At 59.9% G+C, this 56922-nt stretch carries 54 protein-coding genes (1 of these 54 only partly in view); 31 read left to right on the top strand and 23 right to left on the bottom strand.

Annotated elements, in window-relative coordinates:
* Positions 1-841: 841 nt before the first annotated feature.
* Positions 842-1990 (bottom strand): OpgC family protein, encoded by a 1149-nt coding sequence (locus KGA97_RS02730; RefSeq protein ID WP_223451239.1) that lies wholly within the window; start codon positions 1988-1990, stop codon positions 842-844.
* 248 nt (positions 1991-2238) lie between these two features.
* Here KGA97_RS02730 and KGA97_RS02735 point away from each other — a divergent pair, with 248 nt between their 5' ends.
* Both KGA97_RS02735 and KGA97_RS02740 read left to right on the top strand, forming a co-directional pair.
* Positions 2239-3180 (top strand): glycosyltransferase family 2 protein, encoded by a 942-nt coding sequence (locus KGA97_RS02735; protein WP_223480173.1) that lies wholly within the window; start codon positions 2239-2241, stop codon positions 3178-3180.
* A gap of 1 nt (position 3181) precedes the next feature.
* Entirely contained in the window at positions 3182-4690 is a 1509-nt protein-coding gene (locus KGA97_RS02740) for a glucosyltransferase domain-containing protein (protein ID WP_223480174.1), read from the top strand.
* Positions 4691-4699: 9 nt separating this feature from the next.
* On the opposite strand, the gene KGA97_RS02745 is transcribed toward KGA97_RS02740, so the two are convergent.
* The 3 genes from KGA97_RS02745 to KGA97_RS02755 all read right to left on the bottom strand — a co-directional run bounded on the left by KGA97_RS02745 (position 4700) and on the right by KGA97_RS02755 (position 7614).
* Complete coding sequence (locus tag KGA97_RS02745; RefSeq protein WP_192228554.1) at positions 4700-4984, bottom strand: putative quinol monooxygenase; 285 nt, start codon at positions 4982-4984, stop codon at positions 4700-4702.
* Positions 4985-5041: 57 nt separating this feature from the next.
* Complete coding sequence (locus tag KGA97_RS02750) at positions 5042-6661, bottom strand: FMN-binding glutamate synthase family protein (RefSeq protein WP_223480175.1); 1620 nt, start codon at positions 6659-6661, stop codon at positions 5042-5044.
* Positions 6662-6813: 152 nt separating this feature from the next.
* Entirely contained in the window at positions 6814-7614 is an 801-nt protein-coding gene (locus KGA97_RS02755; protein ID WP_008032237.1) for a helix-turn-helix transcriptional regulator, read from the bottom strand.
* A 126-nt stretch (positions 7615-7740) separates the two neighbouring features.
* Here KGA97_RS02755 and KGA97_RS02760 point away from each other — a divergent pair, with 126 nt between their 5' ends.
* Positions 7741-8562, top strand: coding sequence for a carbon-nitrogen hydrolase family protein (locus KGA97_RS02760; protein ID WP_223480176.1), 822 nt, complete (start codon positions 7741-7743; stop codon positions 8560-8562).
* A 238-nt stretch (positions 8563-8800) separates the two neighbouring features.
* Positions 8801-10126 carry an APC family permease gene (locus KGA97_RS02765; RefSeq protein ID WP_207286681.1) on the top strand — a complete coding sequence of 442 codons (1326 nt, stop codon included), beginning with the start codon at positions 8801-8803 and terminating at the stop codon, positions 10124-10126.
* Between the two features lie 117 nt (positions 10127-10243).
* Here the strand turns inward: KGA97_RS02765 and KGA97_RS02770 are convergent, their stop codons facing one another.
* The 5 genes from KGA97_RS02770 to KGA97_RS02790 are packed head-to-tail and all read right to left on the bottom strand — an operon-like array spanning position 10244 to position 18615.
* Positions 10244-11650: an ATP-binding protein gene (locus tag KGA97_RS02770; RefSeq protein WP_223480177.1), complete on the bottom strand. Its 1407-nt coding sequence runs from the start codon at positions 11648-11650 to the stop codon at positions 10244-10246.
* On the bottom strand, positions 11647-13458 hold the full coding sequence (locus tag KGA97_RS02775; protein WP_223451251.1) for a DAHL domain-containing protein: 1812 nt from the start codon (positions 13456-13458) through the stop codon (positions 11647-11649). Before KGA97_RS02775 ends, KGA97_RS02770 begins: the two co-directional genes overlap by 4 nt.
* Entirely contained in the window at positions 13455-14414 is a 960-nt protein-coding gene (locus KGA97_RS02780; RefSeq protein WP_207286683.1) for a cytochrome-c peroxidase, read from the bottom strand. The genes KGA97_RS02775 and KGA97_RS02780 overlap by 4 nt, the downstream gene beginning before the upstream one ends.
* 44 nt (positions 14415-14458) lie before the next feature.
* A complete protein-coding gene (locus KGA97_RS02785; RefSeq protein ID WP_008043572.1) occupies positions 14459-16333 on the bottom strand; it encodes a putative bifunctional diguanylate cyclase/phosphodiesterase in 1875 nt (624 codons plus the stop codon).
* Positions 16330-18615, bottom strand: coding sequence for a putative bifunctional diguanylate cyclase/phosphodiesterase (locus KGA97_RS02790; protein WP_008043573.1), 2286 nt, complete (start codon positions 18613-18615; stop codon positions 16330-16332). The genes KGA97_RS02785 and KGA97_RS02790 overlap by 4 nt, the downstream gene beginning before the upstream one ends.
* A 258-nt stretch (positions 18616-18873) precedes the next feature.
* Here KGA97_RS02790 and KGA97_RS02795 point away from each other — a divergent pair, with 258 nt between their 5' ends.
* The 4 genes from KGA97_RS02795 to KGA97_RS02810 all read left to right on the top strand — a co-directional run bounded on the left by KGA97_RS02795 (position 18874) and on the right by KGA97_RS02810 (position 22050).
* Positions 18874-20253, top strand: coding sequence for an HD domain-containing phosphohydrolase (locus tag KGA97_RS02795; protein ID WP_192228562.1), 1380 nt, complete (start codon positions 18874-18876; stop codon positions 20251-20253).
* Between the two features lie 201 nt (positions 20254-20454).
* Positions 20455-20889: an NUDIX hydrolase gene (locus tag KGA97_RS02800; RefSeq protein WP_223480178.1), complete on the top strand. Its 435-nt coding sequence runs from the start codon at positions 20455-20457 to the stop codon at positions 20887-20889.
* A gap of 22 nt (positions 20890-20911) precedes the next feature.
* Positions 20912-21550 carry a LysE family translocator gene (locus KGA97_RS02805; protein WP_008032220.1) on the top strand — a complete coding sequence of 213 codons (639 nt, stop codon included), beginning with the start codon at positions 20912-20914 and terminating at the stop codon, positions 21548-21550.
* Positions 21551-21552: 2 nt separating this feature from the next.
* A complete protein-coding gene (locus tag KGA97_RS02810; protein WP_223480215.1) occupies positions 21553-22050 on the top strand; it encodes a GNAT family N-acetyltransferase in 498 nt (165 codons plus the stop codon).
* Between the two features lie 121 nt (positions 22051-22171).
* Here KGA97_RS02810 and metR read toward each other — a convergent pair whose 3' ends face one another.
* Positions 22172-23089, bottom strand: a complete 918-nt coding sequence (gene metR, locus KGA97_RS02815; protein ID WP_008032216.1) for a transcriptional regulator MetR — start codon at positions 23087-23089, stop codon at positions 22172-22174.
* Positions 23090-23197: 108 nt separating this feature from the next.
* Between metR and metE the strand changes: the two genes are divergently transcribed.
* The 4 genes from metE to KGA97_RS02835 all read left to right on the top strand — a co-directional run bounded on the left by metE (position 23198) and on the right by KGA97_RS02835 (position 28846).
* Complete coding sequence (metE, locus tag KGA97_RS02820) at positions 23198-25510, top strand: 5-methyltetrahydropteroyltriglutamate--homocysteine S-methyltransferase (RefSeq protein ID WP_223480179.1); 2313 nt, start codon at positions 23198-23200, stop codon at positions 25508-25510.
* 227 nt (positions 25511-25737) lie between these two features.
* Positions 25738-26772 (top strand): alpha/beta fold hydrolase, encoded by a 1035-nt coding sequence (locus tag KGA97_RS02825; RefSeq protein ID WP_008043579.1) that lies wholly within the window; start codon positions 25738-25740, stop codon positions 26770-26772.
* Between the two features lie 132 nt (positions 26773-26904).
* The gene (locus KGA97_RS02830; RefSeq protein WP_223480180.1) at positions 26905-27570 is read left to right on the top strand and encodes a DsbA family oxidoreductase; all 666 of its coding nucleotides are present in this window, start codon (positions 26905-26907) and stop codon (positions 27568-27570) included.
* Positions 27571-28642: 1072 nt separating this feature from the next.
* On the top strand, positions 28643-28846 hold the full coding sequence (locus KGA97_RS02835; protein ID WP_008035852.1) for a hypothetical protein: 204 nt from the start codon (positions 28643-28645) through the stop codon (positions 28844-28846).
* On the opposite strand, the gene KGA97_RS02840 is transcribed toward KGA97_RS02835, so the two are convergent.
* A complete protein-coding gene (locus KGA97_RS02840; RefSeq protein WP_192417524.1) occupies positions 28847-29086 on the bottom strand; it encodes a DUF2789 domain-containing protein in 240 nt (79 codons plus the stop codon).
* A gap of 341 nt (positions 29087-29427) precedes the next feature.
* Between KGA97_RS02840 and KGA97_RS02845 the strand changes: the two genes are divergently transcribed.
* Both KGA97_RS02845 and KGA97_RS02850 read left to right on the top strand, forming a co-directional pair.
* Complete coding sequence (locus KGA97_RS02845) at positions 29428-30060, top strand: hypothetical protein (RefSeq protein WP_223437563.1); 633 nt, start codon at positions 29428-29430, stop codon at positions 30058-30060.
* Positions 30053-30631: a hypothetical protein gene (locus tag KGA97_RS02850; protein WP_008044092.1), complete on the top strand. Its 579-nt coding sequence runs from the start codon at positions 30053-30055 to the stop codon at positions 30629-30631. The genes KGA97_RS02845 and KGA97_RS02850 overlap by 8 nt, the downstream gene beginning before the upstream one ends.
* Positions 30632-30803: 172 nt before the next feature.
* Here KGA97_RS02850 and KGA97_RS02855 read toward each other — a convergent pair whose 3' ends face one another.
* Positions 30804-31034: a hypothetical protein gene (locus KGA97_RS02855; protein WP_008044090.1), complete on the bottom strand. Its 231-nt coding sequence runs from the start codon at positions 31032-31034 to the stop codon at positions 30804-30806.
* A gap of 158 nt (positions 31035-31192) precedes the next feature.
* Complete coding sequence (locus KGA97_RS02860; RefSeq protein ID WP_192496340.1) at positions 31193-31441, bottom strand: hypothetical protein; 249 nt, start codon at positions 31439-31441, stop codon at positions 31193-31195.
* A 413-nt stretch (positions 31442-31854) separates the two neighbouring features.
* Between KGA97_RS02860 and KGA97_RS02865 the strand changes: the two genes are divergently transcribed.
* From KGA97_RS02865 to KGA97_RS02875, 3 genes are all read left to right on the top strand, one after another.
* Positions 31855-32325, top strand: a complete 471-nt coding sequence (locus KGA97_RS02865) for a hypothetical protein (RefSeq protein ID WP_008035847.1) — start codon at positions 31855-31857, stop codon at positions 32323-32325.
* Positions 32325-32528 carry a hypothetical protein gene (locus KGA97_RS02870; protein ID WP_008035846.1) on the top strand — a complete coding sequence of 68 codons (204 nt, stop codon included), beginning with the start codon at positions 32325-32327 and terminating at the stop codon, positions 32526-32528. The genes KGA97_RS02865 and KGA97_RS02870 overlap by 1 nt, the downstream gene beginning before the upstream one ends.
* Positions 32529-32644: 116 nt before the next feature.
* Positions 32645-33658, top strand: coding sequence for an ABC transporter substrate-binding protein (locus KGA97_RS02875; RefSeq protein ID WP_207286269.1), 1014 nt, complete (start codon positions 32645-32647; stop codon positions 33656-33658).
* Positions 33659-33673: 15 nt separating this feature from the next.
* On the opposite strand, the gene KGA97_RS02880 is transcribed toward KGA97_RS02875, so the two are convergent.
* From KGA97_RS02880 to KGA97_RS02890, 3 genes are all read right to left on the bottom strand, one after another.
* Complete coding sequence (locus tag KGA97_RS02880) at positions 33674-34105, bottom strand: hypothetical protein (protein ID WP_223480181.1); 432 nt, start codon at positions 34103-34105, stop codon at positions 33674-33676.
* Between the two features lie 66 nt (positions 34106-34171).
* The gene (locus KGA97_RS02885) at positions 34172-36304 is read right to left on the bottom strand and encodes a TonB-dependent receptor (protein WP_223480182.1); all 2133 of its coding nucleotides are present in this window, start codon (positions 36302-36304) and stop codon (positions 34172-34174) included.
* A gap of 85 nt (positions 36305-36389) precedes the next feature.
* Positions 36390-36776: a DUF2946 domain-containing protein gene (locus tag KGA97_RS02890; RefSeq protein WP_008029173.1), complete on the bottom strand. Its 387-nt coding sequence runs from the start codon at positions 36774-36776 to the stop codon at positions 36390-36392.
* A gap of 91 nt (positions 36777-36867) precedes the next feature.
* Here KGA97_RS02890 and KGA97_RS02895 point away from each other — a divergent pair, with 91 nt between their 5' ends.
* Positions 36868-37305 (top strand): DUF3995 domain-containing protein, encoded by a 438-nt coding sequence (locus tag KGA97_RS02895; protein WP_223480183.1) that lies wholly within the window; start codon positions 36868-36870, stop codon positions 37303-37305.
* 102 nt (positions 37306-37407) lie between these two features.
* Here the strand turns inward: KGA97_RS02895 and KGA97_RS02900 are convergent, their stop codons facing one another.
* The 7 genes from KGA97_RS02900 to KGA97_RS02930 all read right to left on the bottom strand — a co-directional run bounded on the left by KGA97_RS02900 (position 37408) and on the right by KGA97_RS02930 (position 45433).
* The gene (locus KGA97_RS02900) at positions 37408-37770 is read right to left on the bottom strand and encodes a Na+/H+ antiporter subunit G (protein ID WP_008029177.1); all 363 of its coding nucleotides are present in this window, start codon (positions 37768-37770) and stop codon (positions 37408-37410) included.
* Complete coding sequence (locus tag KGA97_RS02905) at positions 37767-38045, bottom strand: K+/H+ antiporter subunit F (protein WP_008029179.1); 279 nt, start codon at positions 38043-38045, stop codon at positions 37767-37769. The genes KGA97_RS02900 and KGA97_RS02905 overlap by 4 nt, the downstream gene beginning before the upstream one ends.
* On the bottom strand, positions 38042-38530 hold the full coding sequence (locus KGA97_RS02910; protein WP_207286266.1) for a Na+/H+ antiporter subunit E: 489 nt from the start codon (positions 38528-38530) through the stop codon (positions 38042-38044). The genes KGA97_RS02905 and KGA97_RS02910 overlap by 4 nt, the downstream gene beginning before the upstream one ends.
* The gene (locus KGA97_RS02915; RefSeq protein WP_223480184.1) at positions 38527-40212 is read right to left on the bottom strand and encodes a monovalent cation/H+ antiporter subunit D; all 1686 of its coding nucleotides are present in this window, start codon (positions 40210-40212) and stop codon (positions 38527-38529) included. The genes KGA97_RS02910 and KGA97_RS02915 overlap by 4 nt, the downstream gene beginning before the upstream one ends.
* Complete coding sequence (locus KGA97_RS02920; RefSeq protein ID WP_008029186.1) at positions 40209-40553, bottom strand: Na+/H+ antiporter subunit C; 345 nt, start codon at positions 40551-40553, stop codon at positions 40209-40211. The genes KGA97_RS02915 and KGA97_RS02920 overlap by 4 nt, the downstream gene beginning before the upstream one ends.
* Positions 40553-43471 carry a monovalent cation/H+ antiporter subunit A gene (locus tag KGA97_RS02925; protein WP_008043759.1) on the bottom strand — a complete coding sequence of 973 codons (2919 nt, stop codon included), beginning with the start codon at positions 43469-43471 and terminating at the stop codon, positions 40553-40555. Before KGA97_RS02925 ends, KGA97_RS02920 begins: the two co-directional genes overlap by 1 nt.
* Before the next feature lie 942 nt (positions 43472-44413).
* Entirely contained in the window at positions 44414-45433 is a 1020-nt protein-coding gene (locus tag KGA97_RS02930) for a DMT family transporter (RefSeq protein WP_223480185.1), read from the bottom strand.
* Here KGA97_RS02930 and KGA97_RS02935 point away from each other — a divergent pair.
* The 13 genes from KGA97_RS02935 to KGA97_RS02995 all read left to right on the top strand — a co-directional run.
* Positions 45428-45991: a helix-turn-helix domain-containing protein gene (locus tag KGA97_RS02935; RefSeq protein WP_192417537.1), complete on the top strand. Its 564-nt coding sequence runs from the start codon at positions 45428-45430 to the stop codon at positions 45989-45991. The two genes, KGA97_RS02930 and KGA97_RS02935, sit on opposite strands and share 6 nt — an antisense overlap.
* Before the next feature lie 161 nt (positions 45992-46152).
* On the top strand, positions 46153-46473 hold the full coding sequence (locus KGA97_RS02940; protein WP_008043182.1) for a hypothetical protein: 321 nt from the start codon (positions 46153-46155) through the stop codon (positions 46471-46473).
* 216 nt (positions 46474-46689) lie between these two features.
* Positions 46690-47892: an SfnB family sulfur acquisition oxidoreductase gene (locus KGA97_RS02945; protein ID WP_223480186.1), complete on the top strand. Its 1203-nt coding sequence runs from the start codon at positions 46690-46692 to the stop codon at positions 47890-47892.
* 10 nt (positions 47893-47902) lie between these two features.
* Complete coding sequence (locus KGA97_RS02950) at positions 47903-48331, top strand: acyl-CoA dehydrogenase (protein ID WP_223480187.1); 429 nt, start codon at positions 47903-47905, stop codon at positions 48329-48331.
* A gap of 276 nt (positions 48332-48607) precedes the next feature.
* Positions 48608-48925, top strand: a complete 318-nt coding sequence (locus KGA97_RS02955) for a hypothetical protein (RefSeq protein WP_223480188.1) — start codon at positions 48608-48610, stop codon at positions 48923-48925.
* Between the two features lie 290 nt (positions 48926-49215).
* Positions 49216-50619: an LLM class flavin-dependent oxidoreductase gene (locus KGA97_RS02960; RefSeq protein ID WP_223480189.1), complete on the top strand. Its 1404-nt coding sequence runs from the start codon at positions 49216-49218 to the stop codon at positions 50617-50619.
* A gap of 502 nt (positions 50620-51121) precedes the next feature.
* Positions 51122-52027 (top strand): AMP-binding protein, encoded by a 906-nt coding sequence (locus tag KGA97_RS02965; RefSeq protein WP_223480190.1) that lies wholly within the window; start codon positions 51122-51124, stop codon positions 52025-52027.
* Positions 52024-52800, top strand: a complete 777-nt coding sequence (locus KGA97_RS02970) for an ABC transporter ATP-binding protein (protein WP_192417544.1) — start codon at positions 52024-52026, stop codon at positions 52798-52800. The genes KGA97_RS02965 and KGA97_RS02970 overlap by 4 nt, the downstream gene beginning before the upstream one ends.
* Positions 52800-53681 (top strand): branched-chain amino acid ABC transporter permease, encoded by an 882-nt coding sequence (locus KGA97_RS02975; protein WP_008043195.1) that lies wholly within the window; start codon positions 52800-52802, stop codon positions 53679-53681. Before KGA97_RS02970 ends, KGA97_RS02975 begins: the two co-directional genes overlap by 1 nt.
* A 4-nt stretch (positions 53682-53685) precedes the next feature.
* A complete protein-coding gene (locus KGA97_RS02980; RefSeq protein WP_192496354.1) occupies positions 53686-54735 on the top strand; it encodes a branched-chain amino acid ABC transporter permease in 1050 nt (349 codons plus the stop codon).
* Between the two features lie 30 nt (positions 54736-54765).
* Positions 54766-56106: an ABC transporter substrate-binding protein gene (locus KGA97_RS02985; RefSeq protein WP_223480191.1), complete on the top strand. Its 1341-nt coding sequence runs from the start codon at positions 54766-54768 to the stop codon at positions 56104-56106.
* A 3-nt stretch (positions 56107-56109) separates the two neighbouring features.
* Positions 56110-56877: an ABC transporter ATP-binding protein gene (locus KGA97_RS02990; protein WP_223480192.1), complete on the top strand. Its 768-nt coding sequence runs from the start codon at positions 56110-56112 to the stop codon at positions 56875-56877.
* A gap of 14 nt (positions 56878-56891) precedes the next feature.
* A protein-coding gene (locus KGA97_RS02995; protein ID WP_223480193.1) for an FAD/NAD(P)-binding protein crosses the window boundary here: on the top strand, positions 56892-56922 show its start. Its footprint extends 1397 nt past the window's final position; only the first 31 of its 1428 coding nucleotides appear in the window; it begins with the start codon at positions 56892-56894; its stop codon lies beyond the right edge, outside the window.

Genomic DNA, 56922 nt, shown 5'->3' on the forward strand with positions numbered 1-56922 from the left:
AATGCTCGCCATGCCCTCGCTCCGGTCCTGCTCCGTGGGCCCGCCGCCATCGGCCATCCCTGGCCGGGGGCGGCTAACCCGGCATCCATGCCGGGTTGCCCACTGCGCAGAACCTCCACTCGGCCTCCCGACGGGGCAGATCAAAATCAAAAGCCAAAGCAAAGCAAAGCAAAAACGAGGCGGCCTGCCAGCCGACCTGTCTCAATGAGCGTACGCATTCCCCTGTAGGAGCCGGCTTGCTGGCGATAGCGTCCGTCCGGCCAATACAAACGTCGACTGACCCACCGCTATCGTCGGAACGCCGCCCGCAGCAAGCCGGCTCCTACAGTTGATCGTATTTATCTAAACACATACGCATTTCCCTTGTAGGAGCCGGCTTGCCGGCGATGGACGTCAACGATAACGCGGGCTGTCTGAATAAACGCGTTGTCCGGACGTTTTTCGCCGGCAAGCCGGCTCCTACAGGGATCTGCGTGCGCTTTTGATTTCCACCACTCATCAGGCCGAGCGTTAGCTCGCCTTCAGCTTTTGATCTGAGCGCCCCCTCGAGAGGCCGAGTGGAGGTTCTGCGTAGTGGGCAACCCGGCATGGATGCCGGGTTAGCCGCCCCCGGCCAGGGATGGCCGATGGCGGCGGGCCCACGGAGCAGGACCGGAGCGAGGGCATGCCGAGCATTAGCGAGGCACCGAACGAAAGGGGCAAGAGCCCTTGGTTACTTGGGGCTCTTCCAAGTGACTCGCCGTAAGGGCGAAACCATTAGAGGCCGTTACCGCAGAAACGGATATGTACACCAGCAAGAGATTGGTCGGCTGTCAGGCCGCCATCGCTGGCAAGCCAGCTCCTACAGCGGGATCCGTTCAGCTACCGAACGCTGCGACCTGTTGACCGGCTGGTTCAACCGTTTATTGAACTCCAGCCAGGCCCCCAACAACGCCATCAACCCCGCCCCCACCAAGGCGGTGAATATCTGCATGGCAAACGCATCGTCGGTCATGGCATTGACCATGTCCGCCAACGGCGCCAACAACACGCCGAGGCAAAAGATTTCCAGCGAATAACGCCCCATGCGACAACTTTGCTGCGCCAGCCAGTTTTGCGTCCAGCCAGTATCGGGCAACAGCTTCGCCGTGACATACGCCAGCGCCAGAAAGTGCAGCAACCGCACCGGCGACAAGTCAGTCTTGCTGATCGGGTACAACAGGTTGCTCAGCCACGCAGGCATCAGCGCATCATGAATTTCCGGCCATCGCCAGGAGACGGTCAGCACGCCGGTAACCACCACATACACCACGGCACTGACAAACAACGGCCGGCGCAGCAACGGGCGCGCGTCAGGTAACCGGGGGCGCTGCCCGTAAGTCGCCGCCGCGCCGCCCAACACAAACAGCAGTTGCCAGACCACGGGGTTGAAGTACCACACGCCATCCTTGATGGCCGCCAGGTTCCAGCCGAACCACGGCGCCAACAGGTACACGGTCAACGACACGGCCACCACGGCCCATGGTTTGCGCACCAGCATCGGCAGCGCCAGCGGCAAGCCGGCCAGCAGCACGATGTACAGCGGGAGGGGGTCCATGAGGTTCGGCTTGAAGCGCAGCAGCAGTTCATCGACCAGGGCTTGCTGCGGGTTGGTGATGAAGTGGTGCATGCCCATTTCCTCCACCAGATCCCTCGTTTCCACATGGCTGTTGGCGAAGAACACGATGCCCATCAGCATCGCCAGCAAGAAAATATGCACCACGTAGAGCACCCAGGCGCGGCGCAGAATCTTCACGCAAGCAATCAGATAACCGTCCCGTCGGAAGATTTTCCCGTAGGCCAGGACCGCCGCGTAACCGGCGAGAAACACGAAAATTTCCGCGGCATCGCTGAAACCGAAGTTACGCGGGGTGATTTGACCGAGGGGGTTGTGAGGCACGTGATCCCAGAAGATGAAGATCAGCGCCAGGCCTCGAAAAAAGTCGATTCGGTGATCGCGTTCAAACGTCATGACAGCGGGCTCGTGAACGGGTGTTGAATAAGGAGTGGTCAGCGCTGCAAAAGGTGCGCGCCGCGCATCGGCGGCGCGCAGGGTGGCGCGATTCGACGACAATTGCAAAAAACACGCTATTACTGAATGTCTCAGATGTGACTGGCTGAAAGAATCCATCCGCTGGTCTGCCAGCTCGATGGCGTGCCCGAATAATGGTGCATGGCAGCTGTCGAATCTTTACCGAGCATGGTTCAGGAGCGTGAGACGTGAAGGTTTCGCTGATCGTTCCGGTCTTCAACGAAGAGCAAGCGATCAGCCTGTTTTATCAGGCGGTGCAGCGCGAGTTGAGGCTGGGCGGCGACGAGATCGAGATCGTATTCATCAACGATGGCAGCTCGGACCGGACGGCCGAGCAGGTCAAGGCCCTGGCGCAGGTCGACGAGCATGTGTTGTTGATCAACTTTTCGCGCAACTTCGGCAAGGAACCGGCGTTGTTCGCCGGCCTGGAATACGCTTCTGGCGATGCGGTGATCCCCATGGACGTCGACTTGCAGGACCCGATCAGCGTCATTCCACTGTTGATTGACGAGTGGCAAAAGGGCGCGGACGTGGTGCTCGCCAAACGCCGCAACCGAGCCACCGACGGTTACCTCAAGCGCCACAGCGCGGCGCTGTTCTACCACGTGTTGAACCGTATCGCGTACACCCGGATCGAAGAGAACGTCGGTGATTTCCGGTTGATGGATCGCAAGGTGGTCAACGTGATCCGCGCACTGCCCGAGCATCAATTGTTCATGAAAGGTGTGTTGTCGTGGGCCGGGTTCACCACCGCGGTGGTGGAGTACGAGCGCGCCGGGCGCGTGGCCGGCAGCAGCAAGTTCAATGGCTGGAAACTGTGGAACCTGGCACTCGAAGGGGTGACGTCGTTCAGCACTGTGCCGCTGCGTTTGTGGACGTACGTCGGCGGCGGCATTTCGATTTTCGCGGTGCTTTACGCGGTGTACATGGTGCTGGACAAGATTTTCTTCGGCAACAGCGTACCCGGTTACCCATCGTTGATGACCGCCATTCTGTTTCTTGGCGGTGTGCAGTTGATTGGCATCGGCATCCTCGGTGAGTACGTCGGCCGGATCTATATCGAGGCCAAGCACCGGCCGCGCTACGTGGTCAAAGACATCGTCGGCGGCAAAGACCGGCTCGGGCTTTAGCATGGGCCGATTCCGCGATGTGCTCGGCAAGGAACTCGGCGGCCGACAGGTCTGGCTGTTTTTTCTGCTCGCGACGTTGCTGTATGTGCTGCCGCTGATTATTGCGGACTACCCGTACATCGATGATAACTGGCGATCCCTGTCGGCGGGCATGGCCTGGGCGGAGCAGGGGCGCCTGTTTGCCCAGCTGTTCTACAACCTGCTCACCTTCGGCAGCGCGGCGCCGAACATCTTTCCATTGCCGCTATTGATCGCCACGCTGGCCATGGCCTCGGCACTGACCCGGTTGACGTTTCATTACTTTGCGCAACCGACGCTCGCCTGTTGCCTGGTGCCGTTGCCCCTCTGGTACAACCCGTTTTTTCTGCAAAACCTGTCTTATCAATATGACGGTCCCGCCATGGCCCTGAGCCTGGTGGCGGTGATCTACGCGATCACCTTTCGTCATCCTTCGCGCAGCCTGCAATGGCTGGTGCCTTCGTTCCTGATTGCGCTGGCGCTGGGGCTGTATCAGATCAGCCTCAATGTGTTTGTGGGATTGTGTTGCCTGGAACTGCTGCGCGGCGTAAATGACCGTTTGGCCTGGCCGCAGTTGTGCAGGCTGATCGGCTGGAAACTGGCGCAGGTCACCATGGGTTGGCTGATGTATTGCGTCAGCGCCGTGGCGTTCATGGCGCAGGATCGCGCGCTGCTGTTGAACTGGACCGCCGCGCCGCTGCTGCAACTGCAGATCAACATCGGCAGAGTGCTGGAAAAAGTCGTGTTGCTGTTTCATGGCGGATTGGTCTGGGTGTTCGCCGCGCTGTTGCTGTGTGCCATCGTCGGTGCTGTGCAATTGGGGCTTAAAGTGTGGAAGCGTCAGGACAGTGGGCCGAAGAAAGCGTTGATCGGCCTGTTGTGTCTGCTGACCTTGCCGGTCGTGACGCTGCTGGTGTCCGGCGTCGCGCTGTTTTTCCGCGACTTCAACGAGGGCGCTCGAACCCTGATGGGCTTCGCGGTTTTATTGATGCTGTTGTTCTACTTGAGCCATCTGGCGCTGGCGCAAATCCATGAACGACTGACGCTGTTGCTGGCGGTGCCACTGCTGGCGATGCTGTCGCTGTCGTTCGCTTACGGTCGGGTGCTGACGGTGCAGAAAGCCTTCAGCACTAGCGCACTGTTCAGCCTTGAGCACGACATTTCGACGCATCGGGAATTGCGTGAGGCCAAGCGGATTTACATGTCGGTGACGTATTCCGATCACTGGCTGTCGGGGGCCGCAGGTTCGTTCAAGCAAATGCCGGTGCTGCACTATCTGCTGAACATCGACTTTTTCATGCTGGCCGAGAATCTGCCGAAGCTCGGCATCACCAACGTGGTCGCGGAGAAGGAGCGCCGCAATGCGACACGGGTGGGTTATCTGGGGTATCCGCCGTTGCTGGAGCGCCCGTACTACCGGATTTATCTGCTGGGGGGCTACGGTTTTATCGTCATGAAAGAACCGGCCCCGATCAAGGCGCTTCGCTGGTGACGACGGGCCTCAGAACGCATCCATCAGCACGATAATGCAATCCCGGGCCTGGAAACGGTTGATCTGCGGCACCAACCGCCGAAAGTGCTCAGACTGGCAATGAGCATCCAACGCCGCCTGATTCGGCCATTGTTCGACGAAGATAAAGTGGCCGGGGTCTTTTTGATCGATGAACAGGTCGTAAGCGATGCAATCGGGCTCCAGTCGAGTCTTCTCGACCAGTTCGGTGTACCACGGGCGAACCGTTTCAATGTATTCGGGTTTGATGAAATCCTGAGCGATTACTTTCAGCAAAATGTTCTTCCTTGGTGTAAAGCCAGCCTCCCTACGAGACTGGCGTTCAAACAGTGTTTACGCCGCAGCCAACTCATTGGGCTCAAAACTGTCCGCTCGCGCCATCTGCCACATCCGCGAATAAAACTCGCCGTTCACTTCTCCTGTGAGCAACTCCCCCGGTTTCAAAAACACATGCAGTTGCGAGAACAGCTTGATCTCGGTTGCCGACATGCGCCGCACCAGGTGCTTGGCCGACAACTGCGACGGATGATCGAGGCCGGCGGCGGCGAGCATTTCCGCGAGAGCCTTGAGGGTGTTGCGGTGGAAGTTGAACACCCGCTGGGCCTTGTCCGGGACGACGAGGGCACGCTGGCGCAAGGTGTCCTGCGTGGCGACGCCGGTCGGGCATTTGTTGGTGTGGCACGACTGCGACTGGATGCAGCCGATGGCGAACATGAAGCCGCGCGCCGAGTTGGCCCAGTCGGCGCCGATGGCCAGCACGCTGGCGATGTCGAAGGCGCTGACAATCTTGCCGCTGGCGCCGAGTTTGATTTTGTCCCGCAGGTTCAGGCCCACCAGCGTGTTGTGCACGAACAGCAGACCTTCGCGCATCGGTACGCCGATGTGGTCGGTGAACTCCACAGGCGCTGCCCCCGTGCCGCCTTCCTTGCCATCGACGACGATGAAGTCCGGGAGGATGCCGGTTTCCAGCATGGCCTTGGCGATGCCCATGAATTCCCACGGATGGCCGAGGCAGAACTTGAAGCCCACCGGTTTGCCGCCGGACAGTTCACGCAATTGCTGGATGAAGTGCATCAGTTCGATCGGCGTGGAAAACGCACTGTGCCGCGATGGCGAGATGCAGTCTTCGCCCATCAGGATGCCTCGGGTTTCGGCGATTTCCTTGGTGACCTTGTGCTTCGGCAGAATTCCGCCGTGGCCGGGCTTGGCGCCCTGGCTCATCTTGATTTCGATCATCCGCACCTGCGGGGTTTGCGCTTGGGCGGCGAAGCGTTCCGGGTCGAAGCGACCGTCTGCGGTGCGGCATCCGAAGTAGCCGCTGCCGAGTTCCCAGGTCAGGTCGCCGCCGTTTTCCCGGTGATACGCGCTGATGCTGCCTTCACCCGTGTCGTGGGCGAAGTTGCCGAGCTTGGCGCCCTGGTTCAAGGCACGAATGGCGTTGGCGCTGAGGGAGCCGAAGCTCATGGCCGAGATGTTGAACACCGATGCCGAGTACGGCTGCGTGCACTGCGGGCCGCCGACGAGGGTTCGGAAACTGCCCGGATCGCTCAACGGTGCCGGGCGCATCGAGTGGCCGATGAATTCGAAACCGGATTGGTACACATCGATCAACGTGCCGAAGGGTTTGTCGGCGCTTTCGTTCTTGGCGCGGGAATAGACCAGCGAACGCTGGGCCCGGGAGAAGGGCAGGGCGTCGCTGTCGGATTCGAGCAGGTACTGGCGGATTTCCGGACGGATGCCTTCCACCAGATAGCGGATGTTGCCGAGGATCGGGTAGTTGCGGCGTACGGCGTGAGGGCTTTGCAGCAGATCAAACAGGCCCACGAGGCTCAGGACGCCGGTGACAGCGGTGATCGGCCAGAGCCAGTCGTGTTCCAGGAACGGCAGACTGGCGAGGGTGAAAATCACACAGACGGCAAAGAAGGCGTAGCGGCTCAGGAGTGACAGGCTCATACGGTTTCCTTGGGTTCGGACTCGGTTGTGTTCGGCACACCTATCCCTGTAGGAGCGAAGCTTGCTCGCGAAAGCGACATTTCAGCCAACATCAATGTTGAATGTGATGGCCTCTTCGCGAGCAAGCTTCGCTCCTACGGGACCGTGCTGTGTCAGGCATTCTGCGCCTGGAGGAAAATCGAAAACAGCTCGGACTGGGACTTGATCCCCAGCTTGCTGTACATGTGTTTCTTATGGACTTTCACGGTTTCGACAGAGATTTCCAGCTTACGGGCGATTTCTTTACTGGAGCAACCGCTGAGCATCAAACGCCCGACATCCAGCTCCCGGGCGGTCAGTTGCGCGCCTTTGAGTTGTTGCACCGAGGCTTCCAGCTGAACGCGCCAGTCACCTTGGACCGGTGCCGGCGCGAGAGCCACGACTTCGTTGATTTCGTAGGGCAGGCGCTGACGCAACAAACCCAGCACCCACGGCTGGATCAACGACAGCAACGCAATCTGCTGGCCGCTGAAGCGCTGTTTGCTGCCCAGAGACAGGCACAACGTGCGGTCGCCTTCGAGCTGACAATTGAACTGGATTTCATCGGCCACCACATTCAGACGAAAGTAGCGCTGGTAATACTCGGTCAGCTCAAAGTGCTCCGGCGCCACTTCCGACAGGCGATACAGCCCGGTGCGCGATTGCTCGCGGCAGGCGATGTAGAACGGGTCGAGCAAGTACAAACCGCGCAGGTAATCCTGGAACAACTGATCCGGGCTGCCGTCTTCACCGGGACATTCGGCGAACACTTGCGGGTGCTGATCGGCGCTGAAAAGCAGCGCCACCCAACTGTCGAAGGTGACGTATTGATCCAGTAACCGGACAAGCTGCGTCCAGAAATTCGGCTTGTCGAGGGCGTCGATCAGTTGCCCGACCGAACGGTGCCAGGCGATGTCGTCTAACGAAAGTGTCATGCATCTACCCCTATCGGGTTACCCCAGCCGCGTGATTCCCTGGCCGGTTGCTTGCTGCGCATACTGGCGCACAGACAACGACCGGGCAATCTTTCTGCCGCCCGGCCACTAGAACAAGGACTACCCATGAAGGTCGAACTCGCCCAACTGGCGGGCCGTGACAACGACACGGCTTACAACCTCGAACGCGCGCTGGCGGCGATTGCGGCCTGCGCCGCCGACACGCAGTTGATCATGTTTCCCGAAAGCCACTTGATGGGCTTCCCGTCGGCCGAGACCGTGGCAGCCGTTGCCGAACCGCTGAACGGTCCGACCGTCAGCGCAATCGTCGCTGCGGCCCGCGAGCGCAACATCGCCGTGGTGATCGGTACGGCGGAAAACGACAACGGTCGTTTTTTCAACACCACGCTGCTGATTACCCCGCAAGGCATCGCACTGAGATACCGCAAGACGCACCTGTGGGCGTCGGATCGCGGCGTGTACGAGCCGGGCGACCGCTACGCCACGTGCCTGTGGAACGGCGTGCGGGTCGGTCTGCTGATCTGCTACGACATCGAATTCCCGGAAACCGCCCGCGCCCTGGCGCAACTGGGCGCCGAATTGCTGATCGTCACCAACGGCAACATGGACCCGTACGGCCCGACGCACCGCACCGCGATCATGGCCCGCGCCCAGGAAAACCAGGCGTTTGCGCTGATGGTCAACCGGGTGGAAGAGGGCGATGGCGGGTTGTTGTTCGCCGGCGGCAGTGCGCTGGTGAATCCGCTGGGCACGCTGTTGTTCGAGGCTGGGCGGGAGGAGGGGCAGTTTGCGGTGGAGCTGGATTTCAGTCAGCTGGAAGCTGCGCGGCAGGATTACCGCTACCTGGATGATCAGCGGCTGAAGTTGCCGGGGGAGATGGTTGAGCATGCTGGTGGATTGCGGGAGCTGCTGATTCCCAAGAATTGATCCGGATTCTGTGTCGCTCGGGCTGACGCCATCGCCGGCAAGCCGGTCTCGCTCCCACAGGATCGCGGGCGCTCACAAATTGTGTAATCACTGAAGATCCCCGTGGGAGCGAGCCTGCTCGCGATGGGGCCCTCCTAGGCAACACACCTGTTTGACCCAAGAACAACAAACGCAACACCCGTAATTTGCGCCGAACTCGGCTCTGCCATAAATCCAATAAAATTCGGAGTAGTCGCTCATGGCTCGTTTGCAACGCACCCTGTCATTGGGGTCGGTGGTGCTGTTTGGCATCGCCTACATGACGCCGATCATTGTGCTCGGCACTTTCGGCATCCTCGCTCAATCCACCGCTGGCATGGTGCCGGCCGCGTACCTCGCGGCGCTGGTGGCGATGTTCTTTACCGCCATGAGTTACGGCCGGATGGCCTCGGCATTCCCTGTCGCAGGCTCGGCCTATAGCTACGTGCGCAAGGCGATCAGCCCGAAACTCGGTTTCATCGCCGGTTGGGCGGTGCTGCTCGATTACCTGTTCCTGCCGATGGCAATCTGGCTGATCGGCGCGGCTTACCTCAACTCCGCATTCCCGGCCGTGCCGCAATGGATCTGGGTGCTGGCGTTCATCGGCATCACCAGCGCAATCAATATCGTTGGCCTGAAACTGGCCAACGGCATCAACGCCTTGCTGATGCTGGTGCAGTTTCTGGTGCTGATCGCCTTCGTGGTGCTGTGCATCCACTACGTTGGCGGCGATGCGAGCACGCCGTTGTGGTCGGTGAAGCCGTTCTTCAACGGCGACATGCAGATGCCACTGATCATGAGCGGTGCCGCCATCGCCTGTTACTCGTTCCTCGGTTTCGACGCGGTCAGTACCCTGACCGAAGAAACCCGCGATCCGCGCCGCACCATCCCGCGGGCGATCATGTTGATTACCCTGATCGGCGGGCTGATCTTTGTCGGCGTGTCGTACTTCGTGCAGATCGCGCACCCGTCGTTCCAGTTCGACAGCGTCGATTCGGCGGCCTATGAAATTGCCCGCAACATCGGTGGCGACCTGTTCGTGTCGATCTTCCTGATTGGCTTGATCGTCGGTCAATTCGCCTCGGGGCTGTCGGCTCAGGCCAGCGGTTCGCGCCTGCTCTACGCCATGGGCCGCGACGGCGTGCTGCCGAAATCCTTCTTCGGTACGTTGCATGAGCGTTTCGGGACGCCGATCAACAGCATCCTGCTGTGCGCAGTGGTTGCGTTGCTGGCGCTGAAACTGGACGTCACCACCTCGACCTCGTTCATCAACTTCGGCGCGTTCCTGGCGTTCAGCCTGGTGAACCTGTCGGTGATTTTTCACTACTGGATTGGCGGCGAGAAAAAGGGGCTGCGTGAGTTGGTGCTGTTCCTGATCTTCCCGTTCATTGGCCTGGCGGCGGATTTGTGGCTGATGGTCAGCCTCGATCACCTGGCGATTTACCTGGGCCTGAGCTGGCTGGCGATTGGCGTGGTGTACCTGGCGGTGCTGACCGGCGGATTCCGTCGCCAGCCACCGGAGATGGATTTTCAGGAAGCCACATAACGCATACCGAACGCCTTTGTAGGAGCCGGCTTGCTGGCGATGCGTGCGACGCGGTGAATCAGGAACACCGCGTTGAATCGATCGCCAGCAAGCCGGCTCCTACAGAGGGGGCTGTGTTCAGGCAGTGGGTTTTGATTGATGGATCGGCAATTCGACGCGGAAAGTGCTGCCAACGCCGACTTCACTCACCACCGAAATATCCCCCCGGTGTTTCTTCACGATGCCATAGGACAGGGACAACCCAAGCCCGGTCCCCTGGCCCACCGGTTTGGTGGTGAAGAACGGGTCGAAGATTTTTTGCAGGCTGGCCGGCGGGATGCCGGTGCCGGTGTCGGCGACTTCGATCCACACCTTTTCACCGTCGATCCCCGTGCGCAGGGTGAGGGTGCCGCGTTCCGGGCCGATGGCCTGCGAGGCGTTGACGATGAGGTTCATGATCACCTGGTTGATCTGCGAGGGCAGGCATTCGATGTCGGGGAGGTGCTGATAGTCCTTCACCACATCGGCCTTGTACTTCAGTTCATTGGCCACGATGTTCAGCGTCGATTCGATGCCTTGCTGCAGATTCGCCCATTGCCATTCCTGGTTGGAGTCCACCCGCGAGAATTCCTTCAGGTCTTTGACGATCTGCCCGACGCGGCTGATGCCGTCCTTGGATTCCTTGATCAGCAACGGGATGTCGTCGCGCAGGAATTCCAGTTCGATTCGCTCACGCAGCTGTTTCAAGCGCTCGACCAGCTCGCTGGAACCGATCGCCTCTTCCGCATCCCGATAAGCGTCGAGCATTTCCTGCAGCTGTTTGAAATAGCCATCGAGGGTGCCGAGGTTGGAGGAAATGAAGCCGATGGGGTTGTTGATTTCATGGGCGACGCCGGCCGCCAGTTGCCCCAGTGACGCGAGTTTTTCCGACTGCACCAATTGCGATTCAAGCTGTTTGCGTTCGTCGATTTCCCGTTGCAATGCCTCACTGGCCTGTTTGAACTGTGTCGTTCTCTGGTCCACCAGATGCTCCAGGTGGCTCATCTGCACAAAGGCCCGTTCGGTCATGTCCCATTTGGTCAGCAGGGTGTTGGCCATCTGCTGGACTTCAATGTTGTCGAACGGCTTTTTCAGAATCAGCAGACGGTCGTGCGCCTGCAAACGGTCCAGCAGTTCATCCCAGGAATAGTCGGAGTAGGCGGTACACACCACCACTTGCAGGCGCGGGTCTTCCTGCCACAGATGCTCGATGGTTTGTGCGCCGTCCCAGCCTTCGGGCATGCGCATGTCGACGAAGGCCAGCGCGTAGGGCTGGTCTTGCTGCAAGGCTTTTTGGAGTTTGCCCAGACCCTCTTGGCCGCCATACGCCGAATCCAGCTCGAACAGCGCGCGGGTGGATTTCACTTCACTGCCGAACAGCGCGGCCTCCATCTCGTCCAGCTCGACGGTCTGCACGGGCGTCGGCGTGAGGATCTTGCGGAAATCCACGTGAATGGACGGCGTGTCATCGATCAGCAAAATGCGGCGGTTCGACAGTTCGCTCATGCCTCCTCCATGACGGTTTTCAGCGGGATCTGCAGGGTGAACAGCGCGCCCTTGCCCGGCCCGTCGCTGTGGGCGGTGAGGTGGCCGTTCATCTCGATGGCCGCCAATGCGCAACTGTGCAGACCAAAGCCGTGACCTTCCTTGCGGGTGGTAAAGCCGTGGGCAAAGATGCGCGTCATGTTTTCCGGGGCGATGCCTTCGCCGTCATCCTTGACGCTGACTTGCAGCGTGGCGTCGTCGACCACTTTGACCCCGAGGGTCATCTGTCGCGGGCGGTTGCTGAGGTCGGACATCGCGTACTTGGCGTTGCTGATCAGGTTGATCAGGATCAGCAGCAACCGGTGCTTGTCGCCCATGACCTGCGGCACCTCGCCGTACTCCTTGACCACCGTGACGTGATGCCGGGTCAGCGCGCCGGAGTTCATGCGCAGGGCATCCTCCAGCAATTCGCTGATGTGCAGCGGCTCCACCAGGCTGTTGGCGCCCGCGTAGGATTGCTGGGTGGCGACGATGTCCTTGATGTGGTCGACACTTTTGCTCAGTTGGGCCAGTTCGTCGCTCATGCCTTGCTGTTCGAGGGCGATGGCCTCGACCAGTTGGTTGAGGTAGCCGGGCAGCAACTTGCCTTTCTCGTCCTGGGTCAGGAAGGTGCCGAGGTCGCCGGGGTGTTCGTTGATCAATTGCATGGCTTTGCCCAGCCCCTGGGCCTTGCTGGCGCGCAGTTTGCGCGAGACCAGGTCGGCCGAGATGTTGACGCTGTTGAGCACATTGCCGACGTTGTGCAGCACGTTGGTGGCGATCTCGGCCATGCCGGCCTGGCGCGCGGTGTCGAGCAGCTCGCTCTGGGTATCCTTGAGTTCACGGGTGCGTTCTTCTACCCGCAATTCCAGTTCGTCATTGGCGTTTTTCAGGGCTCTGTTGACGCGATTGATAATGCTGAAACTGCGCATCAAGTGAATGGCCAGGTACACCAGCAACAGGACCAGCAACACCGAGAACACCAGCATGTAAAAGTGATAACGCTGCTCGACCACATCGGCCTGTTGCTGGTCCTTGTTCAACAGGCTGGTGATGTCGTCCAGACGCTCGGCGACGGGAATCGCTTCGATATTTCCCAGCAAGCGGTTGACCACCGGTTGTTCGCGCAGAATCAGTGAAATGTGGGTGCTCAGAATATCGATCGGGCTGTGAAACTGCTCGGGCAGGCGCAGCTTGTTCACCCCTAGCTTGTTCAGCCCGACCAGAATGTCAGCGGCCTTGTCGTCGGAAGTGACCTGGGCGAACTCCAGGCTGCTGAGCAGCAAATCGTAAGTGTCGGTGGCGATGTTCTGCAGTTGCAGTTTGTCGCCATCCACCAACCGGGCCAGTGGCTCCTGAATGTCGTCCTCGGCGGTGGGCAGGAACGCCAGTGAGTTGCGCAGCAGCGCGTTGTGGGACTTGAACTGCTCCACCAGCCGGGTCTTTTCCTCGATGGCGGCCAGGTACGCATCATGGCTGGCGCGCCAGATCGGCGAGTCGTTGCGGCCGTGGTTCGACTCCATGGTGTCGAACCGTTCCCACAGCTTCGTCATCTCGGTCAGCGGCGCGACCAACGGATCGTAGTTGTGGTTGGTGGCGATCCTGGCCTTGAGAATCTCGGTTTCCCATTGCGCGTTGAGCTGTTTGATCCGGCCGATCAGGTCCCGGGATTCGGCGTAGGCCGACGTCTCGTTCGAATTCGACTTGAGGTACAGGAACAGCAGCGTCGAGGCCAGTAACAAAGCGACGACGCCCAGCAGTGCGAGGCTGCGACGGCGGGACATTTTCATAAGGGTTTGCCTCCCCACTCACCGGTCAGGGTCTTGAGGAATTTGATGATCAGGGTTTTGTCCTCGGCAGAAGGAATGCGACCGAGCTGGAACTTGAACATCACGTCCACCGCTTCTTCCAGCGTGTTGGCCGAGCCGTCGTGAAAATACGGTGCGGTCACCGCGACATTGCGCAGGCTCGGTACCTTGAACACGTTGCGGTCCTCTTCATCCTTGGTCACCAGATAGCGACCCAGGTCGGAGTCGGTCGGGTTGCCGCGAACCTTGAAGTAATCGCCCATGACGCCGAACTTCTGGAACATGTTGCCGCCGATGTTCACGCCTTGATGGCAGGCGATGCAGCCATAATCCTTGAAGCGTTGGTAGCCGTACTTTTCCTCGGTCGTGAGGATGTCGGTGTTACCCAGCAGATACTGATCAAACCGCGAGTTGCTGCTAAGCAGCGTTCGTTCGTAAGTGGCCAGGGCGTTTTGCACATTGTTCATGGTCACGCCGTCCGGGTAGGCGTTGGTAAATGCGCTGCGGTAACCCGTGTCTGCGGACAGCACTTCCACTACGTGCTCCCAGTTGCTGCCCATTTCGCTGGGGCTTTTCACCACTTCATGGACCTGGGATTCCAGGGTGTCGGCGCGCCCGTTCCAGAACTGCCGGAAATTCAGGGTGGCGTTGAACACGCTGGGGGTGTTGATCGTCACTGGCTGACCGGCGAAGCCGATGGAAAACGCCTGGGTATCGGCCCCACCGTTTTCCAGTCGATGGCAACTGGCACAGGACAGCGTGTTGTTGACCGACAACCGCGTTTCATTGAACAACTGGCGACCGAGTTCGACGCGCAGAGGATTCTGTGCAGGCGCCGTTGGCAGTGGCTTGAGGGGTTCGTCCAGCGGCGCGGCGACGGTGCTCAGACAGAACCCGAGCAGCGGCACCAGGAGCAGGTAGTGAATGGACGGCGACATCTGATAATTCCTTGGCTGATAGCCCGTGTGTCGTTGCGCATCGTTCACGTGGCGGTAAATGGAGCAGGTTTCACCGACTCAAGGTATCGGGCGAAGGCGTCCGGTTCGACGGCTTTGCTGAAGTAGTAACCCTGGCCTTCTTCACATCGATGGGCCTTGAGGAAATCCAGCTGTTCGAGGGTTTCCACCCCTTCGGCGATGATAGTCAGCTTGAGGCTGCGGCCCAGGCTGATGATGGCGCTGACCAGTGCAGCGTCGTTGCTGTCGGTGCTTAAACCGCGAATGAACGACTGGTCGATTTTCAGCACGTCGATGGGAAAGCGCCGCAAGTAGCTGAGGCTGGAGTAGCCGGTGCCGAAGTCATCGATGGCCAGCCGGATACCCATGACTTTGAGTCGGGTCAGGGCGGTGACGGTGGTGTCGATGTTTTGCATCAACACGCCTTCGGTGATTTCCAGTTCCAGCAACGCCGGTTCCAGGCCCGTTTGTTCGAGGGTCAGTCCGATGCCGTCGACAAAGTCGCGCTGGCGGAAATCGATGGCCGACATATTCACCGACATGCATATTTTTGGCAGCCCTTCGGCTTGCCAGGCGCAGGCTTGTCGACAGGCCTCGGCCAGCACCCATTTGCTCAGCGGCACGATCAGACCGCTGTCTTCGGCCACACCGATGAACTCCGAAGGGTAGATCAACCCGTGCCCCGGTTTCTGCCAGCGGATCAACGCCTCGGCACCAACCACCTGACCACTGCTCAGGTCCAGTTTGGGTTGGTAGTGCAGGACAAACTCGTTGCGCTCCAGCGCCAGGCGAATACCGGTTTCGATACTTTGCTGATCCCTGGCGCGCTGGTTCATTTCATCGATGAAAAAGCTGAAATCATTCGGGCCGATTTCCTTGATGTTGCGCATCGCGGTCTCGGCTTTTTTGATCAGCTCGATCGCTTCGAGGCCGTCATCGGGATAAATGCTGATGCCCAGGCTCGCGGTCACGCTCAAGTCGTGGCCAGCGATATGCAGGGGGATGCGAATGGCGTTCAAGAGTTTTTCGGCGATGCCCCTGGTCTGTTGAGGGTGGCGAATGTCGGCGAGGATGACCACGAACTCGTCGGAGCCATAGCGAAACACCGAATCCGACTCGCGCACGGTGGCCACCAGATTGCGGCTGACCTGTTTCAACATCTCGTCACCGGCCGGATGGCCGAGCGCATTGTTGATGCGCTTGAAGCGGTCGAGCCCCAGAAACATCACTGCCAGTTGTTTGTCATTGCGTCGTGAAAGGGCCAGCGACTGGTTCAACCGGTCACCCAGCAACGTGCTGTTGGGCAACTCGGTCAACACGTCGTACTGCAGCAGGTGCGACACCTTGAGCAGCTCGTGAACCCGCGCCTCGATGGTTTGCTCCAGGCTCAGCACTTTCATCGCCGCGTCCTGCGCCATCTGCCATTTCCAGGTCAGGGCACTGGCCATCTGGCGGATTTCCAGGCTGTCGAAGGGCTTTTTCAGCACCAGCATCTGGTCGCCGAACTCCAGCCGTTCGGTCATGGCTTCCCAGGTGTAATCCGAAAAAGCGGTGCACAGCGCGATTTCCAGGTGCGGGTCGGCTTGCCACATTTGCTTGATGGTTTCCAGGCCGTCCCAGCCCGGCGGCATGCGCATGTCGGTGAACACCAGCGCATAGGGGCGACCTTCAGCCAATGCGTGTTTGACCAGTTCGAGGGCTTCCTGGCCCTGGTACGCCGAGTCGAGCTGAAACGTCAGGCGATCCGTGTGCGGCGTGCCGAACAGTGCGGCTTCTGTGCCAGCGAGGGTCTGTTCATCGTCGGTTTCGGGGCCGAGGATCTTGCGGAAGTCATCATGAATCGAAGGCGTGTCGTCGACGATCAGGATGCGCCGGTTGGTCCGCACGCAAGGCACTTTCATCCTTTGTCCTCCGTGGACCGGTGCGGGTTGTCCCGGATCGGCACGATGCTTCCGGCTTTCAGCAGCTCGGCGGCCTGCTGGCTGCTGACCGCTTTGCTGAAGAAGTAACCCTGGGCGTTCATCGGCGACCCGGTGGCCATCAATGAACTGCGCTGTTCCTGGGTTTCGACACCTTCGGCGATGATTCCGATCCCTACCTCCCGGGCGAAATTGATAATGGCGCGCAAGGTGTTGGCACTGGCCGGGTCGCGGGCGGCGGTATCGATGAAAGGTTGAGCGAGCTTCAGGTGATTGACCTGATAGGTCTTGAGGTAATCGAACGACGAATACTCGGTGCCGAAGTCGTCGATGGCAATCTTCACCCCCAGCTCCCGCAGGCGCGGCAGCACATCGTTGTGGGTCCATTTGGTCTGGGCCAGCGTCGCCTCGGTGACGTCGAAGCGCAGGTCCCAGGCGCAGAGCTCCCAGCGCGCGGTGGTGCGCAGCACGTCATAAATCAGTTCCGGGCCGCTCTTGAGCTGGGCCAGGGACAGCTTGATCGCAATCACCGGTGGCGCGACACCTTCATCCCGCCACTGGCGCATTTGCCGGCAGGCGCGATCGAGTACCCAGTGACCGAGGGCGATGATGGTGCCGGTCTTTTCGGCGGCAGGCAGGAACGCGGAGGCTTCCAGCAAGCCGCGCCCGGGGTGATTCCAGGTGACCTGCGCTTCCATCCCGAGGATCTTGCCGCTGCTCAGGTCCACTTCCGGCCAGTAACGCAGTTCGAGTTCATCGTGCTCGATGGCCTCTCTCAATTCGCTGGCGATGGTCATGCGCTCGACCATCTCCTGATTGATCTCTTCGGAGTGGAAGTGGTACTGGTTTCGGCCCTTTTCCTTGGAGCGATAGAGCGCCATGTCGGCCTGGGTCAGCAGGCCGTCGGCGCTGGTGCAGGCCGGGCTGTAGCTGCTGATGCCGATGCTGACCGACACCCGGACATCGTTGCCGGCCAGGGAGTAGGGGAGCACCAGCGCGTCGCGGACCTTGGTGGCCAGGGACGCGGAGTGGGTCGGGTCGCTGACGTCCAGTTGCAGGATCGCGAACTCGTCGCCGCCAAGGCGGGCGACGATATCGTTCTCTCGTACGCATGCCTTGATCCGCCGGGCGACTTCTTGCAGCAACAGATCGCCCACCGGGTGCCCGAGGGTATCGTTGATGCGTTTGAAGTGATCCAGGTCCAGATAAAAGATGGCAAACGGGGTCGCGCCACGACGCGCAGCGGCGAAGGCCTGGTGCAGCCGTTCGATCAGCGTCGCGCGGTTGACCAGCCCGGTCAGCCCGTCGGTGCGCGCCAGCAGGAAGATTTTCTCCTCGGCCAGCTTGCGCTCGGTGATGTCGATGATGATGCCTTCGACTTCCAGCAGGCGGCCTTCATCGTCGCGCACCGGGATGTAGCGGTTTTCCACCCAGCGCCAGGCCCCTTCGCCAGTGCGCATCCGAAACTCGATGGACGCTCCGGCGGCATGGCGGTCCAGCACCCGCGCCATCGCCGTGTCGACCTTCGCTTGATCGTCAGGATGAATCAGCTCCCGGGCCCAGTTGGCCGAGGCCACCAGTTTCGCCGCGACATGCCCGTATTTGGTGATGTTGTGCGAGATGTACATCAGTGGAAACGACGGTTCGCCCCGCAGCCGATAGAGAATGGTCGGGCTGTTCTGCACGATGATGTTGGCATCGGACAGTTCCCGGGTACGCTCCTCGACCGCTTGTTCGAGCAGCGACATCTTCAGCGCCGCGTCTTCGGTCATTTGCCACTTGGCGGTCAGCGCGCTGGCCATCTGGCGGATTTCGATGGCATCGAACGGTTTCTTCAGAATCAGCAGGCGGTCGCCGAGTTCCAGGCGCTCGTCGATGTCTTCCCAGGAATAGTCGGAGTAGGCCGTGCAAAGCGCCACTTGCAGCTTCGGATCGACCTGCCACAGCCGTTCGATGGTTTCCAGGCCGTCCCAGCCCGGCGGCATGCGCATGTCGATGAAGGCCATTGCATAAGGCAGGTCGTTGGCCAGGGCCGTCTCGACCTTGTCCAGTGCTTCAAGGCCCTGAAACGCCGAATCTAGGATGAAGCTCTGCAACGTGATGGCCGCCGTGGTGCCGAACAAGGCATTTTCAGCGCTGGTCAGGCTGTCGTCGTCAAACGAAGGCGGGCTGAGGATCTTGATGAAGTCCTCGTGGATTGAAGCGGTGTCGTCGACGATAAGAATCCGACGATTGGTCCGCGACAACAGCGTATTCATCGCCATATGCCGGGACCGACAGCGTTTTGATACACCGTGTTCATAAGGGGCATCCTTTCCCTGACCACTTGGCCGAGCGTACAGATAATGGATCCGAGTGACGTGAGCATAGTCGCCCGGATCAGACTTCGCGCAACCGACTGAAACGAATCATTGCAGTGGTGGGTCGAAAATCATCTAGCCTGTAGGTCAGGATCCGGCAATAGGGGATGTTTGCCCGGTTCCCGACATATCGCTGTAACCGTTTTCGCCCGAGGTAATGCCATGGAAGAGCAACTCCCCACGAGGTCCACCTATAAACCCAAAGTGCTGCTGGTCGACGATGAGGAGTCCATCCTCAATAGCCTGCGTCGACTGTTGCGCGGCCAGCCCTACGACGTGTTGCTGGCCACCAGCGGCGCCCAGGCCCTGGAAATCATGGCGCAGCAGCCCATCGACCTGGTGATGAGTGACGCGCGCATGCCCAACATGGACGGCGCCACGCTGCTGGCCCTCATCCATCAGCATTACCCCGATACCGTGCGCATCATGCTGACCGGTTATGCCGATCCGTCAGCCATTATCAAAGCCATCAATGACGGGCAAATTCACCGTTACATCAGCAAACCCTGGCACGATGAGGAAATGCTGCTGGTCCTGCGACAATCACTCGCGTATCAGCATTCCGAGCGTGAACGGTTGCGTCTGGTCCAGGAAACGTGGGATCAGAATCAGGAATTGAAGCTGCTCAACATCACCCTGGACAAACGCGTCGCCTCCCGCACCGCTGAGTTGCAGCAGACCGCCGACATGCTCGACCTGGCCTACGAAGAGCTCAAGCACAGCTATGTCACCGGCACAGAAATGTTCTCGCTGCTGGCCAACCTGCGCATGCCGCCGGCCAAGCAGACCAACCGCCAGATCATCGAGCTGGTGCGGGTGTACTGCAAACTTCATGACCTGGACGAAGGCACCAGCCGCGACCTGACCATGGCGGCGGCGCTCTACAACATCGGCAAGCTGAGCTGGACCGACAACATGATGACCGCCCCCGCGGACCTGTTGCATCACAATGATCGCGAGCGTTATCGCAATTATCCGAAGCAGAGCGAATCCCTGTTGATGACGCTCGATCCGATGAAGGACGCTGCCCGTCTGATTCTTCACCATCAGGAGCGTTGGGACGGCAGCGGTTTTCCCGACCGGCTCAAGGGCGAGGCGATACCGGTCGGTTCCCGGCTGTTGAAACTGGCAGTGGATTTCATCGAGTTGCAGCGCGGGTTGATCCTGGAACGGCAGATGAACAGCGATGAGGCGCTGGTGTATATCCGCAGCTATGCCGGAAAACTCTATGACCCCGAGATGGTGGAGGATTTCATCAAGGTGTGTGCCGCGTACCTGAGCGATGTGTCCCTGGCCGATCCGATGGTCAAGGTCATGACCACCCGGGAATTGGCAGCGGGGATGGTCCTGGCGCGCAACCTCAACGCCGACAACGGCATGCTGTTGCTCAACGCCGGCAAGGTGCTGAACGGACCGCTGGTGGAAAAGCTGATCGCCTTCGAGGCCATGGAGGGCGCGAAATACAGCATTTTCGTGAAGGTGCCGGAAGAAGTGAACAGCGCGATTCTCGAGATGGAACAGGTTCCCCAGGCTCAGCACTGATCCTCTGTAGGAGCGAGCCTGCTCGCGATGAACCTGAGAACGCTGCGGGCTGCCGGGCCTACCGCGTTATCGTTGACGATCATCGCGAGCAAGCTCGCTCCTACAAGGGGCGGGTATGCTCTGCCAGAGGTTTTTTCGGCGTGACGATGTCCCGCCACTCATGTGATGCTTGCACCTTTCAGCCAAGGCCACGCCTCACTCATGACGCTTGCATCCGCCACTTCCCCCCGTATCATCCACATCGCCGCCGCCCTGTTGATCGGCCTCGACGGTCGCACGCTGCTGGTGCGCAAACGTGGCACTGAAGCTTTCATGCAACCGGGCGGCAAGATCGAGGCCCATGAACAACCGGTTCACGCCCTGGTGCGTGAACTGGAAGAAGAGTTGGGATTGGCCATCGATCCGGCGCACGCTACTTATCTGGGGCAGTTCTCGGCACCGGCCGCCAACGAGCCAGGTTTTGTCGTACAGGCCGAACTCTTTCTGCTGACCATCGATTCAGACGTATCGCCTGCGGCGGAAATCGAAGAGGTGCGCTGGATCGACCCCGCCACCGACGGCGATGTGACGCTGGCGCCATTGACACGCGACCTGATCCTGCCGTTTTATCGAGCCTCGCTGAGCGCAATCGCCTGATCATTCACGCCAAGGAACCGCCATGATCCCGCTTCAAGACTTGCTGATCTTCGCCGCTGCCGCGTTGCTGATGGTACTGACGCCGGGACCGAACATGATCTACCTGATCTCTCGTTCGATCTGCCAGGGGCGCAAGGCCGGAGTCACTTCGTTGCTCGGTGTGGTGGCGGGCTTTTTTGTGCACCTGTTCGCTGCGGCAGCGGGATTGACTGCGGTGTTCCTCGCGGTGCCGATGGCTTATGAAGTGTTGAAGTGGGCCGGCGCGCTGTACTTGGTGTGGCTGGCCTGGCAGGCGGTCAAACCGGGCGCGCGTTCGCCGTTCGAGGCACAGCAGTTGCCGCCGGATTCCTCGCGCAAACTGATCACCATGGGCTTTTTGACCAGCGCCCTGAACCCGAAAATCGCGGTGTTTTACCTCTCGGTGTTTCCGCAATTCATCACCCCTGAGCACGGTTCGGTGTTCAACCAAAGCATCATCCTCGGCCTGACCCAGATCAGCGTCAGTTTCAGCGTCAACCTGCTGATCGCGGTGTTCGCCGCCGGCATCGCGTCGTGGTTCGTCAACAACCCGACCTGGCTGGCGGTGCAGCGTTACTTCATGGGGTTTGTCTTGGCGGCGTTGGCCGTGCGGCTGATGCTTGAGCAACGACGGACGGCGTGAACATGTGGATTGAACGGCTTGATGCCAGCCATGCCCTGGACTACCGGGCGTTGATGCTCGAAGCCTACGACCTGCATCCCCAGGCGTTTACCTCCACCGTGCGCGAACGCGCCACGATGCCGCTGAGCTGGTGGGAGTCGCGCCTGATCAGCAAGCTCGATGTGGTGTTCGGGGCGTTTGAGGAAGGGAAGTTGGCGGGCATCGTCGGCCTTGCCTTCGATCCTCGGGAAAAGGCCCGGCACAAGGCGACGCTGTTTGGCATGTACGTGTCCAGTCAGGTCCGCCAGCGCGGGCTCGGGTATCAACTGGTGCAGGCGGCGTTGACCGAAGCGCAAACCCACCCGGGGTTGAGGCTGATTCAACTGACCGTTACCGCCGGCAATGACGCGGCGTTCAATCTGTACCAGCGTTGCGGCTTCATCCAGTTCGGCCTCGAACCACTGGCGGTGCGGGTGGGCGAGGACTACTTCGACAAGATTCATATGTGGCGCGAGATCTAAAGATCACAGAATCACCCTGTAGGAGCGAGGCTTGCCCGCGAAAGGAACGACGCGGTTATTTGGACAGACCGCGTTATCGTTCTTCGCGGGCAAGCCTCGCTCCTACAAGGTCCGTGTTGTGTTATCGGACGGCGCTGACACCATCGAGTGTCGAGAACGACGTATCTTTTGCCGTCAGCAGGAAGTCGCGCATATACGGCGCATCCAGCATGTCCGCACGAACCGCCGCGTACAACGTCGCAAACAATCCCTTCTCGCCCAGCCGCTTGGCCTTCACGTAGCCCCGTGAACTGTATTCATGCAACGCCCAGTGCGGCATGCCACAGACGCCACGACCGCTGGCGACCAACTGCATCATCATCACCGTCAGTTCCGAGGTACGGACCTGGGCCGGTTCGATGTCGGCCGGCTCCAGGAAGCGGGTGAAGATGTCCAGCCGGTCACGTTCCACCGGGTAAGTGATCAGGGTTTCCGTGAGCAAATCCTCCGGAACGATGTACGCCTTGTTCGCCAAACGGTGCTGATTGGCAACCGCGAGCATGGCTTCATAAGTGAACAACGGCACATACGTGATCCCGGCCAGTTCCAGCGGATCGGAGGTCACCACCAGGTCCAGATCTCCACGGGCCAACGCCGGCAGCGGCGCGAAAGAGAAGCCCGAGGCCAGGTCCAGCTCGACTTCCGGCCAGGCATCGCGGAACTGGTCGATGGTCGGCATCAGCCACTGAAAGCAACTGTGGCACTCGATCGCCATGTGCAGGCGCCCGGCGGTGCCACCGGCCAGCCGCGCGATATCTCGCTCGGCGCCGCGCAGCAGCGGCAGGGTGGCGTCGGCCAGTTGCAGCAGGCGCAAACCGGCACTGGTGAAGCGCACCGGTTTGGTCTTGCGCACGAACAGCGGCATGCCCATGCGCTCTTCCAGCTCCTTGAACTGGTGGGACAGCGCCGACTGCGTCAGGTGCAGGCGGTCGGCGGCATCGACCAGGCTATCGGCTTCGCGCAAGGCGTGCAGGGTCTTCAAGTGACGGATTTCAAGCACCGGAGGGCTCCATGAGGAAAACTTGTGATCAACACGAAAAGGTTGAGTTTGTCTCATGTTGGGTTGGCTGTCGACAATAGCGCCATCTTTTACAAGGAGAAACTCACCATGGCTCTGGCCCACACACTTGGTTTTCCACGCATCGGCGCTGACCGCGAACTGAAAAAAGCCCTCGAATCCTACTGGAAGGGCGATCTCGATCAGGAAGCGCTGAAGAGCGTCGGTCGCCAACTGCGCGCCACCCACTGGCAACTACAGAAAGACGCCGGCATCGACCTGCTGCCGGTCGGCGACTTCGCCTGGTACGACCAGGTCCTGACGCATTCCCTGACCTTCGGTGTAATCCCGGAGCGTTTCGACAGCGCCAAGAATGCCAGGGGCCTGCCGACGCTCGACACGTTGTTCGCCATGGCCCGTGGCGCCACCACCACTTGCTGCGGTGGCGAACACAGCAAAGCGCAATATGCCCAGGAACTGACCAAGTGGTTCGACACCAACTACCACTATCTGGTCCCGGAATTCAGCGCTGACCAGCAGTTCAAGCTGAGCTGGGAACAGCTGTTCGACGAAGTCGACGAAGCCAAGGCCCTCGGCCACAACGTCAAACCGGTGATCATCGGCCCGCTGACTTACCTGTGGCTGGGCAAGGCCAAAGGCAACGACTTCGACAAGCTCGACCTGCTGGAACGCCTGCTGCCGATCTACGGTGAAATCCTCGGTCGCCTCGCCGCACAAGGTGTGGAGTGGGTGCAGATCGACGAACCGATCCTGACCCTCGACCTGCCGCAAGAATGGAAAAACGCCTTCGAACGCGCCTACCACATCCTCCAGTATTCGCCGCTGAAAAAGCTGGTGGCGACCTACTTCAGCGGCCTGCAAGACAACCTCGGCCTGGCCGTCGGCTTGCCCGTACAAGGCTTGCACATCGATGCGGTGCGCGCGCCCGACCAACTGCTGCACGTGCTCGATCGTCTGCCGACCTACAAGATTCTCTCGGTGGGCCTGGTCAATGGCCGCAACGTCTGGCGCTGCGAACTGGAACCGGTGCTCGCACAACTGCAATTGGCCCAGGAACGTTTCGGCGACAACCTGTGGGTCAGCAGTTCCTGCTCGCTGCTGCACAGCCCGGTAGACCTGGAGCGCGAAGACAAACTCGATCCGGAACTGAAAAGCTGGCTGGCGTTTGCGGTGCAGAAGTGTGGCGAAATCGCCGTGCTGCGCGACGCGCTCAACGATCCGCAATCGCCCAAAGTGCAAACCGCGCTGGCGCAAAGCCGGGCGATTCAGGCCAGCCGTGCCGAGTCGCCGCGTATTCATAAAACCGAAGTGCAGGCGCGCATCAATGCCATCAGTGCAGCGGATAGCCAACGCCAATCGCCGTTCGCCAAACGTATCGAACAACAACGTGCGCGCTTGAAACTGCCGGCGTTCCCGACCACCACCATCGGCTCGTTCCCGCAGACCGGTTCGATCCGTCTGGCGCGGCAGGCCTACAAGCAAGGCAAGCTGTCAGCCAACGACTACACCGACGCCATGCACCATGAAATCCGCCATGCCGTGCAGGTCCAGGAACGTCTGGGACTGGATGTGCTGGTACACGGTGAAGCCGAACGCAACGACATGGTCGAGTACTTCGCCGAGCAGTTGGACGGCTACCTGTTCACCCGTTTCGGCTGGGTCCAGAGCTATGGCTCGCGATGCGTCAAACCGGCAGTCATCTATGGCGACCTGAGCCGTCCGAAAGCCATGACGGTCGACTGGATCAGCTACGCGCAGAGCCAGACCGACAAGGTCATGAAAGGCATGCTCACCGGTCCCGTGACCATGCTGATGTGGTCGTTCCCGCGTGAAGACGTTTCGCGCAAAGTCCAGGCGCAGCAGTTGGCGTTGGCCCTGCGTGACGAAGTGGTCGACCTGGAAAGCGCCGGCATCAAGATCGTGCAGATCGACGAAGCTGCGTTCCGCGAAGGCTTGCCACTGCGTCGGGCGCAATGGCAGGAATACCTCGATTGGGCGGTGGAAGCGTTCCGCTTGAGCGCCTCCGGCGTGCGCGATGAAACCCAGATCCATACGCACATGTGCTACAGCGAATTCAATGACGTGATCAAGGCGATTGCCGACATGGATGCCGATGTGATCACCATCGAAACCTCGCGTTCGGACATGGAATTGCTGGAAGCCTTCGAAGCGTTCGACTACCCGAATGACATCGGTCCGGGCGTCTACGACATTCACTCGCCACGGGTGCCGGACACGGCCGAGATGGTCAAGTTGATGAGCAAGGCCGTGAAGCGCATTCCGGCAGAGCGGTTGTGGGTGAACCCGGATTGCGGTTTGAAGACCCGGGCGTGGCCGGAGACTGAAGCAGCATTGGTGAACATGGTGGCGGCGGCGCGGCAGTTGCGCAGTCAGTTGGCCTGACACCGTCCTTGTAGGAGCCGGCTTGCCGGCGATGGCCGCACCGCGATGATTAGTACTCACCGCGTTATCGTTCATCGCCGGCAAGCCGGCTCCTACAGATCGTTGCCTGCGCGACGAATACGACCGTTCAGCACTCTTCATCAAACTGTCACGTAACTGTGGCAGCGCGCTTCAACAAACTTCATCAGACTCGCGCTCTACTGGGGTTCTGCGTTTCGGTGTTTTTCATGCGTGCACGATTTTTATCAACGGCGGCCTTCCTGGCCGCGTTGTTCTTTGGCCTTCCGTCCTTTGCGGCGTCTCGATGCGATGTCAATGTTCCGACCGAACGGGTCGATCTGGCGCAGGTGAGCCTGGCGTACCAGAGCATCGGCCGCGCCTCCGATCCGGCGTTGCTGCTGGTGATGGGCCTGGGCGGGCAGTTGATTCACTGGCCGGACGAGGTGGTGGTTGCGCTGTGTCAGCAGGGTTTTCGGGTGATTCGATATGACAATCGCGATGTCGGCCTGTCCACCTGGCGGCAATCGCCTGCCGACGCCAACCTGACCTTCGAAGTGCTGCGCTACAAACTCGGTTTGCCGGTATCGGCGCCGTACTCCCTGACCGATATGGCCGACGATGCGCTGGGCTTGATGGATGCCTTGCACGTCGAGCAATTCCACGTGCTGGGCGCGAGCATGGGCGGGATGATCGCCCAGCACATGGCAGCCATGGCGCCGCAGCGGGTCGAGAGCCTGACGCTGATCATGACCAGTTCCGGTGCCGAAGGCTTGCCGGCGCCGAACGCGGCGCTGGTGCAATTGCTTTCGCGGCGTGGCGCGCCGAATCGTGAGGTGGCACTGGAGCAGCAGGCTGATTTGTTGGCGGCGCTGGGTAGCCCGTCGGTGAGTGATGATCGGCAGGCGCTGTTGCATCAGGCGGCGCAGTCCTATGACCGTGCGTTTAACCCCGAGGGCGTGAAGCGTCAGATCATGGCGATCCTCGCCGAGCCGAGCCGGGTGGCACTGCTCAATCAACTGCGGGTGCCGACGCTGGTGGTTCATGGCACTGCCGATCCGCTGTTGCCGGTAATGCATGGCGTGCACCTGGCGGCGCATATTCGTGGCAGCCAGTTGAAGCTGATTCCGGGGCTGGCCCATCGTTTTCAGGAGGCCTTCAAAGCGCCATTGCTTGCGGCGGTGCTGCCCTATTTGCAGGCCCATCGCGAGGACACTTCGCATTGGGCGCAGATCGATCCGGTGGCCGAACACAACCTCCTGTAACCCCCAACCGCGTAGGAGCGAGGCTTGCCCGCGAAGGCGGCCTGACAGCCAACCAATTTCTAGCAGATGTACTCAGACCCACAGGTGTATCGTTCAACTTTTCCGGCCCGTATCCAGCCTGCGAGGTGAGTGATGAGTACCCCCCTGAAAATCGATTTCGTCAGCGACGTGTCCTGCCCCTGGTGCGTTGTCGGGCTGTACGGCCTGACCCGTGCCCTGGATCTGCTGGGGGGCGAGGTCCAGGCCGAGATCCGTTTCCAGCCGTTCGAGCTGAACCCGAAGATGGGCCCGGAAGGTCAGAACATCACCGAACACATCACCGAGAAATACGGCTCGACCCCCGAGCAGTCGCAGAAGAACCGCGAAATGATCCGTGCGCGTGGCGCCGAAGTCGGGTTCGCCTTTCGCACCGACGGCAACAGCCGCATCTACAACACGTTCGATGCGCATCGCTTGCTGTACTGGGCGGGGCTGGAAGGGTTGCAGTTCAATCTGAAAGAGGCGTTGTTCAAGGCGTATTTCACGGAGGGCGGCAATCCGTCCGACCACGCGCAGCTGGCTCAGATTGCGCAAAGCGTTGGTCTGGAGCGGGAGCGGGCCGAGGCGATTCTGGCCTCGGACGAGTTCGCTAAAGAGGTGCGTGAGGAAGAGCAGTTGTGGTTGTCGCGGGGGGTGAGTTCGGTGCCGACGGTGGTGTTCAACGGGCAATATGCGGTCAGTGGCGGGCAGCCGGTGGAGACGTTTGTGGGGGCGATTCGGCAGATCATGAGTGAATCAAAAGGCGGGACTGTAAGCTGATCGCTTGGTTGACTGGATTGATTACTGGGGGGCGGGCTTGCTCCCACGGTTAGGATGGGGGGCATATCCGTTGCTGCGGTAATGGCGGCTGACGGTTTCGCTTTTACAGCGAGTCACTTGGAAAAGCCCCAAGTAACCAAGGGCTCTTGCCCCTTTCGTTCGGTGCCTCGCTCCGGTCCTGCTCCGTGGGCCCGCCGCCATCGGCCATCCATGGCCGGGGGCGGCTAACCCGGCATCCATGCCGGGTTGCCCACTGCGCAGAACCTGCGCTCGGCCTCTCGAGGGGGCGGTGCGTCCAGATCAAAAGCTGAAGGCGAGCTAACGCTCGGCCTGATGAGTGGTGAAAAGCAAAAGCACACGCGATTCCCTGTAGGAGCCGGCTTGCCGGCGAAAAACGCCCGGACACCGCGTTCATTCAGGCAGCCCGCGTTATCGTTGACGTCCATCGCCGGCAAGCCAGCTCCTACAATTTTGAATCGTGTGAACCCAATCCCCGTGTAGGAGCCGGCTTGCTGGCGATAGCGGTGGATCAGTCGACGTTTGTATTGGCTGGACGGACGCCATCGCCAGCAAGCCGGCTCCTACAGGGGGAATGTGCAAACATCCAAAACTAGTGCGGCCACCACAGTGCAGGAGTGTGTACACGACCGAAGAGCCAGGTCGGCTTTCAGGCCGCCTCGGCTGCGGTGGCGGTAGCCGCCCCCTCGAGAGGCCGAGTGGAGGTTCTGCGCAGTGGGCAACCCGGCATGGATGCCGGGTTAGCCGCGCACGGCCAAGGATGGCCGATGGCGGCGGGCCCACGGAGCAGGACCGGAGCGAGGGCATGCCGAGCCTAGGCGAGGCACCGAACGAAAGGGGCAAGAGCCCTTGGTTACTTGGGGCTCTTCCAAGTGACTCGCCGTAAGGGCGAAACCAATAGCCGCCATCACCGCAGCAACGGATATGCCCCCCCAACCCCACCATTATTGCGATTCCAGCAATTAATCTATGCAACACAGTTGCTGTTTCCTCACACATGAACTCATTACCATACCTTCATAGTTAGGTTGCTAATGAAGTTAAAGAGGTCAGCATGCAAAGCAAAGTCGATGTCGCCGTCATGATCGGCAGCGGTGTGCCCGCCAGTTTGCGAGCGCAGGGGCAGAGCGTCTGCTGGGTCGTGCTGCTGAACGGCGAACGCCGGGGGACGGCATTCTCCCGTCGCGATGAAGCGGAGGAGTGCAAGGCTGCCTGGTTGGCCCAATTAAGCGCCGAAGCCCCCGACAGCCTGCATTGACTAGTGAACCTGATGCATACGCAGATTCAGGTCATCAACCACCCGTGACCAATCAGCGTCCTCACGCAATTGTTCTTTCAGGAAACCGGCCTGTTGCGGCGTCCAGAACTCGGCATCTATGAGCTTTTTATCATCGGGCATAGGCGAATGACTGGCGATGAAGTCGTCGATGGCCTTCTCGCTGGAGTCCAGGCCGAGTTGGTCGAACAAGCCTTTCAAGTCGTGTGTAGGTGAATCCATCTGCATCTCCTTGAGGTCATTCAGTCGCATCGAGTGTGCAATCGGCAGTGCAGTGTCATTGCATCTGAGGGAGCCGCGCACCAAGAGTTCGATAGGGGTTTAGCAGCTTTCTCCGGAATCGCCACAATGATGGCAATGGGCTATTGTCTGTCGGGGCCTCAACGATTACGATGCTGTCGCGTTTTTGGCGTCACAGAGCCGCCATTCAAAGAGTTCGAACAAGGATGTAGGCGACACTCGCTCCCCAGGATTTCCGCCTTTCAGTGCTGAATTGCCCATCCCTTGCGCGATTTTCTTTCGAGTCGACGCGTCCCCGATCCCGTATGAAAAGGATGTAAGCAGTGAAGCGTCTTGTTTATCTGATGGCCATCGCGCTTGGCCTGTCGCTGACTGGTTGTGTGTCGTTCACACCGCTGGGCCCCATTGGCGAACCCTTGAACCCCGCGCCATCCACCCTTGATCGTAGTGCCGAGATCAGCGACGTCGTGATTTCCGCCCCCGATCTGGACGACAAGGTGCGTGTCGCCGGCAGCCAACAGTTGACCGAGCAGATCAGCGTCTATGTCGACAAAAGCGATTACTTCAAGCGAATCGTGGCGTTCCCGGCCAAGGCCGGTGAGGACGACGTGGTGCTCAAGTTCAACCTGACCTCGCTGGCAGGCAAACGCACCATGCACCCGGCTTACCTTCCAGGTGCGCTGTTGACCTTGACCCTCTGGATCTGGGTCGACGGTCCGATTTACGTCGACAAATACGACCTCGCGGGTGAACTGATCATCGAAGACCGTCAGGGCAAGCAACTGGCCAGGTCGGTCGAGAAGGTGAAGCTCGACAAGAATGTCGGCATGTGGAATGCCGATTATCTCAATCCCCGCCTGGGCGGTACTCAGCTGCGCGAATTGATCGCTCAATTGCTGGCCGGTGCCACCCCTCAACTGCGTACAGTGTCAAAGGAAGTGGCTGCACATGAATAAGTACCTTTTGGTTTTGCTGTTGATGGCCAGCAGCGCCCTGACTGGCTGCATTTCCTACTCCCAGCACAACTTGCCACCGGTGGATCAGTGGCCACCGGCCCAGGCCCGGCAAGACAAGCCCAGTGCTTATCTGCACGTGACCATTCAGCAGAAGTTCAACGGCGAACTGTCGGGCGCCGGGGACAATGCGGCGCTGGTGGAAAAGAACATGCTGGAAACCTTCAAGGAATCCGGACAGTTCAAAAGCGTGACCACGGACAAAGTTGACTCGAACTTGTACGTCACGAGTACGTTGACCAACAACGAACAAGGCAATATCGCCAGTGCCTGGCTGACGGGATTCACGTTTTTCGTGATCCCGACTACGTACAGCAATACCTTCACGCTGGAAACGGTGTTCAAGGATCAGGAAGGCAACGTGCTGGGCAAAATCGTCAAGCAGGAGAGCACTCGCACCTGGTTGCAGATTCTGCTGATTGTCGGGGCGCCGTTCAATGAACGAGGGGACGTGTTGCTCAAGCACTTGACCCAAAGCACGCTGGATGAAGCGGTCAAGCGCAAGCTGATCTGATCGATTGTCGCTATGACGGCGTGCAACCTGTGCAAGGTTGGCACGCCGCTGACACCTCTCGGGCCGAGGTGCCGACCTTGTCGGCGAGGCCCGTTCTGGCCTGATACAGCGCGCTGGCGGTCATGAAAATCGCGCTGTCCAGCGCCGGCTCCCGGACTTGTCCACCCCCATTTCAGGCTTTCAATGCCCCATCATCGACCGCAAGCTTCAGTGCCTTGGCGGCTTCCTTTGCGGCGATTTCGGCGACGTCCGAGGTTTTGAACCAACGATCCTTCTCGACCTGGTGATACGACACCGTGGTCAGCGGCGGTTTGGCGCGCATGACAATGACCGCCTGGAATTCGCCTTCGACTTCTCTGGCTTCGCCCCGGATAAAAAATTCACCGATATCAAATTCCGTCACGTAGCAGCCTTCCCCTGGAAATGTCCTGTTGTGTTGAACGCCGTCCGACTTGGGAACGGGTTTCATTGGTTCGGCAGTATGGCAGTAGTTGCCTGCCGACGGCTGAGTTAAGTCGTCGGCATGACGAAACGTCTATGAGAAGGGACTGAGCGTAACGCTTAGCGATGTAATTCGAGCTGGCGGGCGAGTGCACATGCTTCGTTGTGGTCGCTGCGGAAACCTCTGACATGGCCAGTGGAAATTTCTTTGATGTGGAAGAACGCATTACCGGCCAGAACAACCTGAAAACGCGGTGTGGCAAGCGTTTCAGGGTCAAGTTCAGGGTGTTGAAACCCCGCCGCGTAGAGCGTCGACGGGTTGCTTGAGTAAGGCGCGAGGGGACGGGCGAAGTGTGTCAGGGTGCACATATGAAGTCCTTTTCGTTATTTTGCCGACGTGTGTACATCGTTTTGGGTAGTCTCGAAGAGCATCGCTGCTCTAGAATCACCGTCACTGGTGGGCGATTGATGGTTATCTAAAGCAATTTTTTGCCGGCGATATGTCGGAAAAGTGCTTTTTTTAAAGAGTTTTTTCCCTAAGGTTGGTAATCCGTTTTTTCTGGCAGTCAGAAGGGCTTTTTCCTTCAACCTCTGACGAACTCCAGGCAAGACGACGCGAGTGACTTTCCATTAGTCTTCTTACGCCTCGCGATGAATGAGCCCTCTGCTCGTTTCAGGATTTCAACACGGGTCATTTGGCGACACCTTCGGCATTGCCGCTTTTTTCTGCTGTGCGCTGTTTGCAGGCGTGCGGCATCATTTTCAGATGTGGGGATGTTTCCTTGGCAGTAAGTAATCTCGATATGCATGCTTTGTTCGTGCTGGGTGATTTGCGCGCAAAGCTGGTCAAGCAGTTCCAGTCACGTTTTGTGTACATCACCGAACAGAACGCCGAAGGCATTTACATTGCCGAGATCGACACCGAATCAGCACTGGTGGTGGACGACAAGCCAGGCCTGAAACTTAAAGTCGGCGATCATTTCAGCGCTTCGGTTTTGCCCAGTCGCGAAGGCGGCAAGCTGGACATCAAGTTCCGCGAAATCAAACTGACGGTGTATGGCCTGGGCGATTACGCGTTCGTGACCACCGCCGACGGTCACGGGATCGTGTTCAAGGAAGGTCACAGCGTGGTGATGGTATTTGCCGCCCACCAACAATTGCAGGAAGGCCTGACCAAAACCCTGAAAGCCGTGACGGCCAAGGCCGCCAAGTGGCGCAAGGGTGAACTGGTAACCTTCAAGGCCAGCGAGTAATGCCCCTGACCCGCGCCGATTTTCACATACAGAACCAGGCCAGCGCCCAGGTGGAGGCCCAGCGACTGTTCGAACAGAAGGCCATCCTGCAAGGGGCCTGGCTGGGGTGGGTGGCGTCGCAGATCTACACGTTACGCCCGGCGGAATACGCCAGCATGGTCAGAAGAGAGCTGGCGCGCTTGCAGGAAATTTCCGAAAAATAATCCTCGCCCCTCGAAAGCAGGAACCTCTACTACAGTCAGTTGACTGAGTATTTTGAGGCTTGCGGTCTTTATCAGGCCATCCTGCTATTGCTGTGAACAGCACGAGGTGCAAAAGCATGAACGGATTTCGACGGTTGCTGGCCACTGTTCTGGTCGCTTTCGGTCTGGGTTCACCCATTCCGGTATTCGCCGCCCAGGCGCCGATCCACTTCGCCGACCTGAACTGGGAAAGCGGCAGCCTGATCACCGATATCCTGCGGATCATTGTCGAGAAGGGCTACGGGCTGCAGACCGATACCTTGCCGGGAACGACCATTACCCTGGAAACCGCCCTGGCCAACAATGACATTCAGGTCATTGGCGAAGAATGGGCCGGTCGCAGCCCGGTCTGGGTCAAGGCTGAAGCCGAAGGCAAAGTCGCGAGTCTTGGCGATACGGTGAAGGGCGCCACCGAAGGCTGGTGGGTGCCCGAATACGTGATCAAGGGCGATCCGGCCAAGGGTATCAAGCCGCTGGCCCCCGGCTTGCGCAGTGTCAGTGACCTGCCGAAATACAAGGACGTTTTCAGTGACCCGGAAAGCCCGGGCAAGGGGCGCTTCCTCAACAGCCCGATCGGCTGGACCTCGGAGGTGGTCAACAAGCAGAAGCTCACGGCCTATGGCTTGAACGACAGCTATGTGAATTTCCGCAGCGGCTCCGGGGCGGCGCTGGATGCGGAAATCAGTTCGTCGATCCGTCGTGGCAAGCCGGTCCTGTTCTATTACTGGTCGCCTACGCCCTTGCTCGGGCGCTTCAAACTGGTTCAGCTGGAAGAACCGCCGTTCGATGCCGAAGCCTGGAAAACCCTGACCGACGCCGACAACCCCAATCCGAAACCGACGCGCTCACTGCCCTCGAAGCTGTCGATTGGGGTGTCCACACCGTTCCAGAAACAATATCCGCAGATTGCCGAGTTCTTCAGCAAGGTCGATTTCCCCATCGGCCCGTTGAACAAGGCGCTGGCTGATATGAGCGAGAAACACACTCCACCGCGCCAGGCGGCGGAGGCGTTCATGAAGGCGCACCCGGATGTGTGGCAGGCGTGGCTGCCGAAGGATGTGGCGGATAAAGTCTCCGCCGAGTTGAAATGATGGGTGCCGCTGATATCACCGGACTGTAGGAGCCGGCTTGCTGGCGATAACGACCTCGAAATCGATGCAGAACGCTCGGGCCTCATCGCCGGCAAGCCGGCTCCTACAGTGGATCGTGTTGTTCACTTTATTCAGGCCAGCCACAACATCCCTTGTAGGAGCCAGCTTGCTGGCGATGGCGGCCTCCAATTCGATGCCGAACGCTCGGGCCTCATCGCCGGCAAGCCGGCTCCTACAGTGGATCGTGTTGTTCACTTTATTCAGGCCAGCCACAACATCCCTTGTAGGAGCCAGCTTGCTGGCGATGGTGGCCTCGAAATCGATGCCGAACGCTCGGGCCTCATCGCCGGCAAGCCGGCTCCTACAGTGGATCGTGTTGTTCACTTTATTCAGGCCTGCCACAACATCCCTTGTAGGAGCCAGCTTGCTGGCGATGGCGACCTCCAAACCGATGCAAAACTTTCGGGCCTCATCGCCAGCAAGCCGGCTCCTACAGGGAGTGTGGATCGAGCACTAAAACCGGGTTTGCACGGCCAGCTCAAAAGTCCGCGGTGTACCCAGGTAATACGCGGGCGACACGTGCGCAAACTCGGCATACACCTCGTTGGTCAGGTTGCGTACCCGACCAGTGACGGTGGTGTGCCGATCGACCTTGTAGCTGAGAAACGTGCCGTAAAGCGTATAGGACGGTACGGTCATCGTGTTGGCGCTGTCGGCAAACACCGAGGCTACGTACCGCGCATCGACCCCCCCTTGCCATTGCGGCGCAAAGTCATAGGTCAGCCACAGATTGCCGACCCGGTCCGGCACGTTGGTCGGTGTGTTGCCCTTGCGTGAAACCACCACACCCGCAGCATTCTTCTCGGTGAACTCGTCGTACTGAGCGTCAACCCAGGCAAAGTTGCCTTCGGCCAACAGCTTGTCGGTGATCCGCAGCGAACTGGCCAGTTCGATGCCTTTGGACGTCTGCTGGCCCACGGGAATGCTAAGCGTCGGGTCCTGCGGATCGGTCACCGCGAAGTCTTTGCGCTCAATCGTGTACGCCGCCAGCGTCGCCGAACCGCGCCCGTCCAGATAGTCGAATTTGCTGCCGACTTCCCATTGCTTGCCGGTCGAGACATCAAAATCCTGTGTGCCGTTGGGTTGTTCGGCAGCGGTGCTGTATTGCACGTAGACGTTGGCGTCAGGGATGAACTGGTAGGTCAGGCCGACGCGACCAGTCACAGGTTCCCAGCTACGTTTGAGATGACGTGGATTGCTGGCGGTCACTTCCCGGTGGTTGGTCACGTCCAGATCGATGTCGTCGTAACGCAGGCCGGTCAGCAACGACAATTTATCGGTCAGCGCCAGGCGGTTCTCGGCGAACAGCGCCTTGGTGGTGACTTCGTTGGTCTTGTCGCTGACAAACCCCGGCCGGGTGCCCGGGATGTCGTAGAAATGCCCCGGCTGAAAGTTGTTCGGGTCGACCGTGCTCGCGCCTTTGACGTTCAGCGGCGAATTGGTGGTCTGGTTGACCTTGTACTCGAAACCGCCGGACCAGGTGGTGTCCAGGCCAAACAGCGTGTTGTCGTGACGCAGTTCGAACTGGTTGCCGTTCTGCTCGCCCTGATGGCGCACCTGGTACGCCGTGGAGCGGTTCACTGCGCGGTTGTTGGCGCTGTACTGATAGGTTTCCAGGTTGCGGTAATCGCGCTGACTGTCGAGGTGATAAAGCGTGTTGCGCAGGGCGGTGCTGTCGTTGATCCGGTAATCGATGATCGAGCGCACCCAGATTGTGCGTTGCTCGTAACGGCCGTCCTCGACGTTGTAGTTGTTGAAGCGGTTGTGCTTGTCGATCTTCAGTTCACCGGCCTTGGGGTTGAGCACTGGCGTGCCCCAGTAAGGGCTGTCTTCGTGTTCATCCTGATATTCCAGGGCCAGGGTGTGGGACAGGTTTGGCGTCAGGTCACTGAGCAGCGAAAACGCGACGCTCCACGCATCGCGCTCCTGGCGATCAATGTAGCCGTTGCCGGTGTTGTGGCTGACATCCAGCCGCGCGTAATGCTGCACATCCGCGCCGGCTTCACTGAGCGCGTGATTAAGGCCGAACGCGGTCTCGGTGGTGTCGTAACTGCCGTAGCTGACCCGGCCTTCGACCGCTTGCTCTTCACGGGTCGCCAGTTTGGTCACGTAGTTCAACGAACCGCCCACGGAGCCGGCGCCATTGATCAGCGATGACGGGCCGCCCACCAGCTCCACCCGATCATAGATCCACGCATCCACGGGCCGGGCAAGGCCGCCGGAGACGTTCACGCCATTGAACATCTGGGTGATCTGGCTGCTGGTGAAACCACGGTAGGAAACGAACCCGCCGAAACCCGGCGGTGCACTGGCATTCACACCGGGCAAGGTGTTGGCGGCATCCTGGAAGTTCTGCGCGCCGTGGCGTTCGATGTCATTGCGGTTGGCAATCGCCACCGACGCCGGGGTTTCACGCACGCTCAGCCCCAGTCGCGAGGCCATGCCGCTGGATTGGTCCAGGCTCAGACCCGGCTCGGCGGGTGCTTCGCCATCAATGGTGATTGGTGCGAGGTCCACTGTGGATTGTGCCCAGGCGTTAACGGACAGGCAGCCGATCAGGCTGGCCAGCAAAGGAATGGTTTTCATCGATGAATCCTGAATGCTTGCTAGGAAACAGCGCACAGGCGAACGCCTCGCGTTGGCGAAGTGAGCTGATTGAATGGCGAAGGATTCAGGCGAACGGCGGGGCGCGGGGGTTGGCCGAAGGCCAGGTGAAGCGGGCAGGGAGGTCGGCGTTGGCGACGACCGCCAAGGGTGGACTGTGTGTTTGCGGGAGGATCGCCAGGGTCAGGCTGGAATTGAGCGCCGGGCCCATGCCTCCGGTGGAGCACAACGGGCAGCCGAAGGCTTTCGACAGGGTCGGCAGTTGCTCCTCGGACGTGTTTGAGGAAGCAGGTGCCTGAGTGCGAGGGTCAACCGTACAGAACTGACCGCCGAGGCCGTTGAGCTGCGCCCCGACCATTTGTCCGTGACCGATGCTGCAGGCGAACACATTGAACAGGACGCAGCAATAAAGCATCCATGCAATGAGTGAGCGATCGGTCCGGGCGAGTTTCATGGGGTGGCACTTTACCACCGTTGATCAGCCGCGCACTTCTAAAAATGCCGACTAGGATGATTCTGTTAATTCACTTTCAAGGATCCTCGACATGACGTTTGTGTTGGCTCAGTGGCTGGTGACGATCTTCGCGGTGATAAGCCTGATACATGTCTACTGGGCGCTGGGTGGCCAGTGGGCTTTCGTGGCGGCCGTGCCGCAAGTGCCGGGGGAGGACGGCGCGCAATCGCGACCCGCGTTCAAGCCTTCGAGGTGGCTGACGTTATTGGTGGCTTTCGGATTGCTGCTGATTGCAGCGCTGGTGTGTTTGCGCGTTGGCTGGTGGGTGCCGGCGGTGCCCCATCAATCGCTGCAATGGGTGATCAGCGCCATTGCGATGCTGATGTTTGCCCGGGCGATCGGCGATTCGAACCTGGTGGGGTTTTTCAAGCAGGTCAAGGGATCGGAATTTGCCCGGCTGGATACGTGGGTGTATTCGCCGTTGTGTGTGGTGTTGGGGGCGGGGTTGTTGGTCGTTGCCTGGATTTGAAAAGCATCGCCGGCAAGCCGGCTCCTACAGGTGAACACAAACCCTTTGTAGGAGCCGGCTTGCCGGCGATGAGGCCCGAATAATCAACACAAACTCAGGGGACTAACTCCCACTCTCCGTCCGCCGGCTACTCACCTCAGCCGGCACATCATCCCCCGCCATGCGCTTGCGGAACAACGCCGCCCGCGCCAGCAGCAGCGTGGTCACCGGCACCGTAATCGCCAACAGGATCGGGATCAGCCAGGCATGCAGCACCGGCCCGGACTTGAGCGCCGAAAAGTAGATGATCGACCCCAGCGCCACGCACCACGCACCCAATGTCGAGGCCAGCGCCGGCGGGTGCATGCGTTGAAAATAATCCTTCATACGCACCAGCCCGATCGCCCCGATCAGCGCAAAAACACTGCTGAGTACCAGCAGGATCGCCACCGGGATTTCCACCCACAGAGACAGTTCAGCGTTCATTCGATCACCTCGCCACGCAGCAGGAATTTCGCCAGGGCAAACGAGCCGACGAAGCCGAACAGCGCGATCAGCAGCGCCGCTTCGAAGTACGTGTCACTGGCATAACGAATACCCAGTGTCAGCATCATCAGCATCGCGATGATGTACAGGTAATCCAGCGCCAGAACCCGGTCCTGCGCCGACGGCCCTTTGAACAGGCGGATCAGGGTCAGGACCATCGCCAGCGAAAAAATGAACAGGCTCAGCAGAACCGCATTCGACAGCAACGGGCTCATTCGAAAATCTCCATCAACGGGCGTTCGTAGGTCACCTTGAAATGCTCGATGAACAGCGCTTCGTCATCCAGATCGAAGACGTGCAGCAACAAAATGCTGCGGTCCAGCGCCAGTTCGGACCAGACCGTACCGGGCACCACCGTGCAGATCATCGCCAGTGCCGCCAGGCCGTTGGCGTCGCGCAAATCCAGCGGCACCTTGATGAACCGCGAGCGCGGCGGGCGTCGACCGGCGTTCAAGACACCCCAGGCCACAGCAAGGTTGGAGACCAGCACGTCGCGACCGACGATCAAGAACAAACGCAGAATCACGCCGGGACGCCGAATGCGGATCGGCAGGGGGCGCAACTTGCGCATCATCAACGGCGCACAAAACCCGAGCACGGCACCCAGTAGCAGATTGCCGGGGCTTATCGACAGGTTCAGCACCAGCCACAACAACCACAGCGCCAGCGACAACCAAGGTGCAGGAAACAGACGCTTCATGGTTGCACCTCCGCGAGTGCGGCTTTGGCTTCCGGACTCGGAACTGCCCGGGTGCCAAGCACCGCCATCACGTATTGCTGCGGATTGTTCAAGGTTTGTGCGGCGGCCTGGGTGTAACGCAGCAGCGGCTCGGCCTTGAAGGTCAGCAGAATGCTCAGGCCCAACAGCGCGATGATCGGCACGCATTCGAGCCGTCGCAGCAAGGGTGATGGCCGTTCTTCAGGCGTCCAGAAACGCTGGATGCCCAGGCGCGAGAAGGCAATCAACGACGCCAGCCCGGAGAGAATCAGCAACGCCAACAAACCCCACGCGGCGTTCGACACCGGTTCATCCGCGCCATTGCCCAGGCCCAGCGGGTTGAGCAGGGCGTGCAGTAAACCGAGTTTGCCGATAAAGCCGGACAGCGGCGGCATGCCGATGATCAGCAACGCGCAAGCGATGAAGCTCAAGCCGAGAAACGCCATGGTCCATGGAATCACCTGGCCGACCACGGCTTTCTGTTCATCGTCGAGGTTGATGCCTTTGGGCGGTTGCAGGGATTCCATCGGCCGCGCAATCAGGTCGGCGTCATCGAACAACGGCATTTCATTGGCCGAGCGCGAACGTTCGATCAACTCGGCCAGCAGGAACAACGCGCTCAACGCCAGGGTCGAGCTGACGAGATAGAACAGCGCCGCGCCGATCAGGTTCGGCTGGGCGAAACCGATGGCCGACAGCAGAATCCCTGCCGACACCAGAATGCTCAGGCTGGCCATGCGTTCCAGACGTTGCGCGGCGAGGATCGCCACGGCGGCGCAGACGATGGTTGCCATGCCGCCGTAGATCAGCCAGTCGCCGCCAAAATACGCCGACGCGCCGGCCTGGCCGGAGAACAGCAAGGTCCACAGGCGCAGCAAGGTGTAGACGCCAACCTTGGTCATGATCGCGAACATCGCCGCCACCGGCGCGCTGGCCGAGGAATAGGCCGGCACCAGCCAGAAATTCAGCGGCCACATCCCGGCCTTGGCCAGGAACGCCACAGCGAGAATCGCCGCGCCGGCATGCAGCAAGCCGCGATCGGCTTCCGGCACCAGCGGGATTTTCAGCGCCAGGTCAGCCATGTTCAGGGTGCCGGTGACGCCGTAGATCAGCGCCGCGCCAATCAGGAACAGCGAAGAGGCCAGCAGATTGATCGAGATGTAATGCAACCCCGACGACACCCGCGCCCGGCCCGAACCGTGGAGCATCAGGCCGTAAGATGCCGCCAGCAGCACCTCGAAAAACACGAACAGGTTGAACAGGTCCGCCGTCAGGAACGCGCCATACAAACCCATCATCTGGATCTGGAACAGCGCGTGGAAACTCGAACCGGCGCCGTCCCATCGGGCCATCGCGAACAGCAGGGCGCTGACGCCGATGATCCCGGTCAGTACCAGCATCAGCGCGGACAGGCGATCGACCACCAGCACGATCCCGAACGGTACTTGCCAGTTGCCCGGCAGGTAGACGCCGATGGAGCCGGGCACATCAGTGGTTTGCGTCCATTGCAGCAACAGCACGGCGATGCCCAGCCCCAAGAGGCTGGAGAGCAGGTTGATTTTAGCCTTCAGCGGGCGGTGCTTCTCGCCCAGCATCAGCATGATGGCGGCGGTCAGCAGCGGCAACAGAATCGGTGCGGCGATCAGGTGCGTCATCGCATTCATTCTTTAGGCTCCCGGCCATCCACATGGTCGGTGCCGGTCAAGCCACGCGAAGCCAGCAGCACGACGAGAAACAGCGCGGTCATGGCGAAGCTGATCACGATGGCGGTCAGCACCAGCGCTTGTGGCAGCGGGTCGGTGTAATGCAACAGATCTTGCGGCACGCCGTCCTTGATGTTCGGCTCTTTGCCGATGAACAGACTGCCCATGCTAAAGATGAACAGATTGACGCCGTACGACAGCAGGCACAGGCCCATGACCACCTGGAACGTCCGTGGCCGTAGCACCAGCCATACACCGGACGCGGCCAGTACGCCGATGGCGATTGCGATGACTTCTTCCATCAGACGGCTCCTTTCGTGGCGACGGATCTGGGCTGGGCAGCGGTTTTATGGCCGCGTACCGATTGGTGGCCGAGGGCGGTGAGGATCAACAGCGTCGAGCCGACCACCACCGAGTACACGCCGATGTCGAAGAACAGTGCGCTGGCGATGTGAATGTCGCCCAATACCGGCAGTTCGGCATGCCAGGTGTGGGTGGTCAGGAACGGATAGCCGACCGCCATCGCCCCGAGCCCGGTGACCGTGGCGAACAGCAAACCGGTGCCCATCCAGCGCAGTGGGCGCAGGCTCATTTGTGCCTCGACCCACTGCGTGCCGGCGACCATGTATTGCAGGATGAACGCCACCGACATCACCAGCCCCGCGACAAACCCGCCGCCCGGCTGGTTGTGGCCGCGCATGAACAGGTAGATCGAGACCACGAACGCAATCGGCAACAGCATGCGCACCAGCACCGCCGGGACCATCATGAAGCCGAGCGCGGTGTCGCTGGCGTGACGTGGGTTGACCAGATCGGTGACCACGTCGGGCGCGAGCAAGCGTTGTTGCGCCGGCAGTTGCAGGCTTTCTTTCGGCGGGCGGAAGCGTCGCAACAGCGCGAACACGGTCAGCGCCACAGCCACCAGCACGGTGATTTCGCCGAGGGTGTCGAAGCCACGGAAGTCCACCAGCATCACGTTGACCACGTTGCTGCCGCCACCTTCCGGCAGGGCTCGGCTGAGGTAGAACGAGGAAATATCGTTGGGCGTCTGGCGCGTCAGCATTGCGTACGACAGCAACGCCATGCCGCCGCCGACAGCGATCGACAGCAGCAAGTCGCGCAGACGCCGGATGCGTGCCTTGCGCAGGCTGCTCGGCAGCGGCGAGACCTCTTCGATCCGTCGCGGCAACCAACGCAGGCCCAGCAGTATCAGCACCGTGGTCACCACTTCAACCACCAGTTGCGTCAGCGCCAGATCGGGCGCGGAGAACCAGACGAAGGTGACGCAGGTCATCAGTCCACAGACGCTGACCATGGTCAGTGCCGCGAGCCGGTGATACTTGGCTTGCCACGCCGCGCCGAGGGCACAGGCAATCGCCAGCAGCCACAAGGTCACGAACACGATCGAGCCCGGAATCTTCGGCCGGTCACCCCAGCTCAGGCTGCTGTGCAGCATCGGGATCAACCCGGCCAGCACGGCGGCGAGCACCATCAGGAACAGCTGGGTTTGCAGGCGTCTGGTGCTGATCCGCCGCTCCAGGCGACGGGCCAGGCGCATCATGATCACCAGGCTGCGCTCGAACAGACGCTTGCCGTTGAACAGGCCAATGACCGGCGGGTATTTGAAACGCCCGTGCTTGAACTGGTTGCGCAGCAGCAGGTAGAGCACGATGCCGCCGGACATGGCTACCAGGCTCATGATCATCGGCGCGTTCCAGCCGTGCCAGATCGCCAGGCTGTATTCAGGCAAGGTGCCGCCAACGACGGGCAGGGCAGCGGCAGCCAGTAACGAGCCGACCACTTGTGCCGGGAAAATCCCCACGATCAGGCAGGTGAACACCAGCAATTCCACCGGTGCACGCATCCAGCGTGGCGGTTCGTGCGGGGTGTGCGGCAGGTCGGTGGCGGTCGGGCCGAAGAACACATCAACCGTGAAGCGCAGTGAATAGGCGACGCTGAACGTGCCGGCGATGGTCGCGACGATGGGCAGGGTCAACTCGATCCAGGCGGTCGCGTTGATGAATACCGTTTCGGCGAAGAACATCTCTTTCGACAGGAAACCGTTGAGCAACGGCACGCCCGCCATCGAGGCACTGGCGACCATGGCCAACGTCGCGGTGAACGGAATCAGTTTGATCAGGCCGCTGAGTTTGCGAATGTCGCGGGTGCCGCTTTCGTGGTCGATGATCCCGGCGGCCATGAACAGCGATGCCTTAAAGGTGGCGTGGTTGAGGATGTGAAACACGGCGGCCACGGCAGCCAGTGGACTGTTCAGGCCCAGCAGCAGGGTGATCAGGCCTAGGTGGCTGATGGTCGAGTACGCGAGCAGGCCTTTGAGGTCGTTCTGGAACATCGCGCAGTACGCGCCGAGTAACAGGGTGCAGGCACCGGCGCCGCTGACGATGTAGAACCATTCCTCACTGCCGGACAACGACGGCCACAGCCGCGCCAGCAGAAACACCCCAGCCTTGACCATGGTCGCCGAGTGCAAATACGCAGAGACCGGTGTCGGCGCCGCCATCGCGTGGGGCAGCCAGAAGTGGAAGGGGAATTGCGCGCTTTTACTCAGGGCGCCGATCAGAATCAGGGGAAGCAGAAGAGGGTAGAGGGCATGTGCGCGAATCAGATCGCCGGCGGCCAGGACCTTATCCAGGTCATAGCTGCCGACCACATGGCCAAGCAGCATGACCCCCGCCAGCAGGCACAAACCGCCCGCGCCGGTGACCATCAGCGCCATGTAAGCGCCGCGTCGCGCATCGGCGCGGTGGTGCCAATAGCCGATCAACAGGAATGAAAAGAGGCTGGTCAGCTCCCAGAAAAACACGATCTGGATCAGGTTGCCGGAAATCACCAGGCCGAGCATGGCGCCCATGAACGCCAGGAAAAACGCGAAGAACCGCGGCACCGGGTCATCCGGCGACATGTAATAGCGGGCATACAACGACACCAGCGTGCCGATGCCCAGCACCAGCATCGAGAACAGCCAGGCAAACCCGTCCATGCGCAGAACAAAGTTCAGGCCGAGGCTGGGTAGCCAGAAAAACTCTTCGCGAATGACGCCACCATCGGCGATCTGCGGGTACAGGAGTGCTACCTGGACGGTGCCTATGAGGGCAACGACGCCAGCCAACAAAGATTCAGTGTTACGCGCGTTGTGCGGCAGCACGGCTGCCAGACAGCTGCCGACAAAGGGCAGAAGCAGTAGAACTATCAGGGACATAGGCTTCTAATCTGCGGAAGTTTGTGAAGCATCATACGTGCCAGTCCCCGGATCACCAAACGGCAAGCTGTGGCAGAATCCTACAAGGTAGACGGAAAAAGCCTGATTCACATTGTTTCAGGGGGCTGTGTTCAACGGGGCTGGACCCTTTGTGAGCCAGCTCGCTCCCACAGGTTAAGGCGAGGTTTTGCGGATACATCCGATCCCTTGTAGGAGCCGGCTTGCTGCGGGCGGCGTTCCGACGATGGCGTCCTTATCCATTGCTGCGGTGACGGCCACTTATGGTTTCGCCCTTACGGCGAGTCACTTGGAAAAGCCCCAAGTAACCAAGGGCTCTTGCCCCTTTCGTTCGGTGCCTCGCTAATGCTCGGCATGCCCTCGCTCCGGTCCTGCTCCGTGGGCGCGCCGCCATCGGCCATCCATGGCCGGGGGCGGCTAACCCGGCATCCATGCCGGGTTGCCCACTGCGCAGAACCTGCGCTCGGCCTCTCGAGGGGGCGCTCAGATCAAAAGCTGAAGGCGAGCTAACGCTCGGCCTGATGAGTGGTGGGAATCAAAAGCGTATGGGGTTCCCTGTAGGAGCGAGGCTTGCCCGCGAAAAACGTCCGGACAACGCATTCATTCAGACAGCCCGCGTTATCGTTGACGTCCATCGCCGGCAAGCCAGCTCCTACAGGAGGGATGTGTACATGGCGACCAGCAACACCGGGATATCGCACTCATTGTTGGTCATCGATATGTACGGGTTCATGCGTCACCTTCCGCTTGAGCGGCGTGCATGCCGTCAATAGAGGCCTGTCCCCGTGAGCGCGGTGCCGATCATATGTTTGGCATGTTCCGCAGCGTCGAGCAGCGGGATGTCGGGTTGTACGGCAAAGCGGTGAAGGTCGATGTGGTCGCAAGGGGTGAAGACGATTTATCAGGCGCTTCAAATCTTGAGACTTACCCCTGAGTCTCGCGCTCCAACTCTTCCTCAACCGCAGCAGCCTTACCCTTGGTCTTCAATTCACTCACAATCACCGCCGCCACAATCAACCCCGCGCCCACCAACGCAATCGCCGGCAACCGCTCCCCGGCGATTCGCCCAACGATCCCGGCCCACACCGGTTCACCGGCATAGATCAACGTCGCCCGCGTCGGAGAAACGCTCTTCTGCGCCCAGTTCATCGCCACCTGAATCGCCGCACTCGCCGCACCGAGGCCCAGCGCGCTGCACAGCAAAAACCATGAAAAGTCAGGAATGACTTCCTGAGTCGGCACCACCAGCAAGAACGACAACACCGAAGTGGTCGCCAATTGCACCACCGTCACCCGGCGCACATCGACCTGGCCGGCGTAGGTGCTGATCAGGATGATCTCCGCGGCAATCGCGATGGCGCTGATCAGCGTGGCGATTTCACCCGGACTGAAGTTGAACGAAGCGCCCGCGGGCCCCGACAGCAACATCAACCCGGTAAACGCCAGCATGATCCCGATGCTCGGCATCAACCCCGGACGCCGCCCCAGCACCAGCCATTGCAGCAACGGCACGAAGGGTACGTACAGCGCGGTAATAAAGGCCGACTGACTGCTTGGAATGCTCTGCAACCCGACGGTCTGCAAGCCGTAGCCAAGCATGATCGCCACGCCGATAAAGGCGCCGGCCTTGAGTTCGAACAGGGTCATTTCCCGCAGATGACGCCAGGAGAACAGGGCGACGATGCACGCGGCGGCGGCAAAGCGCAGGCCGACGAAGAACATCGGGCCGCTGACGGTCATCGCGTGCTGCACCAGCAAGAAGGTCCCGCCCCAGACCATGGTGATCAGCACCAGCACGCACTCGGCCTTGCTGAATTTGCGGGAAGAAGCCGGGGAGGAATTCAACGACGTCATGACCTTGCGCGCTACCTGAGGGCGACGCACAATGCGCCGAATGTTGCGCAGTATACTGCCCAACCCCGATAAGTGAGCAATATAGTGCACAAAGATTCAACGCAGCGGGCTTCGGTCCTTCAGCACGTCAGTCTGAACGTTCGGCGCCTGCGCCACGCCGCCGACATGAGCCAGACCACGCTCGCCGAAAAGTCCGGGGTCAGCCGCCGGATGCTGGTGGCCATCGAGGCCGGCGAGAAGAACGTGAGCCTGACCACCCTCGACCGCGTGGCCGAAGCGCTGGATGTGGCCTTCAGCGACCTGATCCAGGCGCCGGACGCCCGCGACCCGAGCCGCATCAATGAAGTGGCCTGGGCCGGGGTGATTCCGGGCAGCAAAGCCGTGTTGTTGTCCAAAGCCACCGCCACCCGCGAAGTGGAACAGTGGGAGTGGTGCCTGCAACCGGGGGAGATTTATCCGTCGCAACCGGATGCAGAAGGTTGGAGCGAACAGATCTACGTGTTCGAAGGTTGCCTGACGCTGATGGTGCGCGACACGCCGCATAACATCGGCGCGGGGGAGTTTTTCATGTTCGCCAGCAACCAGCCTCATTCCTATCGCAACGATGGGGAAGTGGCGACGCGATTTGTGCGAAATGTGGTGATCTGATTTCGGATACCGCTCATCTGAAATGATGCGCTACCTGTTATTTATGACAGTAGGCGGGCGGGGTGATTGTTCTTTAAATATCGTTTAGTACGTTGTACTCGTGACTTGCCCTGACTGCCGGGTAGGGTTTGCCCGACCGTCCACTGAACGGAGTTGGATAAATGGCTTTATTACCAGCGCTCCAAATGAAAGAAGCTGTAGGTGGGGTGATTAAACTTACAGATGTTCCGGCGGATGGCGCTACGGCCCTCATTCCTGAGCCCGACAATAATTTTCCCCGTGAAGATGTCAGCGTATTTATTGAGCGTCAGGAGTATCTGCTGAAGCTCGGCGTGCCGACCGATGGTTATTATCAAGTAAAAGTACCAAAAAGTACTTTGCTTGATCATGTAGGGCCGAACAAACAGTTCAAATACATCATCTGGCATGACGCGACCGGAGACCTCTCTGATTCAATAAATTACGAGATCTTGCGTTCTTGATTGAGTGGAATAACAAAGCGCTCGACCTCTATGAAAGGGGCGAGCGTTTTGCTGTCAGAAGTGTTTGTCGAGCAACAGTAAATCCACAGATTGTCTCGCTTCATTTAGTTAAGTCATTTAAGTTTTGTCGGTAACGTGCTGATTAATAAGGATTCAAAATATTGGCACGACTTCTGTAGAGGTGTTTGGGTATTCACCTGACGCTGGAGTCGCGTAATGACAATCTCAGCCCAACCCCCTCGCACCGTCCACGTCATCCATTCGGATGCCGAGGCAATCGCCGTCGCTCACAAACTCGCTGCACGCTTCGCCGTCGAGGCCAGCGTGCGTGATCGCGAGCGCCGCTTGCCGGTCGCCGAGCTCGACGAGTTTTCCGCCAGCGGCCTCTGGGGCATCACCGTTCCCAAGGCATACGGTGGCGCCGGCGTTTCCTACGTGACCGTCGCCGAAGTGATCAAGATCATATCCGCCGCCGATTCTTCCCTTGGCCAGATCCCGCAAAACCACCTCGGCGTGCTCGACATCCTGCTGCAAACCGCCAGCGAAGAGCAGAAGCGCTACTACTTCGGTAAAGTCTTGCAGGGTTACCGTTTCGGCAACGCTTTCTCCGAGTCCAAAAGCAAAAACGCCGGGGCCTTTGAAACCCGCATTCGTTTCGACAAGGACACCGCGCAGATCGACGGCGAGAAGTTCTACTGCACCGGCGCGCTGTTTGCGCACATCGTCCCGGCGGTGGCGGTCAACGAGCAGAACCAGGCGTTCATCGCGTTCATCGAGCGCGACAATCCCGGCCTGACCGTGATCGACAGTTGGGACGGTTTTGGCCAGCGCACCACCGCCAGCGGTGGCGTCACGTTGAATGCGGTTAAGGTGCCGTTGAGTGCGGTGATCCCTGCTCACAAAGCGTTTGACGAACCCACTGCGGACGGCCCGATTTCACAGATCATCCAGGCAGCGGTGGACACCGGCATCGCCGTCGGCGCGCTGGAAGAAACCAAGCGCTATGCCCGTGAATCCCGGCCATGGATCGACAGCGGACAGGATCACGGTTGGCAGGACCCGTTCAGTATCGCCGCCATCGGCGATCTCGAATGGCGGGTCCACGGCACCGAAGCGATCCTCAAGAAAGCCGGGCAAGCCATCGACGCGGCGTTGCTCAATCCCAATGAAGACACGGTGGCCCACGCCTCGGTGGTGGTCGCCCAGGCCAAAGTTCTCTCGGCGGAAATCGCGCTGCTCGCCAGCAGCAAACTTTTCGAGCTGGCCGGGACCCGCTCGGTGCTCGGCAAGCACAACCTTGACCGCCACTGGCGCAACGCCCGCACGCATACGCTGCACGACCCGGCACGCTGGAAATACCACCTGATCGGCAACTACCTGCTCAACGGCGTCAAGCCTGCGCGCCACGCCTGGAACTGAGGAGTCCACCATGAATGCCTTGACCCAACCGATTGTTGCCGGGCAACCCCTGGCCAAAAGTCAGCACGACTTGCACAACGCGCGCAGCTTGCTCGATGCGACCCTGCGCTTCGTTCGTCAGCAGAGCAAAAACACGGACGATCCGTTTGTCATCAGTCGCTTCGGCGATGTGCACATCCGCATCGAAGTTGCCGCCGCGCTGCTAGAGCGTGCGGAGGATTTTTTGAATAGCCATGAAGATGCCACTGAGGTCAGCGTCGCCATTGCCGAGTCTCACCTTGCCAGTGCCGAGGCGCTGAGCGCGGTTAGCGATGCTGAATTCGAACTGACTGGGCAGCGCACTGTGTTGCCTGGATCTCTGCAGGATCCGTTGCGCTGGAAGCTTCACCTTATTGGCAATTTTCGACTGAATGGCATTCATCCGGCGAAGTTTTCTTAGGAAGCTTCCGGACAAATAAAAAAGTTTTTCGATAACAACTCCAAGCCTGTCGCAATGACAGGCTTTGTCGTAGCCGAATTCGTGCTCGACGCGGCCAGTTAAACCTCCGTTACCACTCGTCTGAAACGCATGTTGACCTGTTATTTCTGACAGTAGACGCCCTCGCATTACCGGTTTTATATATAAGTCAGTGCAAGTGCATGCACTAACCCAGATTGGGTGTCGAAATCCGAACCAATCCGAAAGTTATATTTGATTTTTAAAGGGAAGTGCGAAATGTCAAACGAACTGGATGCTCCAAAGGTGGAAGTAACGAAGTTTAACTTTGAAATTTCTACTCCTCCGTCTACTAATAAAAATACAAAAAATGGTCAGCTTGTTCACGGCTGGTTTAAGCCAGGGGAGCTTAATTATTTTTCGTTAGGTACACACGAAGTGAAAAAAGATGGCGAGCAAGCAAATTTTAAAATTGAAAAGAACCACGAAAAGCTAAAGGGCCAAAAAACTGTAGCGTTTAGATATGATCTGGAAAATGCAGACGGCAGTGAGCGGCATAAGTCGACTGCCGTTACAGTTGCAAACCCTGGTTCTTGATTATTAATAGTTGATATGCAAATAAGTGCTCTTGTCTGCCTGCAGATTCGAGCGCTTTCAATCGCAGGTGTTGCTCTGCAAACAGTTGTTCAGCATTTTGTGTTGTCAGATGGATTCCTGTTTCTTGTCGTACGGCATGAAGTGTCGAAGTTTAGTGGCTTATCTATTATGGCGCGACTCCTGCATTAGGACTCTCATATCCTTCAGGAGTCCGAAAGTCATGTTGTCCACTTCTGCTATTCCCCGTTTTAATCGCACTATCGCCTGCGCGGTTTCAGGAGTATTGCCTGATGCCTCGTGAAATCCGCCTCAACGCTTTCGACATGAACTGCGTCGGTCACCAGTCGCCCGGTTTATGGGCACACCCACGGGACCGCTCATGGCAGTACAAAGACCTCGAATACTGGACCGATCTGGCGAAAATCCTCGAGCGCGGCAAGTTCGACGGGTTGTTCATCGCCGACGTGCTTGGCATCTACGACGTCTACAACGGCAACGGTGATGCGGCGATCCGTCAGGCGGCGCAGGTGCCGGTCAACGATCCGCTGCAACTGATTCCGCCGATGGCGCTGGTCACCGAACATCTGGGTTTCGGCCTGACTGCGTCGCTGTCGTTTGAACACCCGTATCCGTTCGCCCGACGCCTGTCGACCCTCGATCACCTGACCAAGGGCCGCGCCGGCTGGAACATCGTCACCTCGTACCTGGAGAGTGGCGCGAAGAACCTCGGGCAGAAAAACCAGACCGAACACGACGCCCGCTACGACTTCGCCGAAGAGTACCTGGAGGTTTGCTACAAACTCTGGGAAGGCAGTTGGGAAGAGGGCGCGATCCTGCGCGATCGCGAGCGTCGGATTTTCAGTGATCCGAGCAAAATCCACGAAATCCAGCACGTCGGCAAACACTTCCAGGTGCCGGGCATTCACCTCTGCGAACCGTCACCGCAACGCACGCCCGTGCTGTACCAGGCCGGCGCATCGAGTCGCGGCAAGCAGTTCGCCGCTGAACATGCCGAATGCGTGTTTGTGGCAGCGCCGTCGAAAGTGCTGCTGAAAAAGACCGTGGCCGACATTCGTCGTCGCGCCGCCGAGGCTGGGCGTGATCCGTCGAAGATCCTGATCTTCAATCTGCAGACGGTGATCCTCGGTGAGACCGACGCCAAGGCCAAAGCCAAGTTCGAGGAATACAAAACCTGGGTCAGCTACGAAGGTGCGATGGCATTGATTTCGGGCTGGACCGGGATCGATTTCAGTCAGTTCAAACCGGATGAGCCGCTCAAGCATGTGCACACCAACGCCATCCAATCGGCGGTGGAAGCGTTCTCCACGGCCGATCTGAACAAGGTCTGGACGCCGAATGAACTGGCCGACTGGGTCGGGATTGGCGGGTTTGGTCCGCTGTTTGTCGGCAGCCCCGAGACGGTTGCCGATCTTTTGCAGGAGTGGGTTGAAGAGACCGATGTGGACGGCTTCAACCTGGCCTATGCGCTGACGCACGAAACCTTTATCGACGCCGTGGAACTGCTGGTGCCGGAGTTGCAGAAGCGTGGGGTCTACAAGACCGAGTACGCACCGGGGACCTTGCGCGAGAAGTTGTTCGGGGAGGGCGCGCGGTTGCCGGAGATACATCCGGGGGCGGGGTATCGGGATTTGGCGGGGTTGCGGCAGCAGGGGAAGAAAGTGGTGTCTGCCTAGACGCCATCGCCGGCAAGCCGGCTCCTACAGGATTCGTGTTGCCGGTGATTTCCGTGGACGACACAAAACCCTGTAGGAGCGTGGCTTGCCCGCGAAGAGGCCGGTACATCCAGCATTGATGTCGGCTGTCACGCCGCTATCGCCGGCGAGCCGGCTCCTACAGGGTTTTGTGTCGTGCACAAATATCGCTGGCGACGCGAAACCTGTAGGAGCGGGCTTGCCCGCGAAGGGGCCGGTACATCCAGCATTGATGTCGGCTGTCACGCCGCTATCGCCAGCAAGCCGGCTCCTACAGGATTTTGTGTCGTGCACGGAAATCACTGGCGACACGAAACCTGTAGGAGCGTGGCTTGCCCGCGAAGAGGCTGGTACATCCAGCATTGATGTCGGCTGTCACGCCGCCATCGCCGGCAAGCCGGCTCCTACAGGGGATGGTGGTGATTTAGAGATTTTGGCCCAGCGGACCACCGCACGCTTTTGCCCATGAACAGGAGGTCAACCCATGAGCGTGCATGAACTCAAACGTCCGCCCTTTGCGGACACCGCCGAGTGGCGGGTCGAGCTGCCCACGGCGCTGGAGCAATTGCGTCACTGGGCGCAGGTCAGTCCGTTGCAGCCGGCGCTGCGGCACAAGCGCCATGGCCAGTGGTTTGTCTGGCGCTGGATCGATGCACTGCGCGATGTCGAACGCTTGGCCGACGGCTTGCGCCAACAAGGTTTTACCGAAGATTCGCGGTTGGTCCTCAGCGGCGCGTTCGAACCGAATCTGTTGCTGCTGGCCCTGGCCGCACAACACATCGGCGGGCAGTTGCTGACCCTGCCGGACAACCTCGACCCCGAGTCCCTGCACAAAACCCTCTGGCGCAGCGGGCCCACCCACGCCTTCGTTCAAGGCCGGCAGACCCGGCAACTGTGGCTCAATCAGGGCCAAACGCTGCTCAACTTCAACGACCTGCTTGGCCCGGTCGACACTCCGCAGCGCCTCAACCGTTGGCGCCAGAACGCGCAACTGTGGAGCGAAGAGGGCACGCAATGGCAAGCCGGCCTGACGGTGTTGCTTGAGCAATGGCTGAACAGCGGCCACTCCCTGGCTTTCCCGGAAAGCCCCGGCAGTGCCAGTCGCGACCGTCGTGAGGTGGCGCCTTCGGGGCTGTTGTTGTCGGCCGAACGCCTGCAACTGCTGGCCGAGGAAATCGACAGTCGCCTCGCCGCGCAAGGCACCTGGCGTCGACGACTTTGCGAGTGGGCCATCGCTCACCCGGAAAAAGGCCTGCAACGCCTGATCAAGAACCGCGTTCGGCGACTGCTCGGTTTTCACAACCTGCATTACATCTGGCAAGCCACGCGCACGCCTGAGGTGAAAGCCGCGCCAACCTGGCTCACTGAATTCAAACAGGACATCGCATGACTTCGACCGATTCCATCCTGCAAGTCAGCGGCATTTCCCTGTCCTTCAAAGGCGTGAAAGCGATCAACGAGCTGTCCTTCGACGTGCGTCGGGGCGAGATCTGCGCGCTGATCGGCCCCAACGGCGCGGGCAAGAGTTCGCTGCTCAACGTGCTGAACGGCGTGTACCGCTTCGACGCCGGTTCGATTGTCTTTGAGCAACAGCCGTTCAAACGCATCGACCCGTTGACCGCTGCGCGCCGAGGCATTGGCCGCACGTTTCAGAACAACGCGTTGTTCAAGAAAATGAGCGTGATCGACAACATCCTCACCGGCCTGTCGCGGCACTTGCGCAGCAGCTTCATCGAACAGGCACTCAACCTGCCGCGAGCACGCCGCGAGGCCGAAGCCTTCCGCCAGCAAGCCCAGGGCATTCTCGAATTCCTTGAGCTGCAGGCGCATCGCGATGTGCCGGTGGGCAATCTGTCCTACGGCCTGCAAAAACGCGTAGAGCTCGGCCGCGCCTTGATCGCCGGCCCGCGCCTGTTGCTGCTGGATGAGCCGATGGCCGGAATGAACGCCGAAGAGAAACAGGAAATGGCCCGTTTCATCGCCGACATCAACCGCGACCTTGGCACCACGGTGGTGTTGATCGAGCACGACATGAGCGTGGTCATGGGCCTGTCCGACCACGTCGTGGTCCTTGATTACGGGCGCAAAGTCGGCGACGGCACGCCGGCCGAAGTGCAGGCCGATCCCGAAGTGATCGCGGCGTATCTGGGAGTGGTGCACTGATGACGTTCTTCTTCGAAACCCTGCTCGGCGGCTTGCTCGCCGGGACCATGTATTCGCTGGTCGCCATCGGCTTCGTGCTGATCTACAAGGCCAGCGGCGTGTTCAATTTTGCCCAGGGCGCGATGCTGTTGTTCGCCGCGCTGACCTTCGTCAGCTTGCACGATCAGGGCGTGCCGTTTGCCCTGGCGCTGTTGCTGACCGTGGTGGTGATGATCATCGGCGCGTTGCTGATCGAACGGCTGGTGCTGCGGCCACTGGTCAATCGCTCGCAGATCACCTTGTTCATGGCCACGCTTGGGCTGTCCTTCATCATCGAAGGCCTGGCACAAGGCTTGATGGGCTCGCAAGTGCGGGCGCTGGACTTAGGGATAGACGACGTGCCGGTGTTCATCGGCGGGATGATGGTCAGCCAGTTCGACCTGATCGCCGCGGCGGCGGCCATTGTGCTGGTGACGGTGCTGGCGTTGCTGTTCAACAAGACCCGCATCGGCGTGTCGTTGCGGGCGGTGGCGGATGACACCACCGCCGCGTTGTCGATTGGCATCAACCTCAACCGGATCTGGCAGATCGTCTGGGCCGTCGCGGGCATTGTCGGATTAGTCGCGGGTTTGCTCTGGGGCGCACGCCAAGGCGTGCAGTTTTCCTTGTCGCTGGTGGTGCTCAAGGCTCTGCCGGTGCTGATCATCGGTGGCTTCACTTCGATTGGCGGGGCCATCGTCGGTGGGCTGATTGTCGGCGCGGCGGAGAACCTCGCCGAGGTCTACGTCGGTCCGCTGATCGGCGGCGGCATCACCCCGTGGTTCGCCTATGTCCTGGCCTTGGCCTTCCTGTACATCCGTCCCGCCGGCCTGTTCGGCGAGCGCGCCATCGAGCGAGTCTGAACCCATGACCATTTCCCTTGCCCGCGAAACCGCGCCGTCGGTGTTGATCCAGCGTCGTATCCCGTTTGGACTGCTTGGCCTGTTATTGATCGCCTTCGTGGTCGTGCCGCTGACCGGCAACGACTATTGGTTGAACGCAATCCTGATCCCGTTTCTGGTGCTGTCCCTGGCCGGCCTCGGCCTGAATCTGCTCACCGGATACACCGGCCAGACCTCGGTCGGCGCCGCCGGGTTCATGGCGGTCGGGGCGTTTGCCACGTATGGGTTTTTGCTGCGTTTGCCTGAACTGGGCTTGCCCGTCGCGTTGCTCGGCGGCGGGTTGATCAGCGCGGTGGTGGGTTTTGTTTTCGGCCTGCCGAGTTCGCGGATCAAAGGCTTTTACCTGATGGTCACCACGCTGGCGGCGCAGTTTTTCCTGGAGTGGCTGTTCGTCAAATTCCCCTGGTTCTACAACTACGGATCGTCCGGGACCATTTCCGCACCGAAACTGGCGCTGTTCGGGCACGACCTGAACACTCCGCTCGGTCGCTATCTGCTGACCCTGACCACCGTATTGTTGCTGACCTGGGTGGCGGTGAACCTGGTGAAAAGCCAGATCGGCCGCAACTGGATGGCGATCCGCGACATGGACACCGCCGCAGCGGTAATCGGCATTCCGGTGGTGCGCTACAAACACCTGGCGTTCGCCGTCAGTTCGTTCTACCTCGGCATCGCCGGCGCGTTGTGGGCCTTCGCCTACCTGGGCACCGCCAGCGCCAGCAGTTTCGATATCAACCGGTCGTTCCAGATCCTGTTCATCATCATTATCGGCGGCATGGGCAGCATCGCCGGCAACTTCGTCGGCGCGGCGTTCATCAGCCTGTTGCCGATCCTGCTCAGCCACGCCGGGCAAGCTTTGTTCGGTGGTTCGGTGGACGCCGGGCAGTTGCAGAACCTGCAAAAAATCATCTTCGGCGTGCTGATCATCCTGTTCCTGATCAAGGAACCGGAAGGCCTGATCCGCCTGCTGGGCAACCTTCGTGAACGGCTGAGTCACTGGCCGCTGCGCTTCTGAATCCTTTCCATTATTAGATAGAGAGACAACATGCGTGCATCCTTGAAACGTTCGTTGGTCGGCGCCGCTTTGACGCTGGCCGTTTTCAGCAGTGCAGTGCCGGTGGTCCAGGCCTCGGCGGACCAGCAATTCTTCCCGTTGGCCACCTATCGCGTCGGCGCCTACGCCTCCAGCGGCGTGCAGGTGTGGGCCGGGATGCTCGATTACCTGAACTACATCAACGATGTGGAAGGCGGAATCAACGGCGTCAAATTGGTATGGCAGGAATGCGAAACCGAGTGGACGGCGGAGAAGGGCATCGAGTGCTATGAGCGCTTCAAGAAAGGCCTGGATGGCGCGCCGGTGGCGATCTATTCACCCAACGGCGCGCCGGCGGCCTATGCGCTGAGCGAGCGCGCGGAAGTCGACAAGATCCCGCTGATTACCCTCGGCTACGGGCGTACCGAAGCCACCGATGGCACGGTGTTCCCGTACAACTTCCCGGTGATGCTGACCTTCTACAGCGAGGCATCGAGCCTGATCAATTACATCGCTCAGCGCGAGGGCGGTTTCGACAAACTCAAGGGCAAGAAGATTGCCACGGTCTATCACGACTCCGCGTATGGCCGGGAAACCCTCGGCCCGTTGAAGCTGTTGGCGGAGAAATACGGCTTCGAGAACATCCAGATTCCGGTGGCCGATCCGGGTAACGAGCAATCGGCGCAATGGCGGCAGATTCGCCAGGTCAACCCGGACTGGGTGTTCCTGCGCACCTGGGGCGTGTCGACGCCGGTCGCCGTGAAAACCGCCGCGCGTTTCGGCTTCCCGGTGGACCACATCGTCGGCGACATCTGGGCCAGTTCCAGCGAAGACGTGTTGCCCGCAGGCGCCGCCGCGAAGGGTTATCTGGCGCTGACGCCATACCCCGCAGGCGCTGATTTCGAGATTCACAAACGCCTCAAGCAATTCATCCTCGACAAGGGCAAGAGCGACCTCAAGGACCTGAAAAATTTCGGCAGCGTCTACTACAACTCCGGGCTGGTGAATGCCGCTGTCATGGTGGAAGCGATCCGCTCGGCCCAAGGCAAATTCGGCAAGCGTCCGTTGAACGGCGAAGAAGGTCGCTGGGGGCTGGAACACCTGAACATCGACGATGCGCGGCTCAAGGACATGGGTTATTTCGGCCTGATGCAAAACCTCAAATTGTCCTGCAAGGATCACGAAGGTGGCGGTTCGGCGCGGGTTCAGCAGTGGGACGGCGCGAACTGGACGCTGATCAGCGACTGGATCGCTGCCGACCGCGCCTTGTTGCGGCCGTTGATCGATGAAAAATCCGCCGCGTTCGCCAAGGAAAAAGGCCTGACGCCACGCACCTGCACCGGGGATGAATAAACCATGAGCCAAGCCGCCAGCGACACTGCCGCCAATGACCTGTTGCGAGTCAATGACATCGAGGTGATCTACGACGGGGCGATCCTGGCCGTGGCCGGGTTTTCGCTGACGGTGCCCAAGAGCGGCATCGTCGCGTTGCTGGGTGCCAACGGCGCGGGAAAAAGCACCACGCTGAAGGCGATTTCCGGGCTGGTGCGGGCCGAGCGGGCGCAAGTCAGTCGCGGCACGATCGAGTTTCTCGGCCACGATACGGCGGGTGTCGATCCCAGTCTGCGGGTGCGCCAAGGGATGGTGCACGTGCTGGAAGGTCGCCACGTGTTCCCGCAGTTGACGGTCGAAGACAACCTGCGCAGTGGCGGCTTCGTGCGCGGCTTGAACCGCCAGGACCTGGCCCGGGACCTGGAGCGGATTTACGCCTGGTTCCCGCGCCTGAAAACCAAGCGCAAGACCCAGGCCGGGCTAACGTCCGGTGGCGAGCAGCAGATGGTCGCCATCGGTCGGGCGTTGATGACGCGTCCTACTTTGGTACTGCTTGATGAACCTTCCATGGGTTTGGCGCCTATTATCGTCCAGGAGATTTTCGAGATCGTCGCCCAGCTCAATCGCGACGAGCAGGTGAGCTTTCTGATTGCCGAGCAAAACATTAATGTGGCGCTCAAGTACGCTTCACAGGCCTATGTCCTCGACACCGGCCGGGTGGTGTTGTCCGGCAGCAGCGAGGCGCTGTTGGCGCGGGGCGATCTGCATGACTTTTATTTAGGTAAACACTGAGCAGTGAGAACGCCATGACTGAAACCCAACGCGGACAGGCGACCG

The organism is Pseudomonas sp. BF-B-15 (assembly GCF_019946675.1).
In the GTDB taxonomy this organism is placed as follows: domain Bacteria; phylum Pseudomonadota; class Gammaproteobacteria; order Pseudomonadales; family Pseudomonadaceae; genus Aquipseudomonas; species Aquipseudomonas migulae.

Coding starts and splice junctions, on each gene's coding strand:
- KGA97_RS02730 (WP_223451239.1), bottom strand. CDS start 1,990: ATGACGTTTGAACGCGATCACCGAATCGACTTTTTTCGAGGCCTGGCG.
- KGA97_RS02740 (WP_223480174.1), top strand. CDS start 3,182: ATGGGCCGATTCCGCGATGTGCTCGGCAAGGAACTCGGCGGCCGACAG.
- KGA97_RS02750 (WP_223480175.1), bottom strand. CDS start 6,661: ATGAGCCTGTCACTCCTGAGCCGCTACGCCTTCTTTGCCGTCTGTGTG.
- KGA97_RS02755 (WP_008032237.1), bottom strand. CDS start 7,614: ATGACACTTTCGTTAGACGACATCGCCTGGCACCGTTCGGTCGGGCAA.
- KGA97_RS02760 (WP_223480176.1), top strand. CDS start 7,741: ATGAAGGTCGAACTCGCCCAACTGGCGGGCCGTGACAACGACACGGCT.
- KGA97_RS02765 (WP_207286681.1), top strand. CDS start 8,801: ATGGCTCGTTTGCAACGCACCCTGTCATTGGGGTCGGTGGTGCTGTTT.
- KGA97_RS02770 (WP_223480177.1), bottom strand. CDS start 11,650: ATGAGCGAACTGTCGAACCGCCGCATTTTGCTGATCGATGACACGCCG.
- KGA97_RS02775 (WP_223451251.1), bottom strand. CDS start 13,458: ATGAAAATGTCCCGCCGTCGCAGCCTCGCACTGCTGGGCGTCGTCGCT.
- KGA97_RS02780 (WP_207286683.1), bottom strand. CDS start 14,414: ATGTCGCCGTCCATTCACTACCTGCTCCTGGTGCCGCTGCTCGGGTTC.
- KGA97_RS02785 (WP_008043572.1), bottom strand. CDS start 16,333: ATGAAAGTGCCTTGCGTGCGGACCAACCGGCGCATCCTGATCGTCGAC.
- KGA97_RS02790 (WP_008043573.1), bottom strand. CDS start 18,615: ATGGCGATGAATACGCTGTTGTCGCGGACCAATCGTCGGATTCTTATC.
- KGA97_RS02795 (WP_192228562.1), top strand. CDS start 18,874: ATGGAAGAGCAACTCCCCACGAGGTCCACCTATAAACCCAAAGTGCTG.
- KGA97_RS02800 (WP_223480178.1), top strand. CDS start 20,455: ATGACGCTTGCATCCGCCACTTCCCCCCGTATCATCCACATCGCCGCC.
- KGA97_RS02805 (WP_008032220.1), top strand. CDS start 20,912: ATGATCCCGCTTCAAGACTTGCTGATCTTCGCCGCTGCCGCGTTGCTG.
- KGA97_RS02810 (WP_223480215.1), top strand. CDS start 21,553: ATGTGGATTGAACGGCTTGATGCCAGCCATGCCCTGGACTACCGGGCG.
- metE (WP_223480179.1), top strand. CDS start 23,198: ATGGCTCTGGCCCACACACTTGGTTTTCCACGCATCGGCGCTGACCGC.
- KGA97_RS02825 (WP_008043579.1), top strand. CDS start 25,738: ATGCGTGCACGATTTTTATCAACGGCGGCCTTCCTGGCCGCGTTGTTC.
- KGA97_RS02830 (WP_223480180.1), top strand. CDS start 26,905: ATGAGTACCCCCCTGAAAATCGATTTCGTCAGCGACGTGTCCTGCCCC.
- KGA97_RS02835 (WP_008035852.1), top strand. CDS start 28,643: ATGCAAAGCAAAGTCGATGTCGCCGTCATGATCGGCAGCGGTGTGCCC.
- KGA97_RS02840 (WP_192417524.1), bottom strand. CDS start 29,086: ATGGATTCACCTACACACGACTTGAAAGGCTTGTTCGACCAACTCGGC.
- KGA97_RS02850 (WP_008044092.1), top strand. CDS start 30,053: ATGAATAAGTACCTTTTGGTTTTGCTGTTGATGGCCAGCAGCGCCCTG.
- KGA97_RS02860 (WP_192496340.1), bottom strand. CDS start 31,441: ATGTGCACCCTGACACACTTCGCCCGTCCCCTCGCGCCTTACTCAAGC.
- KGA97_RS02870 (WP_008035846.1), top strand. CDS start 32,325: ATGCCCCTGACCCGCGCCGATTTTCACATACAGAACCAGGCCAGCGCC.
- KGA97_RS02875 (WP_207286269.1), top strand. CDS start 32,645: ATGAACGGATTTCGACGGTTGCTGGCCACTGTTCTGGTCGCTTTCGGT.
- KGA97_RS02885 (WP_223480182.1), bottom strand. CDS start 36,304: ATGAAAACCATTCCTTTGCTGGCCAGCCTGATCGGCTGCCTGTCCGTT.
- KGA97_RS02890 (WP_008029173.1), bottom strand. CDS start 36,776: ATGAAACTCGCCCGGACCGATCGCTCACTCATTGCATGGATGCTTTAT.
- KGA97_RS02895 (WP_223480183.1), top strand. CDS start 36,868: ATGACGTTTGTGTTGGCTCAGTGGCTGGTGACGATCTTCGCGGTGATA.
- KGA97_RS02900 (WP_008029177.1), bottom strand. CDS start 37,770: ATGAACGCTGAACTGTCTCTGTGGGTGGAAATCCCGGTGGCGATCCTG.
- KGA97_RS02905 (WP_008029179.1), bottom strand. CDS start 38,045: ATGAGCCCGTTGCTGTCGAATGCGGTTCTGCTGAGCCTGTTCATTTTT.
- KGA97_RS02910 (WP_207286266.1), bottom strand. CDS start 38,530: ATGAAGCGTCTGTTTCCTGCACCTTGGTTGTCGCTGGCGCTGTGGTTG.
- KGA97_RS02915 (WP_223480184.1), bottom strand. CDS start 40,212: ATGAATGCGATGACGCACCTGATCGCCGCACCGATTCTGTTGCCGCTG.
- KGA97_RS02920 (WP_008029186.1), bottom strand. CDS start 40,553: ATGGAAGAAGTCATCGCAATCGCCATCGGCGTACTGGCCGCGTCCGGT.
- KGA97_RS02925 (WP_008043759.1), bottom strand. CDS start 43,471: ATGTCCCTGATAGTTCTACTGCTTCTGCCCTTTGTCGGCAGCTGTCTG.
- KGA97_RS02940 (WP_008043182.1), top strand. CDS start 46,153: ATGGCTTTATTACCAGCGCTCCAAATGAAAGAAGCTGTAGGTGGGGTG.
- KGA97_RS02945 (WP_223480186.1), top strand. CDS start 46,690: ATGACAATCTCAGCCCAACCCCCTCGCACCGTCCACGTCATCCATTCG.
- KGA97_RS02950 (WP_223480187.1), top strand. CDS start 47,903: ATGAATGCCTTGACCCAACCGATTGTTGCCGGGCAACCCCTGGCCAAA.
- KGA97_RS02955 (WP_223480188.1), top strand. CDS start 48,608: ATGTCAAACGAACTGGATGCTCCAAAGGTGGAAGTAACGAAGTTTAAC.
- KGA97_RS02960 (WP_223480189.1), top strand. CDS start 49,216: ATGCCTCGTGAAATCCGCCTCAACGCTTTCGACATGAACTGCGTCGGT.
- KGA97_RS02965 (WP_223480190.1), top strand. CDS start 51,122: ATGAGCGTGCATGAACTCAAACGTCCGCCCTTTGCGGACACCGCCGAG.
- KGA97_RS02970 (WP_192417544.1), top strand. CDS start 52,024: ATGACTTCGACCGATTCCATCCTGCAAGTCAGCGGCATTTCCCTGTCC.
- KGA97_RS02975 (WP_008043195.1), top strand. CDS start 52,800: ATGACGTTCTTCTTCGAAACCCTGCTCGGCGGCTTGCTCGCCGGGACC.
- KGA97_RS02980 (WP_192496354.1), top strand. CDS start 53,686: ATGACCATTTCCCTTGCCCGCGAAACCGCGCCGTCGGTGTTGATCCAG.
- KGA97_RS02985 (WP_223480191.1), top strand. CDS start 54,766: ATGCGTGCATCCTTGAAACGTTCGTTGGTCGGCGCCGCTTTGACGCTG.
- KGA97_RS02990 (WP_223480192.1), top strand. CDS start 56,110: ATGAGCCAAGCCGCCAGCGACACTGCCGCCAATGACCTGTTGCGAGTC.